Origin of the sequence: Mycolicibacterium austroafricanum, from assembly GCF_902705885.1 — a bacterium.
Lineage (GTDB): Bacteria > Actinomycetota > Actinomycetes > Mycobacteriales > Mycobacteriaceae > Mycobacterium > Mycobacterium vanbaalenii_A.
The window spans coordinates 1-56,794 of sequence record NZ_CACSIP010000016.1 but is presented as its reverse complement, the minus strand read 5'-3'; the positions used below and the strand labels follow the sequence as shown (position 1 = coordinate 56,794).

The following is a 56,794-nucleotide window of genomic DNA, read 5'->3' as shown; positions in this document are numbered from 1 at the left end:
TTCGGCGCAGGTGATCGTCGTGGGTGCCCAGGGCGACGACGGCACCGTCTGGTTCGCACTCGACCCGTCCGCGCCCGGTGTCGGCATCGATGTGCTCAACGGCACCGACAAGACGATCGACGTCGGGATCTTGAGGCTCGACCAGTACACGTGCGCCACGGGTTCGGCGCTCGCCGGTATCGACGACGAACGCGCACGCTGCCTGGCCGTGGCGCTGACCGCCAGTGCCGCATCCGGAACCATCAGGTGGTGCGTCGACGCGGTCACCGCTCACCTGCGTACCCGCGAACAGTTCGGGAAGCCGATCGGCGCCTTTCAGGCGCTCCAGCATCAGGCCGCGATGCTGCTGGTGAACAGCGAGCTGGCCACCTCGGCGGCCTGGGACGCCGTCAGGTCGGTGAGCGAAGACGGTGAAGGCAGCGAAAGCGTTGTGCAGCAACGGATCGCGGCGGCAGGAGCGGTGCTGATGGCAGTGGCTCCGGCACCCGACCTGGTTCTCGACACGTTGACCATGTTCGGCGCGATCGGGTACACCTGGGAACACGACCTGCATCTGTACTGGCGCAAGGCCACCAGCCTGGCGGCGTCGATCGGGCCGGCCAGTCGCTACGCCCACGCACTGGGTGAGCTGTCCCGTACCGAAACCAGGGATGTCGCAGTCAAACTGGGTGACGTCGACGACGACTTCCGGCAGCGGGTCGCCGCGGTGCTCGACGAGGCGCAGACACTTCGTAACGACGGGCCGGGTCGGCAGGGTGACTACGAGAACCTCGCCACCGGGCCACAACGCACGCTGATCGCGGAGTCCGGGTTGATCGCCCCGCACTGGCCCCGGCCGTGGGGCGTGAACGCCACGCAGTTGCAGCTGCTGATCATCGACGAGGAATTCGCCAGGCGGCCCGATCTCGTCAGGCCGTCCCTCGGCATCGCCGAATGGATCCTGCCCACCATCATCAGCTCGGCGTCCGAGGATCTCCAGAACAGGTTCATCGCGCCGACGCAGCGTGGCGAGCTGGGCTGGTGCCAGCTGTTCAGCGAACCCGGCGCCGGTTCTGACCTCGCCTCGTTGACGACCAGGGCCACGAAGGTCGATGGTGGCTGGCTGGTCAACGGCCACAAGATCTGGACCTCGTCTGCCCACACGGCCGATTTCGGGGCGCTGCTCGCGCGCACCGACCCCGACGTCGCCAAGCACCGGGGCCTGGGCTACTTCATCGTCGACATGCGATCCGAAGGCATCGAGCTGCAACCCATCCGGCAGGCAAATGGTGAGGCGCACTTCAACGAGGTGTTCCTGACCGACGTCTTCGTCGCCGACGAGATGCTGCTGGGCGGACCCACCGACGGGTGGAGCCAGGCGATCGCCACGATGGCGCAGGAACGGGTGGCGATCAGCGGCTACGTCAACTTCGACCGCGCGAGCATCCTGCGGCGACTGGCCAACGAGGAAGGGCCCGACCACAACCGGGTGTTATCCGCGCTCGGTGAAGCCGACGCCTACGCCAACGCGATCAAGGTACTGGCCCTGCGCGAGGTCGTCCGGCTGCTCGACGGCCAGGCGGCGGGGCCGGCGTCCAGCATCGCGAAGGTCGCGATGAACGTGATGCTGCGCCGCACCTTCAAGGCCACTCTCGAGCTGACCGCCCCGGCGGCGCTGACCGAGGACGCCGACGCCGCGGGAATGTCGGTGGTCGAACCGTACTTCCACCTGCCGGCCGAGTTGATCGGCGGGGGAACCAAGGAAATCCAGCTCAACATCATCGCTCAGATGATTCTCGGACTGCCCCGCAAGTGATGCGGGGATTCAACGGAAGCGAGTGCTCATGGGGTTGCGCGGGGATGCCGCGATCGTCGGCTATGTGGAGTTGCCTCCCGAACGGTTGAACAACGCGACTCCGGCTCCCTTCATGCTGGAGCAGTGGGCCGAACTGGGGGCCGCTGCGCTGGCCGACGCCGGGCTGCCCGGCGAGTCGGTCGACGGCATCGTCACCTCGCACCTGAGCGAGTCGGAGATCTTCGTCCCGTCGACGGTCGCCGAATACCTCGGCATCCGAGCGAATTTCGCTGAGCTCGTGGATCTCGGTGGCGCCAGCGCGGCGGGGATGGTGTGGCGCGCGGCCGCCGCGATCGAGTTGGGAATCTGCGACGTGGTGCTGTGTGCGATACCCGCGCGCTACATCACGCCGACATCGGATAAAAAGCCCAAACCGCTGGTTGACGCGGTGTTCTTCGGTGCGTCGAGCAACCAGTTCGGCTCTCCGCAGGCGGAATTCGAGATTCCGTACGGCAATCTCGGTCAGAACGGCCCGTACGGCCAGGTCGCCCAGCGGTATGCGTCGGTCTACGGTTATGACGAGCGTGCGATGGCCAAGATCGTGGCGGACCAACGCGTCAACGCCAACCACACCGAGGGGGCGATCTGGAAGGACAAGCCGGTCACCATCGAGGAGGTGCTGGCCAGTCCGGTGATCGCGGATCCGTTGCATTTGCTCGAGATCGTGATGCCGTGTCTGGGGGGTGCGGCGGTGGTGGTCGCCAGCGCCGATGCCGCGGCCCGGTCGAAGAACCGTCCGGTGTGGATCAAGGGCTTCGGTGAGCAGGTGCCCTACAAGACGCCGACGTACGCCGAGGATCTGCTGCAGACACCGATCATCCGTGCGGCCGATACCGCCTTCGACATGGCCGGGTTGAGTCGCCGGCAGATGGACATGGTGTCGATCTACGACTGCTACACCATCACGGTGCTGCTGAGCTTGGAGGACGCCGGCTTCTGCGAGAAGGGCAAGGGCACGGAGTTCGTCGCTCAGCACGACCTGACCTTCCGGGGGGACTTCCCGCTCAACACCGCCGGCGGTCAACTCGGATTCGGCCAGGCGGGCAACGCCGGCGGTATGCACCACGTCTGTGATGCCACCCGCCAGATCATGGGCCGTGCCGGCGCCGCCCAGGTGGCCCACTGCCACCGGGCCTTCGTCTCCGGAAACGGCGGCATCCTGTCTGAACAGACCACCCTCGTCCTGGAAGGGGACTGACCTTGAGCAGCTTGATGTTCCAGCGGCCGATGCCGGTCAAGACCCCCACCAGCGCCCCGTTCTGGGATGCACTGGCCGAACACCGGGTACTCATCCAGTACTCGCCGTCGTCGCAGTCCTACGTGTTCTACCCGCGGGTGCGTGCCCCGAGAACGCTCGCCGACGACCTGGAGTGGCGCGAGATCTCCGGAATGGGCACGGTGTACACCTTCACGGTGGCCCGCCGTCCCGTCGGCCCGCACTTCGCCGACGCGGTGCCGCAACTGCTGGCGATCGTCGAGTGGGACGAGGGGCCGCGATTCTCGACCGAACTGGTCAACGTCGCCCCCGAGGACATCTCTGTCGGGATGCGAGTCAAGCCGGTGTTCTGCGACTATCCCGACCATGACGTGACGATGCTGCGGTACGAGCCGGCTGCGAGCTGATCAGATGAGCAATCACGCCGACATCCGGGAGATCTGCGCCGCGCAGATCCGGTATGCGCTCATCATGGCCCAGGACAACGGTTCTGGCGTCAATGCGGTCGGCTACTACGACGACGAGTTCGTCCGTTGTCGGCGCGCAATGGCGGCTGGCAAAGCGGCGGTTCACCACAGTGCTGGTCCGGACGGTGGGTGGCTCGTGACGCCGGCGCTAGGAGTCGGAGGGCCGAATTGCTGTCGGCACATAGATGTCGGTGGCGTCCGTCCGTCCGCGCAGGGCGGTCTGGCCGCGGGCCGCCCACCGGGCCCGCTCGGCGGGGTCCGCCTGCTCGAGCGCGGTCCCTGAGCACAATGCCCTGCCGTCGAACTCCTTTGCGCAATCGGCTAGCCGCGCCGCTTCGTTCACCGGGTCACCGACCACTGTGTACTCATATCGGTTCTCCGCCCCGATGTTCCCGGCGAACACCGGACCGGCTGAGACGCCGATCCCGAAATCAACCGGGAGTCGTCGTAGTTCGGTAGCCAAAGCGCGCGCGGTGGCCAACGCGGCGTCGACGGGATCATCGATGCGCAGCGGGGCGCCGAACACCGCCAGCGCCGCGTCTCCCTGGAACTTGTTGATCAAGCCGTGCCGCTCGTCCACCGCGGCGACCACGATCCGAAAGAAGTCGTTGAGGACCCGGGCCACCTCATGGGGTTCGTGAACGATCGCCAACTGCGTCGAGTCGGCCAAGTCGATGAACAGCACCGCCACCTCACGTTCGTCCCCGGACGGCGAGGTGTTCTGCTCGACGGCGCGGCGGGCGACTTCCTCACCGACGTGGCGGCCGAACAGGTCTCGCAGCCGGTCGCGTTCCCGCAGCCCCGCCACCATGCGGTTGAACCCGCTCTGCAACCGCCCGATCTCGGACCACTCGTAGACGTCGATGGTGCGGTCGATGTGTCCCTTCTCGACGTCGGCCATCGCGTCGACCACTTGGCTGACCGGGTCGGAGATCGACATCGACACCAGGATCATCGCGCGCAGTCCCAGCACCACGGCGACCAGCGCCAACACGGTGAGCGCCAACTCGATCGGGGCGGAGGCGTCGAGCAGCCAACCGTTGGAGCGCATGATGAGCAGAATGGCGATGGCCAGCCCGGGCAGCGCCGTGCACACGGTCCACATCAGCAGCAGGCGGGCGCGCACGCCCGGTGCGGCCGGCCGGCTGAGGTGGGCGGGCACGGCGGCCAGCACCGGGCGCAGCGTGCGGATTGTGAACAGGAATCCCGTGCACAGCGTCGCGATGGCGCCGAACAGGATGGCCGAGGCGAGGATGATGAGCCCTGTCGCCCCCGTGTCGATGTTGAGCGGTACCAGGATCGCGGCAGCCAGAACCCACGGCGCCAGGGTGATGGCGGCCTGTCGCCGCATCATCTTGGTCGCCGTCCGCAATTGGGCGTCCGTTGGGGTCAGGCCGGCACCGAGCCATCGCAGTGTGGGGGTGACGATCAGCACCGCGCCGGCGGCGACCGTGACGGTGCCGACGACGCTCACCGCGATGAAGGCGATGACGTTGCCCGGGGTAATGGCGCTGCGCCCCACGAGCGACACGACGATCGCCACAACTTCGGCGACTGTCAGCAGGTAGGCCCACGTGAGACCAGCTGCGTAGCGGGTCAGCAGGCGGCGTGGCCTCACACGGCCGAAGGTATCAGTCGCTGGCGGGCAGCGGCTTGGCTTCCTTGAGAGCGAGCGGGGTCGAGCCGATGCTGAGCGTGCCCTTGCCGGCCTTGGTGACCAGAAGCTCGGCACCGCCGTCGTCGACGTAGCGTTTGCCCATCAGGTTCCCGTCGGCGAGCGCGTCGTCCAGCGACAGGCTGCTGTCGACCTGGTCGCCGATCGGGACCATCGGTGCCCCGCCCGCCCGGAGGTCGTCGAGGGTGTCGGCGCTGCGCACCACGATGACCTGGGTGTCGCAGACCTGGCTCTGCAGGCGGGTGCCGTTCTTGATCATGTGGGCTCCTTGATTGACGCAGTGGGGGATTGGGCGCTGAGTTCATTGACGAGTTCGCGGCGCAGGACCTTGCCGGTCGCGTTGGTGGGCAGTTCGTCCCGGAACACCACCCGGTCAGGGGTGCGCGATCCGCGAAGCTGCGCGCGGACGTGTGATCGCAGATCCTCCGCATCAGGTTCGGTTCCGCCCCGGGGCACCACAACCGCGACGATGATCTGTCCCCACTGGGGATCCTCCGCGCCGACCACCGCGCAGTCGCGCACCTGGGGGTGTTCGACCAGCACGTCCTCGATCTCGGCGGGCGCGATGTTCTCGCCGCCCCGGATGATGGTGTCGTCGGAGCGTCCACCGATGAACAGGTAGCCCTCGTCGTCGAGGTAGGCGACGTCCTTGGTCGGGAACCAGCCGTGCTCGTCGAGAACGGAGCCGATGTCGGTGTACTTGCCGGACACCTGCTCGCCCCGGACGAACAGTTCACCCGTCTGGCCTGCGCCGAGGACTGTGCCGTCCTCCGCCCGGATCTCGACTTCGATGCCCGGCACCGGCCGGCCCACCGAGCCGAGCCGGCGGGCAACCGTTTCGTCGGTCGCGGCCAGAGCCGTGCGGTGGTCGTCGGGGGTCAGCACGGCGATGGTCGAACTCGTCTCGGTGAGGCCGTAGGCGTTGACGAACCCGACCTGCGGGAGCAACGACAGCGCCTTGCGGACCAGCGGCAGGGCCACTTTGGAGCCGCCGTAGGCCAGGGTGCGCAGCGACGGCAACGTCACCTTGTCGGCATCCAGGACGGTGACGATGCGATCGAGCATGGTTGGCACCACCGTCGCCGACGTGACGTTCTCAATGCCCACCAGCCGCACCCACTCGGCGGCGTCGAAGTGCCTGAGGTAGACCATCTTCCGGCCTGCGTACAGGTTGGACAGCGCGGCGCCGACACCGGCGATGTGATACGGCGGCACACAGATCAGCGCGGCGTCGCCGGGGTCGGCCGAAGCGAACTCGACAGTTCCGGTCACGTAGCTGGTGAGATTGTTGTGGGTGAGTTCGACCGCTTTCGGCTTGGAGGTGGTGCCCGAGGTGAACAGCACCACCGCCACCGCGTCCGGGTCGGCGAATTCGGCTGCGGGCTCAGCGCCGCGCGCCGCCTCGAGCAGTTCGTCCGATCCCAACGTGCGGTAACCTCCGCCGACAGCGTCGCGGTACTCCTCGTCGACCACCACCAGTGGGTCGGGAAGCCGGTCGAGCAGCGCCCGGAGGCCGTCGGGCGACAACCGGTAGTTCAGCGGCGTGAACGGCACGGCCGCGCGCGCCGAGGAGAACAGCAGTAGCGGCAGCACCGCTCCGCCGGTACCGACGTAGGCGACGTGCTGCGCACCCGAGGCCGCGACGACGCCGGCGGCGCCGTCGGCCAGTGCGCTCAGCTCACCGGTAGACAGGCGGACATCGTCGGAGACCACCGCCGTCCGGTCCGGATCGGCCGAGGACGCCATTTCCAACAGCAACGAGATACTCATGACTTGTCCAGGAAGATATCCCACATCGGGTTGTCGCCGCCGCCGTAGCGCGACAGGTCGGTGACGCCGGCCGCGGTGAGCACGTCGGCGTCGATGAAGCACTCGCCGTTGACCTCGGAGGGGGGTCTGGACAGGATCGCCACCGCCGAGTCCGCCATGATCTCGGGGCTGCGGGAAGCCGCCACGAGCGCGTCGCCGCCGGCGAGGTTGGTCACCGCCGAGGTCGCGATGTAGGTCTGTGGCCACAGGCAGCTGAAGCCGATGCCCGCATCGGCGTACTCGTTGGCCCATCCCAGGCTCAGCAGGGTCATCCCATACTTCGACAGTGTGTAGGACGGGTGCGCCCCGAGCCAGTACGGGTTCATGTTCAGCGGCGGAGAGATCGTCAGCACGTGCGCTGACGCTGAGTTCCGCAGGTGCGGCAACGCGGCCTTGGTGAGGAGGAAGGTGCCGCGGACGTTGATGTCCATCATCAGGTCGAACTTCTTGGCGGACAGATCCTCGGTGCGGTCGGTCGCGATGGCGCTGGCGTTGTTCACCACGACGTCGATCCCGCCGAAACGCTGCACTGCGGCGTCGACGGCGCGCTGCACGTCCTCTTCGTTGCGGACGTCGCCGACCACGGCCAGACCCTTACCGCCGGCGGCCTCGACTTCGGCGACGGCGGTGTGCACGGTCCCGGGTAGCTTGGGATGCGGTTCGGCGGTCTTGGCCAACAGCACGACGTTCGCGCCCAGCCTGGCGGCGCCCAGCGCGATGGCCAGTCCGATCCCACGGCTGCCCCCGGAGACCACCAGGGTGCGGTCGGTGAATGATGACTCGCTGGACATAAGCCTCCTCGGCTGACGGACCCCGCACACCAGGATAGTGTGATTCTCATTTTAGGCGAATTGCATAATCGCTGTGTACCGGGGTTTCAATGTGTCTGCGGTGTGCGCGGCACCTGCTCCCGAGTGCATCTTTGCGCACAGCGGTATTGGCATTCTCATTTTTTGCAAGTACGTTATCCTCTGATGACCACACCATCCGATCAGCCAGTGGCGACCCCTTCCGGGCTTCCTCTGGAACCCGTGTACGGACCGGCCGACCGCGCCGGCGATCAGCCTCCGCCGGGGAGCTACCCGTTCACCCGGGGTAACTTCGCGTCCGGGTACCGCGGCAAGACGTGGACGTTCCGGCAGTACTCGGGTTTCGGCACCGCCGAGGAGTCCAACCGCCGCTATCGCTACCTGCTGGAGCAGGGCGGCACCGGACTGTCGGTCGCGCTGGACCTGCCCACCCAGTGCGGGTACGACTCCGACGACCCCGAGTTCGGCGAGGAGGTCGGCAGGGTCGGGGTCGCCGTCGACACGCTCGCCGATGCCGAGTTGCTGTTCGACAGCATCCCGCTGGACAAGATCAGCACCAGCTTCACGATCAACGGCACCGCTGCGATCCTGCTGGCCTTGTACGTCGCCGCGGCCGAGAAGGCCGGGGTGCCGCGGGAGAAGCTCACCGGCACCATCCAGAACGACATCCTCAAGGAGTACGCGTCGCGCGGGACCTGGATCTGGCCGCCGGAGCCGTCGTTGCGGCTGATCGCCGACACCATCGAGTTCTGTGCCGCGGAGGTGCCGCGGTTCAACGCGATCTCGGTGGCGGGTGCACATTTCCGCGACGCCGGCGCCAACGCCGTCCAGGAGATGGCCTTCACGCTCGCCGATGGGGTCACCTACTGCGACACCGTGGTCGAGCGCGGCCGGATGACCATCGACAAGTTCGCGCCGCAGATCTCGTTCTTCTTCTACACCCACGGTGACTTCTTCGAGGAGATCGCCAAATACCGTGCGGGTCGCAGGCGCTGGGCGACGATCGTGCGGGAGCGCTACGGCGCGACGACGGACAAGGCGTCGATGTTCCGCTTCGGTTGTGTGGCCGGCGGTGCGTCGCTGTACGCACCGCAGGCGCAGAACAATCTGGTGCGCGTCGCCTACGAGGCGATGGCGGCGGTGCTCGGGGGCGTGCAGTCGATGTTCACCGCTGCCTGGGACGAGCCGTTCGCGCTGCCCAGTGAGGAGTCGGCGACGTTGGCCCTGCGCACCCAGCAGATCCTCGCCTACGAGACCGGCGTGACGAAAGTGGCCGACCCGCTCGGCGGTTCGTACTTCGTCGAGGCGCTCACCGACGCCACCGAGGCCAGGATCATCGAGATCATGCACGACCTCGAACAACACGGCGGCATGGTGCGCTGTATCGAAGACGGCTATCTGCAGGGATTGATCGCCGATGAGGCGTACAAGATCCACCAGGAGGTGGAGTCGGGTGTGCGGCCCGTCGTCGGGGTGAACAAGTTCGTCGTCGACGAACCGCCGCCGGAGATCTCGACCTACGAACTCGATGCCGAAGGGCGGGACCTGCAGCTGAAGCGGCTGTCCAAGGTCAAGGCCGAGCGTAGCGACGTGGCGGTCAAAGAGGCACTGGCAGCATTGGCCAGATCGGCGGAGGGCAGTGACAACTTGATGCACAAGCTGATCGACTGTGCCAACGCCTACTGCACCGTCGGCGAGATGGTGTCCACGCTGAAATCGGTGTGGGGCGAGTTCCAGCAGCCGGTGGTCTTCTAGTGGCCACGCGAGTGCTTGTCGCCAAACCCGGTCTCGACGGCCATGATCGGGGTGCCAAGATCGTCGCGCGCACCCTGCGCGATGCCGGGTTCGAGGTCATCTACACCGGCATCCGTCAGCGGATCGAGGACATCGTGTCGATCGCGCTGCAGGAAGACGTCGCGCTGGTGGGGCTCTCGATCCTGTCCGGCGCCCACGTCGCGCTCACCACCCGGACCGTCGACGCGTTGCGCGCGGCGGACGCAGGTGACATCGCGGTCGTCGTCGGTGGCACCATCCCGGGCAGCGACGTGCAGAAATTGCTGGACGCCGGTGCGGCCGCGGTGTTCCCGACCGGTACCTCGCTGGAGGATCTGGTGCGCGACGTGCGTGCGTTGACGGAAAAGGTTTCGGGGTTATGAGACTGGGCGGGCGAAGCAGGGGTGGGTTATGAGACTGGGCGGGCGAAGCAGGGGAGGGTCATGAGACTGGGCGTGATGATCGGGGCCGAGCGCGGCGATATGACGCGCAAGGTCAACAAGCTGGTGGCCGACATCGAGTGGGCCGAATCGGCCGGTTTGGACACCGCCTGGATGCCGCAGGTCCCCGATGACTTCGACTGCCTGACTATGGTCGCGCTGATGGCGGCGCACACCTCACGCATCGAGTTGGGAACCGCGGTGGTTCCGCTCCAGGCGCAGCATCCCATCGCCCTTGCCCGGCAAGCGCTTTCGGTGCATGCCATGTCGGCGGGTCGGCTGGCGCTGGGGGTCGGACCGTCACACCACTGGATTGTCAGGGACATGCTCGGGTTGCCCTACGACAAGCCGGCCGCCTACACCCGCGACTACCTCGAGGTGCTGAACTCGGCGATCGCCGGGCCCGGCCCGGTCGACGTCGAGAACAACTCGTTCACCGTTCACAATCCGACGGCCCTGGGCGCCGAGACGCCGATGCCGGTGTTGGTCGCGGCGCTCGGCCCGGTGATGCTGCAGATCGCCGGTGAGCAGGCCGACGGTACGGTTCTGTGGATGGCCGACGAGAAGGCGATCGGCGACCACATCGCCCCGAAGATCAACAAGGCGGCGGCCGAAGCGGGCCGCCCCGCGCCGCGCATCGTCGCCGGGATCCCGGTGTGCCTGTGCGCCACTTCCGAGATCGACATGGCCAAGGAGCGCGCCAACAGGATCCTGGCGGAGGCGGAGACGTCGCCGAACTACCAGAAGCTGCTCGACCGCGGTGACGCGCGCAACGTCGGCGACCTGTGTGCGGCAGGCGATGAGGAGTCGATTCTGCGTCGATTCCAGATGTTCGCCGACGCCGGCGTCACGGATCTTTCGGTGCGGCTGCTCCCGATCGGTGACACCCGGGACGAGCTGGTGGCCTCGAAGTACCGCACGCGTGAGGTGATCGCCGAACTCGCCAAAGCCGTGCGGTGACGATGGCCACGACGTCGGTGGGTCCGCTCGCGGGCATCCGCATCATCGAGGTCGGGGTGATGCTCGCCGGGCCGTACGCCACCATGCTTCTCGCCGATCTGGGGGCCGAGGTGATCAAGGTCGAGCCGCCCGGCGGCGAGATCTCCCGTCAGGTCGGCGACAGTTACTTCGCCAGCCTCAACCGCAACAAGCAGAGCATCTGCCTGGACCTCCGGTCTGAGTCGGGCCGGCAGAAACTCGGCGACCTGGTGGCGGATTCGCATGCGCTGCTGGTGAACATGAAGCCGTCGGCGATCCGGCGACTGGGCCTGACCTACGAGTCGTTGCGGACGTTCAACGAGCGCATCGTCTGCGTGGCGATGACCGGCTTCGGGCTCGACGGAGGGGATGACCCGGCGTTCGATTACGTCATCCAGGCGGCGACCGGGGTGGCGGCGATGACCGGTGATCCGCAGGGGCCGCCGACGCTGCCGGGGTATTCGTCCGCCGACAACTCGACCGGACTCGCGGCGGCTCTGGGGCTTCTTGCCCAGATCGTTTCCGGAAGAGGCGGACAGGTCGACGTGTCGCTGCGCGACGTGATGCTCTCGCAGCTGAACTACCGCGCGGCGGCCTTCCTGAACGACGGCGTGGAGCCTCAACGGCACCCGTTCGGGGCGCACTCGTACTACGTTCCGGCGCAGCTCTTCTCGACGGCCGAGGGCTTTCTGGCGTTGTTCATCACCCATGACGCCTTCTGGGCGGCGTTCGCGGCGGAGGCGGGAATCGAGGGCTTCCCGACGATGGCCGAGCGTGCCGCGCGCCGCGACGAAGTGCTCGCCGTTGTCAGCGCCGTACTGGCCACCGACACCGCATCAGGCTGGCAGGACAGACTGCGGCCGTTGGGGATTCCGGTCTCTGCGGTGCGTACCCTGCCGGAGGCGCTGGCAGCCACCCCGGAAGCCGTGATCAGAGCCGGGGAGTTCGATCTGGTGGGCAGCCCCATCCGGATCGAAGGATATGAGCCCGACTACCGGCCCGCGCCCAGGCTCGACGAGCACGCTGACGTCATACGTGGCGCGTCGCGCCCCGCTCACTCGTCGTAGTTGACCGTCACCGATTGTGTGTCGGGAACGGCCTGGCAGGTGAGCACGTATCCCTCGTCGACCTCGTCCTCGGTCAGTGCGTCGTTGACGCGCATCGTGGCCTTGCCGTCGGTCAGTAGTGCCATGCAGGTGCCGCAGTTGCCGGCTTCACAGGAGAATGGCGGCCCCATCCCCGCGCGGCGCGCGCTCTCCAGCAGCGTCTCGCCGGCCTTCGGTGTCACCGACGCGGTGCTTCCATCCAGGTGGATGGTGATGGTGCCCGCCTCTTGCATCTCGGACACTGAGGAACCCGGTCCCTGCGGGTCGGTCATGAGGACCCTTCCTTCGACATTGTCATTCTGATTCTAGGAGAATAGTATTCTCCTAGACAACCGGTAACCCTCTCGTAGACATCGTCCACGACTTCCGGAAGGGGCGCGCGCAACGTGAGTGAGCGGATGGCGCTCGCCTTCGAGGACCGGCAGTACAGCCTCTCCGATCTCGACGCACTGGCCGACGGCATGGCCACCGTGCTCGACGCGCGGGGCGTCGGCCCGGGCGCCCGCGTTGCGGTGATGTCGTCGAACCGGCCGGAATCCGTCATTGCGTTACGCGCCATCTGGCGGTTGGGCGCCGCAGCGGTGTTGCTGAGCCCGGCCTGGAAGCAGGCCGAGGTCGGCCATGCGATCTCGCTGACCGCCCCGTCGCATGCTGTCGGCGACAACCCGGTGCTCGCCGACGCGATGCCGATGCTGCACCTGGATGAGCCGATCACCCCGCGACGGTACGCCGGAGCGGCGGTCGAGGCGGGCGGCGGCGATGCGGATGCGGTGTTCGTGTTCAGCTCCGGCACGACGGGAATGCCCAAGGCGGTGCGGCACACGCACGCGTCGCTGGCCGCCGCGGTGCGCCACTGGCGCGATGCGCTGCAGCTGTCCGCCGCTGACCGGATGCAGGTGCTGACTCCGCCGTCGCACATTCTCGGTCTGCTCAACATCGTCACGTCGCTCGACACCGGAGCCTGGATCAGGCTGCACCCCCGGTTCGACATCGACATGATGCTGCGGCACATCGAATCGGACCGGATCACCATCGAGATGGCCGTCGCGCCGATTGCGCTGGCGCTGTCCGCGCACCCGAGGCTGGAGTCCTTCGACTTGTCGTCGCTGCGATACATCATGTGGTGTGCCACCCCGGTTACCGAGAGCGTGGCGCATATCGTCACCGCCCGCACCGGAGTCAGCTGGATGACTGCCTACGGGGCCAGTGAACTGCCGGTGATCTCCTGTAACCAGCTCGACGGCCCCCGTCTGGACACCGTGGGGAAACCGGTGCCGGGCGTGGATGTACGGATCGTCTCTCTCGAGTCCGGCGAGGCTCTGGGCCAGGGGGAAGCAGGTGAGATCCAGGTGCGCGCGGACTCGGTGATGACGGGCTACCTGCCGAGCGAGACGACCGCGCAGGCGTTTGCCGACGGGTGGTACCGCACCGGTGACGTCGGCTACCTCGACGCCGAGGGTTGGTTGCGGATCACCGACCGCGCGAAGGAGATGATCAAAGTCCGCGGATTCCAGGTTGCGCCTGCGGAAGTCGAATCCGTGCTGCACGGTCACCCCGCCGTCGAGGATTGCGCCGTATTCGGCGTGCCGGATGCAGCCAACGGTGAAGCCGTTGTCGCCGCGGTGAAGACGCGCGCTGCTGTCGAACCCGACGCGCTGGTCGCGCTCGTGGCAGAGCGGTTGGCGACCTACAAGAAGCCGAGCCGGATCTTTGTGGTGTCCGAGATACCGCGCCTGCCCTCGGGGAAAGTGTTGCGCCGAGTACTGAAGGAGCGGCTGTGGACGTCCGTCTGACAAGTGAACAGCAACAGCTGCGAGATGCCGCTGCCGGCCTCGCCGACGACCTCGGCCCGGGGTCCGTCGCCGATCTCGAGGACAGCAGCCGCATCGCCCGGCTGGAGAAAGCGGTGCACGCGACCGGCTTTCGAACACTACGTTCCGACGGCGCATCCGGTGTCGAGGTGGCGATCGTCGCCGAGGAGTTCGCGCGCGGCCTCGTCGACGTGCCGTTCCTCGGCCCGGTGCTGGTCGATGACCTGAACCATCGACTCGGCCGCGAAACGTCCCCGACGGGTACGGAACCGGAATCCGTGGACCTGACCGGGAGCCTCACCGGGGTCGTCGAGTCGCCGGCCGAACTGAGCCAGCTCGCCGACGAGGACGCCGACCGGTGGCGTGCACTCGCGCTGACGGTCAGCTGCGCCGACCTCTTGGGCGCTGCCCGCGGCACGCATGCGCTCGCCTGCGAATACGCGAAGGTGCGTGAGCAGTACGGTGCCGCCATCGGCTCATACCAGGCCGTGGGGCATCTTATGGCGGAGAGCCTGGCGCTCATCGAGGGCTCGATCAGCGTGTTGCGCCACGCCGCGTGGGCGGTCGACGAGCTACCCCCGGCGGCGGCCATCGAGGCCGCTCGGGTCGCGAAGATCTACTGCGCACGTTCGGCGTTGACGGTGTGTGAGACGTCCATCCAGGTCCACGGCGGCATCGGCAACACCTGGGAGTGTCTGGCGCACGTCTACCTGCGGCGGGTGCTCGCCGCCACCGAGATGTGGCCTGTGAAGCTGGAGGAGTTGACCATTGGACTTTCGTGATTCCGCGGACGAAGCCGCCTTCCGGGACCGGTTGCGCGGCTGGCTTGCCGAGCAGAAGGGAAAGTTCCCGACCTCCGGCGACGAGTACTGGGCCAAAGCAGGGGAGTGGCATCAGGCGCTCTACGCGGCCGGCTTCTTCGGAACCTCGTGGCCCTCGGAGTACGGCGGCCAGAACCTGCCTGCGGTCTACGACGTCATCGTCGACGAGGAGATAGCGAAGGCCGGTGCACCAGCGCGGCCCAGTCTGGGATACCTCGTCGTCGGTCTGTCCCACCACGGGAACGAGGAACTGCGGCAACGGTTCCTGCCCGGAATGATCAACGGGACCGAGCGGTGGTGCCAGGGCTTCAGCGAACCGGGCGCCGGGTCGGACCTGGCGTCGTTGACCACCACCGCGACCCAGTGCGGTGACGACCCCGACACCTATGTGATTCACGGGCACAAGATCTGGACGAGCTACTCCGATGTGGCCGACTGGTGCCTGGTCCTGGCCCGCACCGACAAGAACGTGGCCAAGCACAAGGGGATCTCGGCGTTCATCGTCTCCATGCACCAGGAGGGAATCGAGCAGCGCCCACTGAAGATGATCAGCGGAGTCACCAAGGAGTTCGGGCAGGTGAGCTTTGATGGCGCCCGGGTGCCCGTCGAGAACATGGTCGGTGCCCCCGGAGAGGGCTGGAAGCTCGCGATGACGGTGGTCAGCCATGAGAGGGAACCGTCGACGCTGGGCTTTTCGGCACGGTACGGCAAGCTGGTGCGCCAGTTGGCATCCCAGAGCCGCACCGGTACCCCCGAAGAGCTCTCGTGGGCGTGGGTGCAGACCGAGATGCTGCGTCTGCACGTACGCCGGCGGCTTTCCGAGCAACTCGACGGGATCACCCACGGTCCGCAGGGTTCGCTCGACAAGCTGTTGATGACCTGGGTCGAGCAGGCGGTCGGCCATGCGGCACTGGCTACCGTCGGCACCGGGGACGCCGAGTTGTTCGGTGCCTACATGTACAGCCGTGCGCAGAGCGTGATGGGCGGCACCTCGCAGATTCAGAAGAACATCATCGCGCAGCGCATTCTCGGGCTGGGCGGGTCGCGATGAGCTTCTGCGGCTGACACATCCACGTTTTGCAGAGGAAGTGCGAGAGGATCTGTGCAAAAGGTGGATCTCTCGGCAGATGGTCGCGATGAGCAGACGATGAAGAACGAAGGAGCCTGAAATGTACGGTATGCCGGCCGAAATCGACGTCCGCGCGGACGGTGGCCTTCGCGTCATCACGCTCAACCGGCCCGATGACCTCAATGCCGTCAACGATGCGCTGCATGTCGGGCTGGCAGGCATCTGGGAAGAGCTCAACGAGGATGCCGACGCGCGTGCTGCGGTGATCACCGGTGCGGGCCGGGCATTCTCGGCCGGCGGTGACTTCAACTACCTCGATGAACTGCGCAACGACGAAGCGCTGCGCCAGAAGACGATCAAGCACGGCCGTGACCTCGTGATCGGCATGGTGCGGTGCCGCATCCCGGTGGTCGCCGCCGTCAACGGTCCGGCCGTCGGGCTCGGGTGCAGCCTGGCCGCACTGTCCGACATCGTCTACATCGCCGAGGATGCCTTCTTCGCCGACCCGCACGTGCAGATCGGCCTGGTGGCCGCCGACGGTGGGCCCCTGGTGTGGCCCTCGCAGATCAGCTTGTTGCAGGCCAAGGAGTTCGCGTTGACCGGTGTCCGGATCAAGGCGCAGCGCGCGGTCGAGCTGGGTCTGGCCAACCACGTCGTCGCCGACCCGGTCACCGAGGCGATCGCATGCGCCGAGAAGATCTTGGAGCTGCCGCAGCAGGCGGTGGAAGCCACCAAGCGATTGATGAACATCCAGCTGGAGAAGTCGGTGCTGGCATCTCTGGACTACGCCAACCTCGCCGAGTATGTGTCCTTCGGGACTGCCGACTTCAACAGGATCGTGGACGGACTGATCGCCAAAGGGTGACCGCCCGATGGCCGCGAAATATCATTCCAGGCTGTGATTTTCGAGTACGAGCGACCCGGAATGATATTTCGCGGTCAACCGGTGAGGTTCTCGGAGCGCTGGATGGTTCCGGTGACGCCGGAGGCGTCCTGCCGGGCCAGCCACACCGCGGCGTCAGCCATCGCCTCGGGTGGTTCGACCATGTCGGGCGGAACCTGCACGCCGCCACCCCCGGCCTGCCAGCCCTCGGTGAGCACCACCCGTGACGGGCTCAGGCAGTTCACCGCGATGTTGTCGGGCTTCAGGTCGGTGGCCAAGCCGAGGTAGAGCCGTTCGGCGGCGGCCTTGGACACCCAGTAGGCGTTGGCGCCGTGGTCGGTCATCGTGACGCCGGTGGTCGTGACCGCGATCAACGAGCCACCACCGCGGGTCCGCACGTGCGGGATGACCGCCCTGGTGACGAGGAAGACACCGGTGGTGTTGACGTCGAGGCACAGCTTCCACCGCTTCAGCGGGGTGGATTCGATCGGGCCGAGCCACAGCACGCCCGCGTTGGCGACGAGGATGTCGATGCCGCCGAACTCGGCCACCGCGGCGGCGACCGCGCTGTCGACCGAGTCCTCACTGGTGACGTCGCACGGAACGGCCAGCGCGCGGCCGCCCGACGACACGATCGCATCGGTGACCGAACTGATGGTCCCCGGGACGCGGCCCTCCTGCTCCGAGCGTGCCGCCACGGCGACCGCAGCACCGTGGGCTGCCAACGCCGCCGCGATCGTCGCGCCGATGCCCCGGCTGGCGCCGGCGACGAACGCGACTTTTCCGGCGAGCGCGCCGCTCACTTCGGCGGGAACACTGATCTGCATGTGCGCCCTCCTTGAAACTGGCACTCTCAATGAGGGAGAATATCATTCTCAAGTTGGGAACGGGTCCGCGAGATGAGGGGAAACTGGCTGCGTAATCTTTCTGAAGTGACCATCGACGAGCTGATCGCCGCGGCGGGCAACGGTTCGGCCAGAGCCACCGGGCGGCTGCTCAGCCTGGTGGAGAGCCCGCGCCGCGACGACGTGCTCGACGCGCTCGGTGACGTCGCCCCGGTTCGCGTCGTCGGCATCACCGGCCCCCCTGGGGCCGGGAAGTCGACCACGGTCGGCGCGCTCGTCAGCGCCTACCGGGCCACGGGACTGCGGGTGGCGGTCCTTGCGGTCGATCCGTCGTCCCCCTTCAGCGGTGGTGCGCTACTCGGAGACCGGATTCGGATGGCCGCCCACATCAACGATCCCGACGTCTTGATCCGGTCGGTCGCGGCCCGGGGTCATCTGGGCGGCCTCGCCGCCGCGGTGCCTGCCGCCATCAGGTTGCTCGCGGCGTTGTCCTACGACCTCGTGGTCTTGGAGACGGTGGGTGTCGGTCAGTCGGAGATCGAGATCGCGGCCGTCGCCGAACCGACGGTGGTGATCCTGAACCCAGGTGCCGGCGATGCGGTGCAGGCTGCCAAGGCCGGGCTGCTCGAGGTCGCTGACATCGTCGTGGTGAACAAGGCCGACAGGGATGGCGCCGACCAGACGGTGCGTGATCTTCGCGCCGAGACCGATGCTCCCGTCCTCAAACTCGTCGCGGCGCAGGGTGAGGGCATCACAGAGTTGCTCGAGGCGGTTGATGCCTACCACCGCGCCGACACCGCGGAGCGGCGGCTTGCACGTGCCCGCGCGCAGATCCTCTCGCTGGCACAGACCCGATTACGCAGTCATCCCGACCTCGAACGGCTGGCGCAGGCCGTGGCGCAGGGTCGTGACGATCCCTACGGGGCCGCCGACCGGCTTTTCGCCGACCCCGCCGAATCCTGAGCGGTTTCGGGCAGATCCAGCATCCGACGGGTCATCTTGGTCAACTGGGCGCGCAGGGTGGCGGCGTCGAAATCGGCGATCAGCGGATGCATGACGGCCACACTGATCGCGCTCGACAGCATCGCCGCATGGAAGCGTGCCTCGACGCCGGCCTCGGTGCCGAGCAGTGCGGCGTAGAGCCGCTCGATGAAGCGTTGGAACGGTTCGTGTTCGGCCTGCAGGCGGATGATCACCGGATCGAACTGCAGCACACTGACCACGCCGCGACGTTCGATGGCCTGGTCGATCATCCTGTCCAGCAACACTTCCCGCGCGCGCAGCGGGTGGCCTTCGGCCTCGGCGGCCTCCACCGCGTCCTCCAGCCGGGCCATCTCGCGCTCGGTGATGGCGACGACGATTTCTTCCTTGGTCTTGAACTGGCGGTAAACCGCCGCTTTCGTGACCCCCATGGCGTCGGCGATCATCTGCAGTGACGTGCCGCTGACACCGTGCTCGGCGATGAGTCTGAGCGCCGCGTCGAGCACCCTGGTCTGGGCGGCGGTGCGCGGGATCGCGCTGAACCGGGTGCCGGAGGGGGCGGACGTCACAGCGACGAGGGTAGTCGATCGGCAACCGTGCCTGCGGTGTCAGGACACCGACGTGCCGGTGGCCGCGGCGTGGCCGGCGCGGTAGCCGAACACCAGCGCCGGGCCGAGTGTGCCCCCGGCGCCGCCGTACGCCTTGCCGGTTGCGCCGGCCATCGCGTTGCCGGCAGCGAACAGGCCGGTGATCACGGTGCCGTTGACGTGGAGCACGCGTCCGTCGCTGTCGGTTCGCGGCCCACCTTTGGTGCCCATCGCACCGACGGACACCGGCACCGCGAAGTACGGAGCGGTGTCGATGTGGCCGAGGGTCTTTCCGGCTGTGGTGGCCGCTTTGTCGTCACCCCAGTAGCCGTCGTATGCGCTTGCGCCACGGCCGAAGTCGGGGTCGTGTTCGTCGGCGACGTTGCTGTTCCACGCCTGCAGTGTCCGCTCCAGACCGGCAGGGTCGATGCCGGTTTTCTCCCCGAGCTCGGTGAGATCGGCGGACTGGCAGAACCAGTCGGGGACGGGTCCGTCCGGATCCACGCCGAGAAAGCCGTAGTGCTTGAAGTGGATGGAGTCGAAGACGATCCATGCCGGGTCGTTGGCATACCCGAGTTTGGGGTCGAGGTAGTGGAACGGGCCCGCCATCGAGTTGTATTCACCCGCTTCGTTGAGGAAGCGTCTGCCGGCCTGATTGACGATGATGCTCCTCGGGCGGGTGCGCTCGAGCCGGACGCTTCGACTGCGGGGATAGCCGGCGTAGGTGTCACCGGGAATCTGCACGATCGGTACCCACCACGCCTCACCCATGTTCGCCAGGTCGGCTCCGTGCGCCATCGCCATCCGCAGACCGTCACCGGTGTTGTTGGGCGGGGAGACGGCGCCGTGCAGCGGGCCGCGTAGATAGGCCTCGACCAACCGCGGGTCCCACTCGAAGCCGCCGGTGCCCAGCACCACGCCACGGCGGGCACGCACCCGGAAGTCGTTGTTGCCCTGATTGATCCGTACCCCGGTGATGCCGAGCGGGTCGGCGATGAGCTCGACGGCCCGCGCGCCGGTGTGCGGAACCACGCCCGCGTCCAGCAACCCCTTCAGCAGTCCGGCGATCAACGCCGTTCCGGCCACGCAGAACTCGCCCGACATGTCGTCGACGGCCGCGTGGATGCGTGCCCGCGTCTCGGCGTCGATGCCGACGTTGCTGAAATCGGCCGGGAACGACGTGATCCGGTCGTGCCATTCACCCAGCCGTGCCAGGTCGAAACTTCTGGCGTTCAGCGACCGCCCGCCGCCGGGCTTTCCGCCTGGTAATTCGGGCTTGTAGTCGGGAAAACCGGTGGCGACCTCGAACTCGAGATCGCTGTGTGCCTCGACGAAGTCGAGCATGGCCGCGCCGCTGCGCACGAACGTCTCCACCAGATCGTCGTCCATGAAGCCCAGCGATTGCGCACGCAGGTATGCCATGGCGTCGTCAATGGTCAGCGGGCCCTCGGTGGACCGGTCGTGCGCGGGTATCCACACGATCCCGCCGGAGACCGCAGTCGTGCCGCCGACCGTGTCCGCCTTCTCGTAGACCTCCACCGTGGCGCCGGCGACCGCCGCGGACAGTGCGGCGGTCATTCCGGCGCCCCCACTGCCCAGTACGACGACGTCGACGTCGTGGTCCCAGTCGGTCATCGTGTCTCCCTTTCTCGTTCGACCCCCGATCCGCGATCTCAGCTGAGGATCGCCGATAACTCGTTGGCCGCCTTGATGACTGACTCGCGGCCGTCGACAACGACGTCCTCGCGGTGCGAGATCAGGTTGATGCAGGTGGGCGGTGCCGGTGACCGGCGGCGCACCGGGACCGCCAGACCGTAGGTGTTGGGTTCGATCTCACCGTGGGTGGTCACCCAACCCTGCTGACGCGCCAGCGGCACCAGGTCACGTTCCCCCGGCCGCGGCGGCATGCTGGCCAACAGGGCGATCCCGGCAGCGCCCCGCTCGAGTGGATACCGGCTGCCCTCGTGGAACGACAGCTGGTAGAAGACGTTCGTGGGCACGATCACCGCGATCGCGACCTGTTGGTCGCCCTCGGCGACCAACAGCGACACCGTGGTGCCGAGTTCGTCGGCAAGTCCCCGCAGCGTCGGCACGCACATCTGCCGGACGTTGTTGTCGAACGATGCTCCGAGCACGGCCAGGGCGGCCGCCGAGCGGTACCGCCCGTCTTCTCCCTTGGCCACGAATCGGAACTGGGCAAGGGTGCTCAGCAGCCGGTAGGCGATGGTGCGGTGCACCCCGATGTCGTCGGCGACCTGGGCCACGGTCAGTCCGGTCGGTGAACTGGCGACCAACTGCAATGCGCTCAGTCCACGGGCCAGGGTCTGGGAGCCGGGCGCCCCGGCGGCCGCAGCGGCGGTCCCCGGTTCGACGGACGGTCGAGTCATGCGGGCCTTCCTTGACAGACACACTCGTGAGAGTGATGCTCTGACTATAGTGCACACGGATGTGCGATAAATGAGCAGAGCGCTTACAAAATACGAGAATTGAATTCTCGCCGTCAAGCCCTCAAACAGGAAGGGGTGCGGGGTGACCGAGTTCGAGAGCGTGTGGAGCGACCTGCAGGGCGTCGCGTTCTCACAGGGCTATCTCGATGCCGGGGGAGTCCGCACCCGCTATCTGCATGCCGGTGACCGGGGCAACCCGGCTCTGGTGTTCCTGCACGGGTCCGGCGGACACGCCGAGGCCTACGTCCGCAACCTCGAGGCCCACGCCGAACATTTTTCGACGTGGTCGATCGACATGCTCGGGCACGGGTACAGCGACAAACCCGGCCACCCCCTCGAGATCGCCCACTACGTCGAGCATCTCGTCGCGTTTCTGGACGCGATCGGAGTCGAGCACGCCCACATCAGCGGGGAGTCGCTGGGCGGGTGGGTCGCCGCCCGCACAGCGATCGACCACCCGCAGCGGGTGGAGCGCCTCGTCCTCAACACCGCAGGCGGGTCGCAGGCCGACGCCGAGGTGATGGCGCGGATCATCACGTTGTCCATGGCTGCGGCCGAGAATCCCACCTGGGAGACGGTGCAGGCCCGGATCAAGTGGCTGATGGCCGACAAGTCGAAAGACTACGACGACATCGTCGCCAGCCGCCAACGTGTCTATCAGCAGCCGGGTTTCGCCGCTGCGATGAAAGACATCATGGCGCTGCAGGATCCGCAGATCCGCGCGCGCAACCTGCTCGGCCCCGAGGAGTACGGCGCGATCACCGCGCCCACGCTCGTGGTGTGGACCAGTGACGATCCCACCGCCGACGTGCAGGAGGGCCGGCGGATGGCGTCGATGATCCCCGGCGCCCGATTCGAGGTGATGGCCGGCTGCGGACACTGGCCACAGTACGAGGATCCCAAGACCTTCGACCGGCTGCACCTGGACTTCCTGCTGGGGCGCTCATGACAGCCGCGGGCACGGACGATCAGGTAGACAGCCAAGTGGACGTCGTCATCGTCGGGGCAGGGCCATCCGGCCTGACGTTGGCGAACATCCTTGGCCTCCAGGGTGTTCGGACACTGGTGGTGGAGGAGCGCGACACCCTCATCGACTATCCCCGAGGAGTCGGCCTCGACGACGAGTCGTTGCGTACCTTCCAGTCGATAGGCCTTGTCGATCAGGTGCTGCCGCACACGGTGCCGAACCAGATCCTGCGCTTCTTCGACGCCGACCGTCGCCTGCTCGCCGAGATGGCGCCGCCGGACGCCCGATTCGGCTGGCCGAAGCGCAACGGCTTCGTGCAGCCGATGGTCGACGCCGAGTTGTGCCGTGGACTGGAGCGATTCGACCACGTGGAGGTGCGCTTCGGGCATCGGATGCAGACCTGTGTCGAGACCGGCGCCGGCGTGACAGTGGAGTTCGCCGACGGGCGCACCCCCGTGCTCGCCCGCTACGTGGTGGGCTGTGACGGCGGGCGCAGCACCATCCGCAGGCTGATGGGAGTGTCGTTCGACGGAACCACATCATCGACGCGGTGGCTGGTCGTCGACGTCGCCAATGATCCGCTGGGGCATCCGAACAGCGAAGTCGGAGCCGACCCCCGGCGCCCCTACGTGTCGATCTCGATCGCCCACGGCATTCGGCGTTTCGAGTTCCTGATCCATCCCGACGAGACCGACGAGCAGGCCGCAGAACCGGAGTTCGTGCGTCGCATGCTGGCGCAGCGGGTTCCGTACCCCGAGCGCGTCGACATGATCCGGCATCGGGTATACACCCATCATTCGCGGATCGCCGGATCCTTCCGAAAGGGCCGGCTGATGCTCGCAGGCGACGCTGCGCACCTGATGCCGGTGTGGCAGGGGCAGGGCTACAACAGTGGCATCCGGGATGCCGCCAACCTCGGCTGGAAGCTGGCCGCCGTCGTGTCCGGTCAGGCCGGCGAAGCGCTGCTCGACACCTACGATGTGGAGCGCCGCAAGCACGCCCGGGCCATGATCGATCTGTCGACGATGGTGGGCCGGGTCATCTCGCCGACGAACCGCAGGGTGGCCGCGCTGCGCGATCGTGTCATTCACGCCGCGTCGGTGGTCCCGTCGGTGAAACGCTATGTGCTCGAGATGCGTTTCAAGCCGATGCCGCGCTACCTCGAGGGTGCGGTCCACCACGCCGAGGCGGGCGCCGGCCGATCCGGGAACTCGCCTACGGGCACGCTGTTCATCCAACCTCGGGTCGACACACGCGATCACCAGAACCTGTTGCTCGACGACGTGCTCGGTCCCGGATTCGCGGTGCTGTGCTGGAGCAACAACCTGCGCGCAGTTCTCGGTGACGCCGCGTTCGGCCGATGGAAAGCGCTGGGGGCGAGGTTGATCGATGCCCGGCCCATGACTCAGCTGCGCTGGCCCGGACACGACGACGCCGACGTCGTGGTCGTCGGAGACCGCACAGGTGCCCTCAAATCGTGGTTCGACGTGTACACCGACTCCGTACTGTTCCTGCGCCCCGACCGGTGCATCGCGGCGGCGTGTATCGCCCAGCGCGCCCCCGAGGTGTCGGCGTCGCTGTTTTCGGTGCTGCAGTTGACCGCCACCCCGAATCGGGAAGGAGACCCCGCTTCTCATGGCAACCCAGATCGCGCTGTGCTGCATGTCGCACAGCCCGCTACTGAACCTTCCGGGACCGTCACAGGAACTTCTTGACGACATCGAGTCGGCGATCGCGAAGGCGCGGGAGTTCGTCACCGCGTTTGATCCCGATCTCGTGGTCACGTTCTCGCCGGACCACTACAACGGCTTCTTCTACAAGGTGATGCCGCCGTTCTGCATCGGGACCGCCGCCGAGGGCGTCGGCGACTACGGCACCCACAAGGGAGCGCTGAACGTGCCCGCCGATCTGGCGACCGACTGTGCCCGGGCGGTTCTGGACTCCGGCGTCGACGTCGCGATCTCGGCGGCGATGCAGGTCGACCACGGCACCGTGCAGCCCCTGCAGAAGCTGTTCGGAGATGCCACCGCCAAACCGGTGATCCCGGTGTTCATCAACTCCGTGGCCACCCCGCTGGGCCCGCTGAGCCGGGTGCGTTCGCTGGGGGCCGCCGTCGGGACGCACCTGGCCGGGCTGGGCAAGCGGGTGCTGGTCGTCGGTTCCGGCGGCCTGTCCCACGACCCACCGGTGCCGACTCTGGCAACGGCGCCGCCGGCTGCGCTGGACCGGATCGTGCACGGCATGCCCATGTCCGGCGAGCAGCGGCAGGCCCGGCAGGTGGCGGTGATGGACGCCGCGCGTGAATTCGCCTCGGGCCACGGCTCACTCGCGCCGCTCAACCCGGAATGGGACCAGGCGTTCCTGGACCTGCTGGACAACCAGCGGCTCGCCGACGTCGACGGCTGGGCCAACGGCTGGATCGCCGAGCAGGCGGGGAACTCCGCGCACGAGATCCGGACCTGGGTGGCCGCGTTCGCGTCTCTTGCCGCACAGGGCGGGTACGCGACCAGCAACCACTTCTACCGTGCCGCCCCTGAACTGATCGCCGGGTTCGCGGTCCGAACGGCGGTGAACTCGTGAGCGCGGCAACAGAACCGGAATTCGACCACGTCACCGATGTGTTGGTGATCGGATCCGGCGGCGGAGGGATGACCGCCGCGCTGACGGCGGCTGCGGCCGGCCTGGACACCCTGGTGGTGGAGAAGTCGGCCCAGTTCGGCGGATCGACGGCCCTGTCCGGGGGTGGGATCTGGGTGCCGGGCGCTCCCTCACAGCGCCGCGCGGGTCATGTGCCCGATCCCGATGAGGTGTTCAGGTATCTCGAGGAGATCACCGGCGGACTGGTCAGCGACGCTCGGCTGCGCAAATATGTTGATGCCGCTCCGGAGATGATGGAGTTCCTCGAGAATCTCAGCCCGTGGCTGGAGTTCGTCTGGAAGCCCGGCTACGCGGACTACTACCCGGAGACGCCCGGTGGCTCGGCGCTCGGCAGCACCATCAACGTCGAGGCCATCGATCTGCGAGTACTCGGCGACGAGGAGCAGAACCTGCTGACCCCGCTCGCGCTGGCTCCCCGGGGAATCTGGTTCGGGCCCAAGGATCTGCGGCTGTTCTACCAGGTCCGCCAGTCGTGGAGGGGCAAGGCAGTGCTGCTGAAACTGATCTGGCGAATGTTCCGGGCCCGGGTGTTCGGCGACCGGATGGCCGCGATCGGTCAGTCGCTGGCAGCCCGCCTCCGGCTGGCGATGAAGCAGCAGAACATCCCGCTGTGGCTCAGTTCGCCGATGGCCGAGCTGATCACTGACGGCGGCGGCGCGGTGGTCGGTGCAAGTGTGGAGCGCGACGGCGCCACCGTGCGTGTTCGCGCCCGCCGCGGTGTCGTGATCGCCAGCGGCGGATTCGACCACGACATGCAATGGCGTAGAGAGCATCTCCCCGAGGTCGACAAGGATTGGAGTTTCGGCAATCCCGCCGCGATGGGAGACGGAATCCGCGCCGGGCAGAAGGTCGGGGGCTCCACGGAGTTGCTCGACGAAGCGTGGTGGTTCCCGGCGATCTGCTGGCCGGACGGTCGTTTGCAGTTCATGCTCAACGAACGGATGATGCCCTCCCAGTTCGTCGTCAACGGCGACGGAAGGCGTTTCATCAACGAGGCGGCCCCGTACATGGACTTCGCCCACGCGATGATCGCCGGTCAACGCTCCGGTGTCAGCCACATCCCCTGCTGGCTCATCACCGACATCCGGTCGTTCCACCGTTACGTCGTCGCGGGACACCTTCCCATCCCGAAGGTTCCGTTCGCGCCGGTGCCCACCGGCAGGAAGGTCCCGCAGGCATGGCTGGAGTCGGGGGTGGTCGAAGAGGGCCGCAGCTGGGAGGAACTCGCCACCAAGATCGGCGTCCCGGGCGCGCAATTGCGCTCCACCGCAGAGCGATTCAACGAGCTGGCCCGTAAGGGCCACGACGACGACTTCAATCGCGGAGACAGCGCCTACGACAACTACTACGGCGACCCGACGCTGCCGAACCCGAACCTGCACCCGCTCGGCAAGCCGCCGTACTACGCGTTCCAGATCATCCTCGGCGATCTCGGTACCTCGGGTGGCTTGCGCACCGACGAACACGCGCGGGTGCTGCGTGCCGACGACAGCGTCGTCGACGGTCTCTACGCCGTCGGGAACGCGTCGGCCGCCGTCATGGGGCGCAGCTATGCGGGGGCGGGCGCCACCATCGGACCCGCGATGACCTTCGGCTATGTGGCAGCCCGGCACATCGCCGACACCCGTCCCGCAAAGAAGTGTTGAACACAGCCAGGCCCCCGAGTACGCCCAAGGAGGAAAAAAACAAGTGAAGATCTCCCTGTTCTACGAGTTCCCGTTGCCCCGGCCGTGGTCGGAGGCCGACGAGCACCAACTGTTCCAGCATGGTCTCGATGAAGTGGAGCTCGCCGACAAAGCCGGCTTCTCCACCGTCTGGCTCACCGAGCACCACTTCCTCGAGGAGTACTGCCATTCGACTGCTCCGGAGATGTTCCTGGCGGCGGCGAGTCAGCGCACCAAGGACATCCGTCTGGGTTTCGGCGTCATGCACCTGCCCCCGCCGATCAACCATCCGGCCCGGATCGCCGAGCGCGTCGCGACGCTGGACCACCTGTCGAACGGACGGGTGGAGTTCGGCACCGGTGAAGGGTCATCGGTTGCCGAACTCGGCGGCTTCAACATCGACCCGGCCGACAAGCGCGCGCAATGGGAAGAGGCGCTGGAGGTTTCGATCCGGTGCATGGTCGAGGAGCCGTTCAGCGGGTTCAAGGGCGAACACGTCGAGATGCCGGCCCGCAATGTGATACCCAAGCCACTGCAGAAGCCGCACCCGCCGGTGTGGGTGGCATGCACCCGACCGTCGTCGGTGCAGATGGCCGCGCAGAAAGCGATCGGCGCCCTGAGCTTCGCCTACACCGGACCTGAGGCGCTCAAGGACAGGGTGGACGGCTACTACAAGGAGTTCGAGGAGCAGGGGGCGCCGATCACCCCGGCGATCAACCCGAACCTGCTGGCGATCGGCGGGGATCTGTCGATGATGGTCGCCAAGAGCGACGACGAGGCGCTCAAACGACTGGGCATCGGCGGCGGGTTCTTCTCGTTCGGGATCATGCACTACTACCTGACCGGCATGCACACCCCGGGCCGAACCAAGGTGTGGGAGCGCTACGAAGAGGCCGTCAAAGAGGATCCGACGCTGGCCTACGGGCCGGGACGAGGTGCCATCGGATCGCCGGACACAGTCCGGGAGTTCCTGCGCGGCTACGAGGCCAGCGGCGTCGACGAGATCATCCTGCTGCTCAATCCCCGCAGTCACGAGGGCACGATGGAATCGATCGAGATCATGGGCAAGGAGATCCTGCCCGAGTTCATCGAGCGCGACGCGAAGGCGGTCGCCGACAAAGCGAAGCGCCTCGAGCCGGTGATCGAGAAGGTGGAGGCACGCAGACAGTCCTGGGACGTACCGCTGTTCGACGACACCTACGCATTCGGGGGGCTGCCCACCGGCCGTGGCGGAAAGTTCACCGCCGGTGAGATTCCTGAGGCGATGGCCGAGATCAACGAGGGCCGGGTCAAAGCTGCTCAGCTGGAGAAGGACGCGAAGGCCGCGAAGGAAGCCGCGAGCTGAACGTGAACACCCTCGATGAGCTGGTGCGCTACGACGGTGCCCACGTCGTGGTCACCGGCTGTGCCTCGGGTATCGGGGAGCAGGTGACCCGCCACTTGGGCCGACTCGGCGCCCGGGTGACCGGGCTGGATCGCCGGGCACCGACCGACCCGGCGACAGCACCATCGGATTTCATCGAGATCGACCTTGCCGATCCCGACTTGGTCGAGGCGGCCGCCGGTGCGGTCGACGGTGCGGTCGACGCGCTGTTCAACGTCGCCGGGGTTTCGTCGGGGATCGGAGATCCGCTGCTGGTGGTCCGGATCAACTTCCTGGGCACGAGGCAGTTCACCGAGGCATTGGTGAACCGCATGCCCACAGGTGCGGCCATCTGCAATGTGTCCTCGTTGGCGGCTTCCTCCTACCGCGAGAACGCCGGTGTCACTGCCGGTCTCGTCGACACTGCATCGGTTCCCGACGGATTGCGATGGTGCGCCGAGAATCCGGATGCCCTGGCAGACGGAGGCTACCGGCTGTCCAAGGAGGCGATCATCCTCTACGGGATGCGCCGTGCCGAGGAGTGGGGCGCCCGCGGCATCAGGATCAACTGCACGGCGCCCGGTGTCACCGAAACCCCGATTCTGGACCAGCTGCGGTCGGCTTACGGACAGCAGTACCTGGACTCGTTCACCGCTCCGCTGGGCCGGGTGTCGACCGCCGAGGAGCAGGCAGCGGTACTGGTATTCCTGGGAAGTCGCGCTGCGGGGTACATCACCGGGCAGGTGTTGTGGACCGACGGCGGGATTCTCGGTCAACGATTCTGGACTCAGATCCACACCGCACCAGTGGCACAGGGGAGTTGATGATGGCCGGCAGCATGGCGGACTTCCGCAAGATGGCGGATGGGGTACGCAACTGGGGGCGGTGGGGTGAGGCCGACGAGATCGGCACATTGAACTTCATCACCCCCGAAAAGGTGGCGGAGGCCGCGGGTTTGGTCCGGCAAGGCAAGGTGATCTCGCTCGGGGGTGACTTCGGTTCCGGAGGTCCGCAGGGCGCATTCAAGTTCCGGCAGAACCCGGTACACGTGATGACCGTCGATGGGGGTGATGCCTCGACGCTCGTCGAGTACGGCCCGCAGTGGCTCCGCAACGCGGTGGCTTCCGATGTCAGTGCCTTCTTCGTCGACAACCCCTTTCGGTTCAACGACGACCTCATCGTGATGCCGCTTCAGGCCGGCACGCAGTGGGATGCGCTGTCGCACGTGTACTACGAGGACAAGCTCTACAACGGATTCTCGGCGGACTCGGTGACCAGCTTCGGTGCCTTTCACCTCGGCATCGAGAAGGTCGCCGACAAGGGCATCACCTCGCGCGGTGTGCTTCTCGATGTGGTGGCTCACCGCGGGGTCGACACCTTCTGCGATCCCGGCACGCCGATCACACCGTCAGAACTCGACGAGATCGCCGCGAGACAGGGCGTCGAGGTCGGCTCCGGCGACATCGTCGTCGTGCACACCGGATGGTGGACGCGGTTCCTGGCCACCGGCGACGGCGCCGAGGCCGGATCCGGGCTGCACTGGACATGTGCGGCATGGCTGCACGAGCACGAAGCCGCCGCCGTCGCCGCGGACAACCTGATGGTGGAGGACCCCGATCCGTCCCAGGGGGTGCAGGGCACGTTTCTGCCGATGCACATGCTGTGTCTTCGGGACATGGGTCTGATGCTCGGTGAATATTGGGAACTCGGGCCGTTGGCCGCCGACTGCGCCGCCGACGGCGTTTACGAATTTCAGCTCGTCGCGCCGCCACTGAAGGTGGTCGGCGCGGTGGGTGCACCTGTCAGTCCGATCGCGATCAAGTGAGTGTGCAAGTGATGAGTACCCAACCCTTCATCGTCGGCCTCGGGGGAACCCTGCGTGCCAACTCCTCCACCGAGCGGGCGCTCCGCTACTGCCTGACCTCGGTGGAGCGACAGGGCGGACGCACCCGGCTGTTCAGTGCGGAGGACCTCGACCTGCCGATGTATGCACCTCACGAACTGGAACGCACGCCGCGCGCGCTGGAACTGGTCACGGCGTTGCGTGACGCCGACGCCGTGGTCGTCGGCTCTCCCGGTTACCACGGTGCGGTGTCCGGTCTGGTCAAGAACGCCCTCGACTACATCGAGGACCTCCGTGAGGATCCGCGCGTCTACCTCGACAACACCCCGTGGGGTTGTATCAGCTGCGCCTACGGCTGGCAGGCCGCGGTCGGCACGCTGACCCAACTGCGCAGCATCGGGCACGCGTTGCGCGCCTGGCCGACACCGCTGGGTGTGGCCATCAACTCCGCCGACCAGGTTTGGGCTCCGTCGGGCGAGCTCGCCGACACCCCTCAGGGCGCCGCCGTCGGCAATCAGCTCGACCTGCTGGCCACCCAGCTGCTGGCGTTCGCCGGGACAGGCACGGCGACCGCGTGAGCGATCAGCGCACTGTACTGGTCGACGGACTGCGAACCAGCTATCTGGAAGCGGGACAAGGGGATCCGGTCGTGTTGCTGCACGGCGGCGAGTTCGGCGCCAACGCCGAGATCGGCTGGGAACACACGGTCGACGCGCTGGCTGTGCGGTACCGCGTGCTGGCCCCCGACATGCTTGGTTTCGGCGGGTCGGCCAAGGTTGTCGACTTCACCGACGGCCGCGGCATGCGGATCCGGCACATCGCCCGCTTCTGCGAGGTGCTGGGCGTGGACTCGGCCCACTTCGTCGGAAACTCGATGGGCGCGATCAACCTGCTCGTCGACGCCACCTCGGAATCCCCGGTCCTGCCGGTGCGCAGCCTGACGGCGATCTGCGGCGGCGGGGACATCCAGCGCAACGAGCACGTCGCCGCGCTCTATGACTACGACGCGACCATGCCGGGGATGCGCCGGATCGTCGCGGCATTGTTCTTCGACCCGTCCTATCCCGGAGACGACGACTACGTACGCAGGCGGTACGAATCGAGCATCGCGCCCGGAGCGTGGGAGTCGCTGGCGGCGGCCAGGTTCCGGCGCCCCGGTCTGGAGGCTCCGTCGTCACCGAGCAGCGCGCGGGCCTACGAGCGCATCGAGGTCCCGACGCTTCTCGTGGAGGGTGGGGGCGACAAACTGCTGCCGCGGGGTTGGGCCGCCGAGATCGCCGGGCAGATCCGTCATGGCCGCTCCGCGGTGATCGAGAATGCCGGTCACTGCCCACAACTGGAACAGCCAGGGGCTGTCAACGAACTGCTGCTCGACTTCTTCGAAGGGATCCTGTGATGACCGACGAACTGGCCGACAAGGTCGCGATCGTCACCGGCGGGGCGTCGGGGCTGGGTGCGGGTCTGGTGCGACGCTTCGCGGCCGAGGGCGCGAAGGTCGTGTTCTGCGACGTCGACACCGACACCGGGACTGCCTTGGAATCCGAACTCGGCGGTGACACCGTGTTCGTCGCCGCCGACGTGTCCGACGTCGACGAGGTCGGCCGGGTGGTGAGCACGGCGGTGCAGCGCTTCGGGGGGCTACACGTGATGGTCAACAACGCCGGGGTGTCGGGGACGATGCACCGTCGGCTCTTCGACGACGACCTTGCCGACTTCCACAAGGTGATGTCGGTCAACGTCCTCGCCGTGATGGCGGGCACCCGCGACGCCGCCCGCCACATGGCCGAGCACGGTGGCGGCTCGATCGTCAACCTCACGTCGATCGGCGGGATCCAGGCCGGTGGTGGGGTGCTGACCTACCGGGCATCCAAGGCCGCGGTCATCCAGTTCACCAAGTGTGCCGCAATCGAGTTGGCCCACCACGAGGTACGTGTCAACGCCATTGCGCCCGGCAACATCCGCACGGCGATCGTGCGCAAGTCGGCGACTGGGGAGGACCTCGAAAAGCTAGAGCAGTTCGAGGCCAAGATCCGCCAGCGGATGCGCGACGACCGGCCGTTGAAGCGGGAGGGCACCGTCGACGACGTCGCCGAGGCCGCCCTGTACTTCGCGACGGACCGGTCGCGTTACGTCACCGGAACCGTGCTGCCGGTGGACGGTGGAACCGTCGCGGGCAAGGTGTTGGTCCGCAAGCCCGGGTCCGACGGCGCCACCCGGTGATCGATTTAAATCAGTCGCTTGACTTAGCCACTGTGACGGGGTTCACTGGATCTGTGACCACTGCCCGCACTGTGCGTGCCGACCGCGCAACCAGCACACAAGAGGCGATCCTGAAGGCCGCCGAACGTCTCTATGCCGAGCACGGCGTGTTCGCCGTGTCGAACCGGCAGGTGAGTGAGGCGGCGGGCCAGGGAAACAACGCCGCCGTCGGCTACCACTTCGGCACGAAGACCGATCTGGTGCGCGCCATCGAGCACAAGCACCGAGGACCGATCGAAGAGCTTCGTGAGCAACGGATCGCCGACATCGGCGACTCGACCCAGATGCGGGACTGGGTCGCTGCACTGGTCTGTCCGTTGACCGACCACCTTGCCGCGCTGGGCAATCCGACGTGGTACGCGCGGTTCGCGGCCCAGGTGATGACCGATCCGGCCTACCACAACATCGTCGTCAAGGACGCGTTGTCGTCGCCGTCGCTGGTGCGGGTGCTCGACGGCATCAACGGCTGCCTACCCGACCTGCCCGTCGACGTCCGGGTCGAGCGCAACATCATGGGGCGAAACCTGTTGATGCACAGTTGCGCCGACCGAGAACGGCTCCTGGCACAGGGGTCGCCGGTCGCCAGGCCCTCGTGGCAGGCGGCGGCAACGGGCCTGATCGACGCGATCGTCGGGCTTTGGCACGCCCCCGTGACGGAGCCGTCCTGACATGTTGGTCACCGTCGACCAGGACAAGTGCGTCTCGTCAGGGATGTGCGTGCTCAACGCCGCCGAGGTCTTCGACCAACGCGACGACGACGGCGTCGTGGAACTCCTGGTCGCCGAGCCCGGACCCGAGAACGCCGAAGAGACCCGAAAGGCCGCGGCTGCATGCCCCGCCCTGGCCATCCACATCGAGGAATGACGGAGAATCCATGTCAGACACCCTTGCCGCCGAACAGGTTTCGGCCGACGTCCCCGAGTATCCGATGGAGCGGGAGGCTCGCTGCCCGTTCGCGCCGCCGCAGGCGATGCTCGAGATGGGGCAGACCGCGCCGCTGTCGAGGGTGCGGATCTGGAACGGGACCACGCCCTGGCTGATCACCGGTCATGAGGCGGCACGGACGTTGTTCGCCGACCCTCGGGTCAGTGTCGACGACCGGCGTGAGGGATTTCCGCACTGGAATGAGCACATGCTCTCCACGGTCAACAAGCGGCCGCGTTCGGTGTTCACCTCCGATGCCGAGGAACACACCCGCTTCCGCCGGATGCTGTCCAAACCGTTCACCTTCCGGCGGGTCGAAGGCCTGCGGTCGGTGATCCAGGAGGTCACCAACGAGTGCATCGACGAGATCCTCGCCGGTCCTCAGCCCACCGATATCGTCGCCAAGCTGGCGCTGCCGGTACCCACCAAGGTGATCAGCGACATGCTCGGCGTGCCCTACGAGGACCACGAGTTCTTCCAGGAGCACGCCAACGCCGGTCTGGCCCGCTACGCCGCTGCGGACGCCATGCAGAAGGGCGCGATGAGCTTGCATCAGTACCTGATCAATCTCGTCGAGGAGAAGATGGCCAAACCCGCCGAGGATGCGGTGTCCGACCTGGCCGAGCGCGTGACCGCGGGCGAAATCAGCGTCAAGGAGGCCGCACAGCTGGGCACCGGACTACTGATCGCCGGCCACGAGACCACCGCCAACATGATCGGCATCGGCGTGCTGGCCCTGCTGGAGAACCCGGAACAGGCTGCGCTGCTTCGGGACTCCGACGACCCGAAGTTCATCGCCAACGCCGCCGAGGAACTGATGCGCTACCTGTCGATCATCCAGAACGGTCAGCGACGCGTCGCGATCGAGGACATCGAGATCGCGGGGCAGACCATTCGCGCCGGCGAGGGCATCATCATCGACCTCGCGCCCGCGAACTGGGACGCCAGCGCCTATCCCGAGCCCGACAAGCTCGACTTCACCCGCGACGCCGGCCAGCAACTCGGTTTCGGCTACGGCCGCCACCAATGTGTCGGCCAGCAGCTCGCCCGCGCCGAACTGCAGATCGTCTTCCACACGCTGCTGCGCCGCATTCCCAGCATGCGCCTGGCGATCCCGTTCGACGAGGTTCCGTTCAAGCACGACCGGCTCGCCTACGGCGTCTACGAACTTCCGGTGGCCTGGTAGGACACCGCCAGATCCACAGCCCCGCATCACAGCCCGATTGGAGTTCCAAAGATGTCAACCCCAACCTCAACGTCGACGCTCTATCCGCCCGAAGGGTGGGGCGCACCCAAGAACCGCCACGGGCACGCATCAGCGGACGGCCTCACCGGGCTTCCCAAGGGCATCGAGATCTTCTCGGCCGACAACCACATCTCGGTCGCCGAGGACATCTTCTACGACCGTTTCCCCGAGGAGCTCAAGGGCGCCGCACCGCGCATCTGGTACGAGGACGGCGCCTACATGGTCGGCATGAAGGGCAAGGCCTGGACCGGCGGTGACTTCGGCCGCGTGCTGATGCAGTACGACGACCTCGCCGGCGCCGCGACGAACAACATCGAAGCTCGCATCCGGGAGCTCAAAGAGGACGGTATCGACAAAGAGCTGGCCTTCCCCAACGCGGTGCTCGCACTGTTCCACTACCCGGACAAGGCGCTGCGCGAGCGGGTCTTCCGGATCTACAACGAGCACATCGCCGACCTGCAGGAGCGCTCGAATGGACACTTCCACGGCGTCGGGTTGATCAACTGGTGGGATCCGAAGGGAACTCGAAGTACCCTCGAGGAGCTGAAGTCTCTGGGACTCAAGACGTTCCTGCTGCCGCTGAACCCCGGCAAGGATGACGAGGGCAACATCTACGACTACGGCAGCACCGACATGGACGCCGTCTGGGACGAGATCGAGGCCTCGGGCCTCCCGGTCAGCCACCACATCGGCGAGACCCCACCCAAGACGCCGTGCCAGCACAACAGCGTCGTGGTCGGCATGATGGTCAACGTCGACTCGTTCCGCGAACAGTTCGCCAAGTACGTGTTCTCCGGCATCCTCGACCGGCATCCGTCGCTGAAGATCGGCTGGTTCGAGGGCGGGATCGCCTGGGTGCCCACCGCTTTGCAGGACGCCGAACACATGCTGGCCTCCTACCGGCACATGTTCAACCACGAACTCGAGCACGACGTACGTCACTACTGGGACACCCACATGAGTGCCTCGTTCATGGTCGACCCGTTGGGCCTGCAGCTGATCGACCGCATCGGCGTCGACAACGTGATGTGGTCCTCGGACTATCCGCACAACGAGAGCACGTTCGGATACTCGGAGAAGTCGCTCGCGACTGTCGTCGACGCGGTCGGAACCGACAATGCGGTGAAGATCGTCAGCACCAACGTGCAGAATTTCCTGGGGCTTTCGTGACGAGCACAACGGTGACGACGACCGCTCGATCCGGCGTCACCCGGATCGCCCGGACCGGGTACACGTGGCTGGACATCCCCCGGGAGCCCGACTTCGCCCGGTTGCGAAGGGAAGTCGGTGTGCGCCTGCAGGCCGCCATGGCCGACCAAGGTGTGGATGCGCTGGTGCTGTTGGGTAACGGCAACGTCATGTACGCCACGGGTATCAGCTGGCCGCTGGCAGACGCAGGGTTGTCACATGTCGAGCGACCGGTAGCAGTCGTGCTGGCCGGCGACGAGCACCCGCATCTGTTCCTGCCCTTCCGCGAGGGTGCGGCCATGGAGTCGGATCTGCCCGATGATCACCTGCACGGGCCGGTCTATCTGGAGTTCGACGAAGGTGTCGCCGATTTCGCGAAGGTGCTGGCCCGCCTGATCCCGGCCGGCGCGACAGTCGCGACCGACGAGTTGACCGGGGCGATGCGGCGGGCGGGCGGGGCGCTGTTCTCCAGCGCGCCGGTGGATGCCGCCCCGGTGGTCGGCGCGGCGAAGCTGGTCAAGACCGTCGACCAGATCGCGTGCGTCCGGCGAGCGTGTCAGATCACCGAGCAGGCTGTCGGCGAGATTCAGAAGTCACTGGCACCCGGTGAACGCCAGATCGGCCTGTCGGCCGAATTCGTTCGGCGTACTTTCGAACTCGGCGCCACCACCAACATGTTCGACTCGATCTGGCAGGTCATGCCCTCGTCGAGGGCGGAGGGAACTTGGACCACCACCGGCGATCTGGCGCTGCCCCTGCTGACCACCGAGCGTGAGATCCAGCAGGGTGACGTGCTGTGGACCGATGTGTCCATCGCCTATCACGGCTACTGCTCCGATCACGGGCGCACCTGGATCGTCGGTCAAGATCCGACGCCGGCTCAGCAGAACCAGTTCAACAGGTGGAGCGAGATCGTCGACGCAGTGCTCGCGGTGACCAAAGCCGGTGCGACGTGCGGCGATCTCGGGCGCGCGGCGACCACGGCCGCCGGCGGTGAGAAGCCGTGGCTGCCGCACTTCTATTTGGGCCACGGCATCGGGACCAGCGCGGCCGAGATGCCGATGATCGGAACCGACCTCGGGCAGGACTGGGACGACGGCTTCGTCTTCCCCTCCGGCATGCTGCTGGTGCTCGAACCGCTGGTCTGGGAGGACGGCACCGGTGGCTATCGCGGCGAGGAGATCGTGGTGGTCACCGAGGACGGCTGGATGCCGCTGACCGACTATCCCTACGACCCGTACGAGGTGTCCCGTGGGAACTGAGATCGAGGCCGACGGCCGCGCGCTGCGCTTCAGCCGCCGCGAGCGTGCTCTCGCCCAGATGGAGGTCCACGACCTCGACATGCTGGTCCTCGGCAGGCAAGCCAACGTCCGCTACATCTCCGGTGCCCCGCAGCTGTGGGTGGTGGGCACCCGACCGTTCGGGCCGATCTGCGAGTTCGTGCGCGCCACCGGTGAGATACACCTCAACAGCACGTGGGACGAGGGCATCCCCGAGGAGATCCCGCACGAGAATCTGTACGGGTTCGCGTGGAACCCGATGACATTGGTCGGCATCCTGCAGAACATCAAGGGCGCCGACAGCATGCGCCGGGTCGGAACCGATGCGCTGACACCGATGTTCGCCAAGCTGCTGCCGATGGCCTTCCCGAACGCGGAGCTGATCGACGCCGAGCCGGCCATGGCTGCTGCGCGCCGGATCAAGACGCCCGAGGAAGTGCAGGCGTTGCGTCGCGCGCTGGTGGTTGCCGAGAAGGGCCTCGCCGCGGGTGCCGGCGCCCTGGGGCCGGGCACCACGGAGCAGGCGCTCTCCGGTGCCGTGCTGGAGGCCGAAGCCGCCGGTGGGGTGAGTACTCCGGCCACTCAGGATGCGGCGTGGGTGACGTCGAAGGAGCATCCGTGGCGCCGCGCCGACGGTGACGGTGTGGTGCGCGACGGTGACCTGGTGGCGTTGTCGGCCGGGGTGCTGGCCGACGGATATGTCGCCGAGGTGGCCCGCACGCTCTGTGTCGGTGAACCGACCGACGCCGTGCGCGGGCTGTGCCGGCGCCGAGACGAACTGTGGGACAGGTTGGTCGAGGCCTGCCGGCCTGGCAGGGCCACAAGCGGGTTGCTGGACGCCTACCAGCAGTCCGGAGAGCCTCTGCCTGCGATGCCGGTGGCGCACGGCCTCGGACTGGGTTTCGACCCTCCGGTGGTGTCACCGGCTCTGCGGGCCACCGCGGAAGCCGACATTCTCGAGGAGGGCATGGTGCTTGCAGTGACCGCGTACGTATGGGAACGGGGCGTCGGCGCGGTGTTCACCCGCGATGCGGTCTTGATCACCGCCGACGGCGCCGAAATCCTCTCTACCGCTCCCGCTTACGGGGAGTCCGTCCATGGCTGAGCGGCTACAGCCCCCCGGCGCAGAGCGGCCCGGCCCTGAGGAGATCATCCTCTACGACAAGGACCCGAAGACCAAGATCGCGACGATCACGTTCAACCGTCCGGAGTTCCTCAACGCGCCGACCTCGCTGGCGCGGTTGCGCTACGCCGATGTGCTGCGGGCGGCCAACACCGACAACGACGTCAAGGTCGTGATCATCCGCGGCGTCGGGGACAACCTCGGCAGCGGCGCCGATCTCCCGGAGTTCATGGAGGGCAATGACAATCCGGCCGCCCGGTTGGCCGAACTCCGGCTCGAGGATGACGGGGTGGGAGAGGTGACGTACCCGCCCAAGGGAACGTTCCGCAACGGAGCCACCATCAGCGCCTGGTACGCCAACTCGCAGGCCGGCAACCGCGCGCTGCAGGATTTCAAGAAGATCAGCATCGTCGAGGCCAAAGGCTACTGCTACGGCTGGCACTTCTATCAGTGCGCCGACGCCGATCTGGTGATCTCCTCCGATGACGCGCTGTTCGGTCACCCGTCGTTCCGCTATCACGGCTGGGGTCCACGGATGTGGACCTGGGTGCAGATGATGGGGTTGCGCAAGTTCCAGGAGATGGTCTTCACCGGGCGTCCGTTCACCGCGGCCGAGATGTACGACTGCAACTTTCTCAACAAGGTGGTGACGCGCGACCAGCTCGAGGCCGAGACCCAGAAATACGCCCTGGCGTGTGCGCGGAACCGGCCGGTGGACACCGTGTTCCAGCAGAAGATGTTCTTCGAGATCTTCAAGCAGCAGCAGGGCGAGTACATGGGCAGCCTGCTGAGCGCGTTCTTCGAATCGATGGGCAACGGCGTCGCCAACGACAGTGACGACGACCTCGACATGTTCGAGTCGATCGATTCCGGATTGTCCGCCGCCGTCAACGACAACGACAGCAAGTTCCCCCCGGAGTTCCGGCTGAGCAAGCGCAACCGGGCGAAGGAGGACTAGAGCGGCGATGTCCGAGCTGTCCCCGCCGCCACCACCGATCTCCGGTTACGTCGTCGTCGACCTCTCCAGTGACATCGCCGGTGCCTACTGCACCAAATTGCTCGCCGACGGCGGTGCCGAGGTCATCAAGGTCGAACCGGCAGAGGGTGATCCGTTACGTCACTGGTCCGCCTCGGGGGCGCAGATCGCCGACGGCACCGATGGCGCGCTGTTCAGTTACCTGGCGTGCTCCATACGCAGTGTGGTGGTGGATCCGCGGTCGGACGGCGAGTTCGTCAACGCGCTGCTCGCCGACGCGGATGCCGTGGTCTGGTCGCGGGGTTCGGCGCTGGCCGAGGACCCCGGCTTCGGTCCGCAGGCGATCCACCGCAACCACCCGCACCTGACGGTCACCGCGATCACCGCGTTCGGCCTCGACGGCCCGTGGTGTGACCGTCCCGCAACGGAGTTCACGCTGCAGGCGTGGTCGGGCGGCATCGTCGGGCTCGGCCGCGGTGCCCCGGACCGGGCGCCGGTGTACGTCGGCGGCCGGGTCGGGGAGTACCTGGCAGGTGCCTACGCCAGTGCAGCCACGCTGGCATCGCGGATGCGGGGTGGCGCCGAACTGGTGGACCTGTCGATGCTGGAGACGTCGATACTGGGGCTCACGTACTACCCGGTGAGCTATCACGAGATGCTGGGCAGGCCGTGGCGCGACGCGCGCCGGCTGACCGTGCCGGGCATCGCCCGTGCGAAGGACGGGCTGGTCGACATCGGGTGCGGCACCGCCCAACAGTGGTTCGACCTGTGCGCGATGACCGGACACCAGGAGTGGATCGACGAGGACTCGCCGCTGTCGATCACCGAGCAGGCCAACGAGAAGGCCGAGGATCTCTACGCATGGGTGGCCGATCAGACCGTCGACGAGATCAGAGACCTCGCGACCGCGTTCCGGATTCCCAATGCCCCGGTCGCCAACGGCGCCAACGTCGACTCGCTCGACCACTTCGTGGCGCGGCGCTCGTTCATCCCCAATCCGCGTGACGGGTTCACCCAACCCGGCCCCCCGTACCGGATGTCGCCCGCGACCCTGCGGCCGCCGGAACCTGCGCCGCGCCGCGGCGAGCACACCGAGCATTACCGTAACCGCCCGCGAAATATCATTCCGGGTCGCGATTCGGGCCGGCCAACAGCCCGGAATGATATTTCGCGGCGGGAGGTGCCCCCAATTCCGCGGCGGGAAGGCTTACCGCTCGAGGGCGTGCGGGTCATCGACATGACCACGTTCTGGGCGGGACCCAGCTGCACCCACCTGTTGGCCATGCTCGGGGCCGACGTCATCCACGTCGAGTCGACGCGCCACCCGGACGGCACCCGCCTGATCGCCGGCATCCCCGTCACCGAAGAGCAGTGGTGGGAGAAATCGCCGATCTTCTCCGGGCTCAACACCGACAAGCGCGGCGTGACGCTGGACCTGCAGAGCGCTGCCGGTCGCGACATTCTGGGCCGGTTGATCACCACCGCGGACGTCGTCGTCGAGAACTTCACCCCGCGGGTGCTGGAGAGCATGGGCCTGACCTACGACGCGGTCAAGGCGATCCGGCCCGACGTGGTCATGGTGCGGATGCCCGGCTTCGGCCTCGACGGGCCGTGGCGGGACAACCCGGCGTTCGCCTATGTGATCGAGGCCGCCGCCGGAATCAGTTGGCTGACCGGCTATCCCGATCTCAACCCGTTCGAGCCCTATTCGGTCGGGGATCCCAACGCAGGCATCCACGCGTTCAATGCGGTGCTGCTGGCCCTCGAGCACCGCCGCCGCACCGGCGAGGGGTCGATGGTGGAAGCCGCGATGGTCGACGCCGCCCTCAACGTCGCCGCCGAACAGGTGATCGAGCACTCCGCATACGGTGCACTGCTGCAACGCTGCGGGAATCGCGGACCCACCGCGGCGCCGCAGAACCTCTACCGCACAACCGACATCGACGAGTTCGGGCGGGCGGACAGCTGGGTGGCGGTGGCCGTGGCTGATGACACGCAATGGGTTGGCCTGCGCGAGGCGCTCGGCTGCCCCGATTGGGCGAAGTCCGACGAGCTCGCGACCGCATCCGGACGGCACGCCCACCACGATCTGATCGACCGCCACCTCACCCGGTGGTGCGAGACCCGCACCGGTGACGACGTCGTGGCGACCCTGTGGGCTCACGGTGTCCCGGTGGCCAAGGTGCTGCAACCTCACCGGCAGACCGAGATCGAGCAGCTGGCGTCCCGCGGTTTCTTCGAGCAGGTCGATCATCCGGTCAATCCCGCCACCCGGCACAGCACCATGCCGTTCCGGTTCTCCCGCGGACCCGACCGCGTGCACCGCACACCTGCCCCGCTGCTCGGCGAGCACAACCACCAGGTGCTGACCGAACTGGGCCTGAGCGAGAACGAGATCAACCGACTCGAGGCTGTCGGGGTCATCGGCACGACGCCCGCCCGCTAGCCTCACTTCCATGGCCATCGACCCGTCTGACATCCTGCTCACCGCTCGCGTCGCGGTCGTCACCGGAGGTGGCGCCGGGATCGGGCGTGGCATCGCCGAGGGCCTGGCCGCCTTCGGCGCCTCCGTGGCGATCTGGGAGCGCAACCCCGACTCGTGCGCCGCAGCGGCAGAGACCGTCGGCGGTCTGGGCGTGACCGTCGACGTGCGGGACGCCGACGCGGTGGACTCCGCGCTGCAGCGCACCGAACGCGAGCTGGGAACGGTGTCGATTCTGGTCAACAACGCGGGCGGCACGTTCAACTCGCCGCTGCTCGAGACCACCGAGAACGGCTGGGATGCGTTGTACAGAAGCAATCTTCGTCATGTGTTGCTGTGCACGCAGCGGGTGGCCCGCCGGCTGGTGGACACCCGCACCCGCGGCAGCGTCATCAACGTCACCTCGATCGAGGGTGTGCGCGCAGCCCCCGGTTACGCCGCGTACGCCGCCGCCAAGGCGGGGGTGATCAACTACACCCAGACCGCGTCGTTCGAATTGGCGCCCTACGGCATCCGCGTCAACGCGTTGGCCCCCGACCTGACGATGACCGAGGGACTGCAGAGCCTCGGCGTCGCCGACGCGGCAGATCGCGATGCGGGCATCGGGGCCGGTATCCCGATGCTTCGTGCCGGACATGTCGACGAGATGGCCTCGGCGGCGGTGTTTCTCGCTTCGGAGATGTCGAGCTACATCACCGGGCAGACGATCCACGTCGACGGCGGAACCGACGCGGCGGGTGGCTGGTACCACCATCCGCAGACGGGCGTCCCGAAGCTCGGGCCGGGCTGATCCCGCCGGAATTGCGTTCCACGCGGCGTTCACTCGGATTTCGGCACACGGAATGCAATTCCGGCGGAGTCAGGAGTCAGGTGTCCGGTGACGGATCACCGATCTTTCGCCGGATCGCACCCCACGGCTCGGCGTACTGCCCTGGCTGCTTCCAGTAGGCGCTGCGCCGCTTGAGGACGGCCCGGACCAGCGGGGCCGCCAACCGCAGCAGGTACTTCGACGGCCCGGCCTGGCGGGCTGCCTCAGTGAGCATGTCCTGCCACGAATAGTGTTGGAATGACAGCGCTTCCTGAGCCCGCGTGGTGTCCATCCAGTCGGTGACGAACCAGTCGTCGTCGCTGCCGGGATTGCCCTTGCGGCCCGGCGGTAGACCGTTCTTGAGTCCCCGAGCCGCAGCCAGTGCGGGCCCGACGTCCCCCTGGAGCATCCGGTGCGAATCGTCACCGGCGATCAGCAGGATCTCGCGTGCGACGTCGGCCGTCGTCGCCGCGGCGAAGGCGTACGCGACATCGCGCACGTCCACGGTGTGTAACCGGCCGTCGGTGGGCAGCGTGCTTTCGAAGTAGAGCGCGTCGGCAGACAGCGTCATCGCCTTGGGGTCCACGCTGAGCACCCCGCCGAGCCGCAGCACCACCCACTCCAGTGAGGAGGCCCGGACTATCGCCTCGGCTTCGGCCTTGTGCGCGCTGTACAGATCGGAGTGGCGCATCGGCATGTCCGTTGTCACCGGGCCGGTGGCTCTATGAGGGTTGCGCGCCCCGAATACCGCGTTACTGGAGGCCTGCACGAATCGCGGGGGAGTGGGCCGGGACTCGGCGATCCCGACGAGCGTCTTCGTGGCGTCGACGTTGACCCGCCGGGCCAGTGCTCGGTTCTTGTAGATACCGGGCGGGATGACTGCCGCGAGGTGGATGATCACCTCGGGATCGACTGCGGCGACCAGTCGCCCGGTCTGGTCCGCATCGGTGAGATCCGCCCACTGCGCCGTGGCTCCCGCCGGCAGTGTCTCGGACGCGGTGCGGTTGGCCGGGGTGTCCAGATCGGCGATCACGACGCGGCGACCCAGTTCGCACAGCCTCCGCACAGTCGCGGAGCCGACGAGGCCGAACCCCCCGGTGACGAGCACCGTTCCCGGCATACCCCCCCCTACCTGCGGATATGACATTCTCTTAATCAGAGAGTATCATATGCTGTCACGATGGCCGACGACCGGGCCGAGATGGCCGAGTGGGACGCCGAGTTCACCCGCAACATCACGTGCCGGGTTGGTCCGCTGATCAAACGATACTTTCGCGCGGAGGTGCGCGGCCCGGATTCGATGCCTGCTTCCGGCGGGGCGCTGCTGGTCTCGAACCACTCCGGCGGCATGCTCATGCCGGACGTGCTGGTGTTCGCCCCCGGAGTTCTACAGCGATTCGGATCCGACCGGCCGGTGGCCACACTGGGGCACTACGGCATTTTCCTCGGGCCCATGGGGGACTTTCTGCGGCGCGCGGGCGTTCATCGAGGCGAGCCGCGAGAACGCGGGAAAAGCACTGCGCTCCGGTGCCGTGGTGTTGGTGTTTCCCGGAGGCGATCACGATTCCTACCGGCCGACCCTCACCGCGATTGTCGTCGACTTCGCCGGCCGCACCGGATATGTCCGCACAGCCATCGAAGCCGGTGTGCCGATCGTGCCGATGGTGTCCATCGGCGCTCAGGAGACCCAGATCTTTCTGGCCCGGGGCGATTCGATCGCCCGCAGGCTCGGCCTCACCAAAGCGCGGCTGGAGATCCTGCCCGTCAGTGTCGGCTTCCCGTTCGGGTTGTCGGTGATCTTCCCGCCCAACATCCCGCTGCCGTCCAAGATCGTCACCCGTGTCCTGAACCCGATCGACGTCGTCGCGGAGTTCGGTGAGGATCCCGATGTCGACGAGGTCGACCTGCACGTGCGGGCGGCCATGCAGGCGGGTCTCGACGAGTTGGCAAGTCAGCGGCGTTTTCCGGTGTTGGGTTGAGCGTGATGGCCGATCAACTGGGGCTTCTGGCCACACTGTGGCGGGCTCGGCTCATCGCGCCGATGCGTCCCGATCGGTACCTGCGGATGGCCGCGGCGGTGCGTAGAGCGGGCGTGACTGCGACGGTCGGGCCCTCGTCATCGTGGTAGCCGGAGGTCTCGATCACCGCGATCTTCAGGGTGTGGGTGTGCAGGTTCGGGGTTTCGCTGCTCAACAGCATGGCGTCCATGCCGTTGAGCCGCTTAATGGTGAACCATGCAACCACTGACGACTCATGATCAAAGGGGTTTCACCGAATGTGTCAGCCGCAGACGGCGTCGAGCGCCTGCGGCGTCTGCAGATCCACGAACGCCGCTGCATATCGCTGCGCGAAGGCCAGGCAGATGTCGGCGCGCTGCCACGCATCACCGCCCGACAGCGTGGCCATCCAGATCGCCAGGCCGTGGGCCACCGAGGCGCGGTAGCCCAGCCAGATGTCCTGCGTCGTCGGCATCTCGGCTTCGGGCAATCGCAATGCGTTCCGGTACTGTTCCAGCAGGTCGCGTTCGGCTCGACGGCGGTCCTCGATGGTCAGCGCACCCTGCAGGAAGTAGCCGAGGTCCAGTGAGAAGTTCCCCCGGCGCACCATCTGCCAGTCGAGGAAGCCGACGTGCTCCCCGCCGGCGTCGGCCGGCAACACATAGGTATTGCCGATGTGCGGATCACCGTGCAGCAACGTCGGCGGCGACGGTGACGATGCGGTCAGCGTCCCTATGTAGCGCGCCCAGATGTCGACGAACAGCTCGGTTCCGCTCAGGCCGATGATCTCCGCGGGGACCGTGTCGCCGAGCCGTTCGTGCGCGATGTGCAGGGGCGCGTACTCCAGCCCTTGGAACGCCACGAACGGCTCCACCCAGTCCAGCACCGGATTCCGGGTGAGTCGGTCGCCCCAGTACTCGCTGTGCAACCGGGCCAGTCCCTCGACCCCCGCGCCAGCCTGCTCGACGGTCATCGGACGGGTGGAGTCACGCGGGTCCGCACCGCGGGACACCACGTCCTCCATGATCATCAGGAAGTCGCGGCGATCCTCGTCGATGATCGCCGCGTAGACCGCCGGATGGTCCAGTGGCAGCGTCACCGCCGACGAGAACAGCCGCGGTTCGTGGTAGAGCCCGCTGGTCAGGGCGACCAGATCGGCGTGGTCGGGATCCACCGCCTTGGCGAAGACGGTCGCAGGCCCCGTACCCGTCCTGTAGGTCAGCGCCAGACGTGCCCTGCGGTTGGTGCCGTCATCGCGTAGTGCTACCCGCACGGTGTCGACTTCGGCGCCCGGAAAATGTTGTGCGAGCGCCGAAGTCATCCAGGCCGCAGTGATCTCGTCCCAGCCCTGCGGAATCGACAGTTCCGGCGCAGTCATCTCTTGTCTCCGCTACTTCAGGCAGCTGCCGCCATCGACCGGCAGCGTCACCCCGGTGACGTAACGCGCCTCATCGGACGCCAGGAACAGCACGGCGTTCGCGATGTCCTCGGGTTCGACCCAGCCGATGGGCAGGGTGTGCATCATCTGGCCGACGACCTTCATGTCCTCGGGGCCCGGGTTCTCCAGGTCGGGCCGGAACAGCTTCATGGTGCCGTCGTTCATGAACAGCGGGGTGTTCACGTTGGTCGGGTGCACCGAGTTCACCCGGATGTTCTGGGCGCCGAGTTCGACCGCGAACGTCCGCATCAGCCCGACCACACCATGTTTCGCCGCCACGTAGTGGCCGGTGTGTGGGTAGGCTTTCAGCCCGCCCACCGAACTCGTCAGGATGATCGAACCGCCACGACCGCCGGCGAGAATGTGTGGCACGCCGGCCTTGACGCTCTTCCACACACCACCCAGGTTGATGTCGATCATGTCGGTCCAGTCTGCCTCGCTGGTCTTGTCCAGCGTCGCGCCGCCGTTGCCGATGCCGGCGTTGGCCACGATGATGTCGAGCCGGCCCATCTGCTCGACGCCGGCGTCCACGGCGGCCTTGAGCGCGTCGAAGTCGCGCACATCGACCTCGGCAGTGAAGATCCGGCGGTTGTGTCCCTTGACCAGGTCGGCCGTCTCGGCGAGATCTTCCGGCGTGGACAGCGGGATCTGCACGCTGTCCACCTGCTTGCAGATATCCACGGCGATGATGTCGGCGCCTTCTTGGGCCAGGCGCACCGCGTGCGCCCGTCCCTGTCCGCGCGCTGCGCCGGTGATGAACGCGACCTTGCCTTCTACACGTCCTGCCATGTCTGTCATTCCTTTGTGGTGGTTTGGTGAAAGGTGGTTCTCAGGAAACGAAGGTGGGCATGGATTCCCAGCCGCGAACCGCCGTGGTCTGCGACGGGACCGCATTGGGCCAATCGACCTCCCACTCCGGGAATCTCTTGAGGATCTCCTCGAGCGCAATCCGGCCTTCGAGGCGGGCAAGGGCGTTGCCCATGCAGAAGTGGGTGCCCGCGCCGAACGTCAAGTGCGAACGCAGTTCCCGGTGGACGTCGAAGACGTCGCCGTTCGGCGGGAAGCGGCGATGGTCGCGGTTGGCGGCTCCCATCAACAGCAGGATCGCGCTGCCCGCAGGCACCGCCTGCCCGTAGTACTCAGTGTCCCGCGCGACGTATCGGGCCACCTGCAGTGCTGGCGGCTCCCAGCGCAGGATCTCTTCGATCGCCCCAGGGATCAGCGCGGGGTTGTCGGCGAGTTCGCGCCGCTGGTCCGGATATTCGGCCAACGTCTTGCCGGCCCATCCGATCAGCCGGGTAGTGGTCTCTGCCCCCGCGGTGGCGACCACGGTCAGATACATCAACAGCTCGTCACGGCGCAGCCGGCGCACGGTGCCGGTCTCATCCTCGAACTCGACGTTGAGCAGATCGGTCATGATGTCGTCGGAGGGATGTTCGGTGCGGTAGTCGATGAACTCGGCGAAAACCTCACCCGTGGCCATCAAGTCGACCTGCTTGCTCTGCAGGGTGGCCTCACCGTGGTCGGTCACCCGGCGCTGGTGCTCCTCCGGGATGCCCAGGAGCATGCCGATGACCCGCATCGGCATCTGCTCGCCGAGATCGTTGACGAAGTCGAACCGGCCCGTGCCTTCCACCGGGTCCAGGCAGCGGGCGGTGAACTCGCGGATCCGCGGCTCCAGAGCGTGCACCTTGCGGGGGGTGAACATCCGCGAGAGCAGGTTGCGATGGATGTTGTGGATCGGCGGATCCTCGAAGATCAGTGTGCCGGGCGGGATCTCCATGCCGGACTTGATGATCTCCAGTAGCGCACCTCGGCCGGAGATGAAGGTCTCGTGGTCGATCAGTGCCTTGTTGACATCGTCGAATCGACTCAGCGCGTAGAAGTCGTGCTTGTCGTTGTAGTAGAGCGGCGCTTCCTCGCGGAGACGGGCGAACACCGGATAGGGGTTCATGTTGAGGTCGACACTGTAGGTGTCGTAGTACAACTCACCTACCGACGCGGCATCCTGCACGTCGGAGTTCTCGGCGCTGATCGTCACGGTGTCCTCTCGCTGGACCTGTCTTCGCAAGACAACGGGGTTGATAAGACAACGGCTTCATAAGACAACGGGCTTGGTAAGACAGCGGGCTGCAGTTTGTCTCACAACTGTGGCATCGCTGATGGGCGAGTGTCAATGGCCTACCCGTTTCGGGCAAGTAATCCTCTCCGCAGAGAAGAATAATCTTCTCCATCGGGAAAAGGGGTCGCCAGAGGGCAGCCCGGCGGCTGGCTGCGGAAATCAGATTGGAGTGGACGAAGAAGCGGCTTCTCGCCTATTGGGCGGCGAAACCGCGGGCGCAGAAGTCCCAGACCTCGTCCGCGGTGATGGGATTGGCGGTGCCGTCACCGGCGTCACCACTCGACTGGGCGACGAACATCACGGTCTGCATGGTCATCGCGGCCATGCGTTTCGGGTTGATGCCGGCGCGAAGCTCTCCGGCCTCGCTGGCTTCCTCCATCAACTCGGTGAGCAACGCAACCAGGGGAGCGTGAGCCACCTTCACCTCGGAGGGATGCGACACCAGGAGCCGCGGTGCGAAGTCGGTGAAGAGCGGTCGCCGGGCCGTCGGGTCGGGACGTGAGGATTCGAACAGGAGCTGGATCGCCACCTTCAGGCGGTCGATCGGGTCCTCCTGGCCGGAAGTGGCGGCGCGGATCTGGTCGGCAGACCGGCTCAGCGCATCTTCGAACAGGGCGAGCAGGAGCTCGTGCTTACCATCGAACTGCAGGTAGAAGCTGCGCAGCGATTGGCGCGAGCGATCGACGACCTCCTGGACGGTGAAGTCGGTGCTGCCCTTCTCGATGATGATGGCCTGGGCGGCGTCGAGGAAGCGCTGCACGCGCTGCGCGGCCCGCAGCTTGGCGGTCTTTATGGAACGCTCGACCGCGCGTTGTTTCCAGGCCGGTTCCTCGCTGGGACTCGTCACTGGCGGCTCTGTCGCAGCCCGGTTCGGGAGAACATGAGCTGACTGTACCGGAGAACGCCTTGCCATAATGGTCCACGACCCCCTCTCGGCGCACGTGTCAGAGATTGTAACTTCCTCATCGCGAGAATAGTATTCTCATTTTGGTGATAACAGAAGGCCCCAGTTATCTCACCAGGTCGGTCGGCTGCGGGCCCGCTTCATCTCCGTACGTTCGACCGCCCCGACAGCAACCTGTGTCGGCCCGCCCAGAAGCAGAGGATCCGCCGTGTACATCGACTATGACGTGACCGACAGGATCGCCACGATCACCCTCAACCGCCCCGAGGCGGCCAACGCGCAGAACCCGGAGTTGCTCGACGAGCTCGACGCGGCGTGGACCCGGGCCGCCGAGGACAACGAGGTCTCGGTGATCGTGCTGCGGGCCAACGGGAAACACTTCTCCGCCGGACACGACCTGCGGGGCGGCGGCCCGGTGCCCGACAAGATCACCCTGGAGTTCATCATCCAGCACGAGGCCAAGCGCTACCTCGAGTACACGCTCCGCTGGCGAAATGTCCCGAAGCCGTCCATCGCCGCCGTTCAGGGCCGCTGCATCTCCGGCGGGCTGCTGCTGTGCTGGCCGTGTGATCTGATCATCGCCGCCGACGACGCGCAGTTCTCCGACCCGGTGGTCCTGATGGGCATCGGCGGGGTCGAATACCACGGCCACACCTGGGAACTCGGGCCGCGCAAGGCCAAGGAGATCCTCTTCACGGGCCGTGCGATGACCGCCGAGGAGGTGCACAGCACCGGCATGGTCAACAAGGTGGTGCCACGGGACCAGCTCGACACCGAAACCAGGGCACTGGCAGAACAGATCGCCAAGATGCCGCCGTTCGCGCTGCGTCAAGCCAAGCGGGCGGTCAACCAGACGCTGGACGTGCAGGGGTTCTACGCCGCGATCCAGTCGGTGTTCGACGTTCACCAAACCGGTCACGGCAACGCACTGAGCGTCGGCGGATGGCCGGTGCTGGTGAACCTCGACGAGATGAAGGCCAATATCAAGTAGCTCAGCGCCGGTCTCGCGGGGCAGGCGGTCAGAGGGTCGCGAGGCGCGGCGCAGAGCCGCGCGCCCGCAGGCCTGCTCCTGCCCGTCGCGTGAGTTCCTTTGAACTGCCGAGCAACCCGTCGAGCACCATCGCCCGCTTCACGTGGTGGTGCAGTTCGTGCTCCGCGGTGAAGCCGATCCCGCCGAGCACCTGCTGACAGTGTTTGGCAGCGGTGAGTGCGGCTTTTCCGGCGGCGGCTTTGGCCAGCAGTGCCGTCAGATCGGGATTGTCCTCGCCGGGCAGGCTCAGCGCCGCTTCGGCGCCTTCGATGGCCACCAGCGTCTCGGCCAGTCGGTGCCGTACTGCCTGGAAAGTCGCGATGGGCCTGCCGAACTGCACCCGGTCGAGCGCATGCCGATGGGCCAGGTTCAGCATCGCGGTCGCCGAACCGACCAGCCACCAACCCACCGCGCGGCGGGCATCGGGCAACCGTGGGTGTCCGCCTTCGTCCACCCGGCGCAGCGGCAGTCCGGCCATCGCCGAACTCTCGTCGGCTGCGGCGTAGTCCCACACCACCCAGCCACCGCCTGCATACGGCAGGGCTGGGATGGCGCCGAGCTCACCGTTGGAGGTCAGAAGCACCACGTCATTGAGAATCGAAGCGTGCGAACCTGTTTCGCCGAGCAATCGGAAGACCAGCGGGATCGCCGCCTCATGCATGTCGGCCAGCATGTCGGCCCAGCCCAGCTCACCCAGCGCCGCATCCAGTTCGGCGCCGGAGGTCGACAACATCGTCTTGCGAAGACCGTCCTCGAGCATGGACAGTGATTCGGTGTCCGAGCGGTCCACGGTCACTCCTTCCCGAGATCGAGCAGGCGGCGGGCGATGATGTTGCGCTGCACTTCGGCGGTGCCGCCGTAGATGCTGGCCGCCCGTGAGTACAGGTACTCGGTGCGCCAGTCGCCGCCGTCGAGTTCGATGACGCCGGGCAACAGGTCCCGTGCGGTGTCGTACAGCCGTTGTTCGGCGCCGGCCAGCAACACCTTGTCGATCGAGGTGTCCGGCCCGAGCTTCTGACCTTCGGCCAGCCGGTGCTGCGTGGCCCGGGAGCGGCAACGCAGGGTGTGCAGCGCCAGATACACCTCGCCGAGATCGGCGTCGGCCGCCTGTCCGACGCCCTTGACGTCCTCGATCAGCGCGTCGAACCTGGAGTACAGGTAGGCGATTCGCTGCCAGAAGCAGGTCGAGCGTTCGTAAGGCAGAAGATCCATCGCCAGCCGCCAGCCGTCGCCGGGGTTGCCCAGCATGCGGCTCTCGGGGACCGCCACGTCGTCGAAGTAGACCTCGCAGAACTCGTCGACGCCGTGCATCGTGCGCAACGGCCGGACGGTGATGCCCGGGGTGTCGACGTCGACGAAGAAGGCCGTGATGGCCTCGTGGTTCGGTGTGTTCGCGTCGCCGGTGCGGGTGAGCAGGATGCATCGGTGCGAGTACTGCGCGAAGCTGGTCCACACCTTCTGGCCGTTGATGATCCACTCATCACCGCGCTTGACCGCACGTGTGGTCAGCGACGCCAGGTCGCTGCCCGACCCCGGCTCCGAGAACCCCTGACACCACTGCTCCTCACCGCTGAGCAGCCGCGGCACCATCTCGGCGGCGAGGCCGGCGGGTGCGTAGTCGATCATCGTCGGGGCGAGCACTTCGAGCATCGAGTACGGACCCGGTTCGGCGAGTCGGCGCCCGACCACCTCCTCGCCGACGACCGCGCGCAGCATGGCCGGACCGCCCAGCCCGCCCGCGTGCTCGGGCCAGCCGTAGCGCCCCCAACCGGCGTCATAGAGCGCTTTCTGCACCCGGGCGAACTGGTGCATGTGGCCCTGCAGCGAATGATCGTCGGGCGGGGTCAGATCATTTTCGTCCAGCCAGGCGACGAGATCCCCTCGGAACTCGGCGGTGGTGGGGGCGCTCATCCGGCCTCGGGCCTGCCGATCGCGTGCGGGCGACCGGAGTCGTGCTCACCACTGCGCCGGATGAACGTCATCGCGCGCGTTTTCAGCCGCCAGCCGTTCTCGGTGCGAACGTAGGTGTCCTTGTAGTAACCGATGCGCATGTCGTGCTTCGAATGCTCGATGAAGCACAAGGGTTGGGTGCCCGTAGCGGTGTCCCGGGACTCGTCGTCGAACTCCACCAGGGCGGTCCCGGTCATGAAGAGCCCTTTCGGTGCGGCATCGACGAGGACCGGAAACCGGTTGAGCGTGTAGGTGTCGCCGAAAGCGCTGTAGGTGCCATCCGGCGTGAACACCTCCACCAGTCCTTCCACGTCACCCTGGGTGATCGTGACGGCGTACTTCGCCAGCAACTGCTGGATCTCGACGAGATCCTCGGTTCTGGCCGAGGCCGGTGGCCGACTATTTGTTGGTGTCATTCTTGAAGACCTTACCGTTCTTCATTACAAAGGTGACGTTCTGTGTAACGGCGATGTCCGCGAGCGGATCGCCCGGCACCGCGATGATGTCGGCGAGGTAGCCCTCCGCGAGGCGTCCGAGGTCCGGCCTGTCGATCAGATCCGCGGCCACCACGGTCGCGGCCCGCAGCACTGCGGCGGGCGGCATGCCCCAGTCCACCAGCGTGACCAGTTCGTCGGCGTTCTTCCCGTGCGGGATGGCCGGCGCATCGGTGCCGACGGCGATCTTCACCCCGGCCTCGTAGGCCGCCTTGATCGAGGTCCGGGCCTTCGGGAACATCTCAGCGGCTTTGTCCTGCAGCACCTTCGGTGCTTTCGAGACGTCCATTGCCTCGGCCAGGCGGCGGGTCGTCACCAGGAACCGGTCGTTGTCGACCAGCATCTGGATGGCCTCGTCGTCCATCAGGAAGCCGTGCTCGATGCAGTCGATGCCGCACGCGATCGCGTGCTTGACCGCTTCGGCGCCGTGCGTGTGGGCCGCGACCTTCAGCCCGCGCCGGTGCGCCTCGTCGACGATCACCCGCAGCTCTTCGTCCGAATAGTGTTGCGCCCCGGCCTCTCCGGTCAGCGACATCACCCCGCCCGAGCAGCACACCTTGATCAGCTGGGCGCCGTGTTTGATCTGGTACCGGACCGCCTTGCGGATCTCGTCGTTGCCGTTGGCGATGCCCTCCTCGATGGTGAGCTCGAGCACGCCGGGCATGAACGCGGCGAACATCGTCGGGTCGAGGTGCCCGCCCGTCGGGGTGATCGCATGTCCGGCGGGAATGACCCGCGGCCCCTCGATCATTCCGGCGTCGATGGCCCGGGCCAGTGCGACGTCGAGCAGGTAACCGCCGGTCTTGACGAACAGGCCGAGGTTGCGCACGGTGGTGAACCCGGCGCGGAGCGTGCGCCGGGCGTTGCCGACGGCCCGCAGGACACGGGTGGGTGGATCGTCCTGAACCTGTGACAAACCCGGGTTCTCGCCGCGGCCACCCATCAGGAGGTTGACCTCCATGTCCATCAGGCCGGGCAGCAGGATGGCCTCGCCGAGGTCGACGATCTCCGCGCCCTCGGGTACGTCGCCACCGATACCGACGATCGTGTCGCCGTCGATGGTGATGATGCCGGGCCGGATTATCTGGCCAGCGTCGACGTCGACGTAACCCGCAGCTCTGAGGGTTATCACTGTCAGACCACCGGCTCCTTGATGAGCTTGATGTAAGCCGCTCCGCTGTCGAGCACCCGGGGTTGCTTCCACACCTCGATGGGGAAGCTCACCATGACGATCGATTGTCCCAGGTGCACGAGGGCCTTGGCGTCCTCGGGCATTCCCTTGAGCGGGAAGCGGGCATCGACGTAGACCATGATGTCCTCGAGGCGCGCTGTGCCGGCGTCATACAACTCCTGCATTTCTTCCATGCTCGAGTTGAGCCGCTTGGCGTACCGCTCCTCCTCGGTGGGCAGGCACCAGTCCGCGAACCGTTCCAGGTCGGCGAATTCCTCTGGCAATTTAGACATTCACCGCATCCTTCGTGTCGTTGGGGGCGGCCTGCGTCGCGGTGTGGGAGCCGTTGCCGTTCGCCAGCGAGGCCTTGTACCTGTCCACGTACTGATGGGCCGTCATGTGCAGATGGCGCAGCAGGATCTCCTGATCACACAGCGGGAAGTCGGTGACCACCCGGGTGCCGATCTGAGTCTGGGTAGCCTCCAGGGTGTTGGCATCCTGAAACGCGTACTCCTTGAACGTCACCGCGGCAAGCTCCTGGGAGAGGCGCTCACGCAGGTTCTTCGGCGGCACGAAGTAGAGGTCGGCCTCGAAGATGTGCTTGTCCACCGCAGTCGGCCAGTAGTTGTAGGTGAGGTACCAGCCCGGCGCCCAGAACAACAGCGTGAAGTTGGGGAAGAACTCGAATGAGTCGGTGCCCCAGGACTTGTGCCGCCCCGGGTTGATGGCGGGCGGCAACTCGTCCGGCAGGATGCCCTTGATGTCGGGGCGGTCCCACGGACCGAACAGACCGCTGTGCAGGATCCGCTCGATGGGCTTGACCATGTTGAGGTCCTTCGGCGGGCTCATCCCGCCCCACGACGACACCATCGAGTGATCGCCCTTGATGTCGTAGGCCAGGGCCTCGAACCCGAACTTGGCCAACTTCTCGGCCTCTTCCTTCTCCGCCTGCTTCATGTGCAGGATCGGCGCGTGGTAGAACTCGGTGAACGCGTCGATGAACAGCTTCCAGTTCGCGTTGATCTCCGAGCGGTAGCTGTAGTGCTCGGTCATCTCGTGGAACGGGTAACCCTGCAGACCCTTGCCGAAGTCGCCGAGGTACTCGTCCAGCGAGATGGCGTCGTTGTCGAAGTTGATGAAGATGAATCCTTCCCAGACCTCGCAACGCACGGACACCAGGCCGTACTGATCCTTGTCGAGGTCGAAGAACTCACCCTCTTGCTGGACGAAGGTGAGATCGCCCTCGAGGCTGTATCGCCACGCGTGGTACTTGCAGACGAACTGGCGGCAGCTGCCCGAAACCTCTTCGCCCGGATAGTCGTTCCACACCAGCTTGTTCCCGCGGTGCCGGCACAGGTTGTAGAAGGCGCGCACCACGTCCTTCTTGCCATCGGGGCCGTCCTCGACGTCCTTGACGATGATCACCGACGTACCGGGGCCCGCGCACGGCATCTCACGGGTGAAGTAGCTGCCCTTCTTGGGTAGCTGCTCCACGCGGCCGACCTTGAGCCAGGTCTTCTTGAAGATCGCCTGCTGCTCGAGCTTGAAGTGCTCCGGATCGATGGAGTCTTCGTAGTTGACCGGCGCGGTGCCGAGTTCTGGCCAGTTCTCGGTCCAGCTACCGGCCTCGGGCTTCGGGAAAAAGGCCACGTTCAATTCTCCTCTTGTGGGTCGGTGCCTGCGGGTTGGACGCCAAAGGTGTTGAGTGCCATAGCGAGCATGTGGTAGCTGCCGACGGTGAACACGAAGTCCATCGTCTGCCGGGTGTCGAGCCGACTGCCGAGCGCAGCCCAGGTCTCGTCGGATAATCCGGTGTTCTCGACGAGTTCGTCGACTGCCCTGAGCACCGTGCGATCGAAGTCGTCGTCGGCCTCGCCTTGCCGAAGCGCTGCGATGTCGTGCTCGGACAACCCGGCCTGCTTGCCGATCGCCACGTGTTCGTCCCACTCGTAGGCGCATGCGGTGAGGTGAGCGACCCGCAGCACGGCGAGCTCACGCAGCCGGGCGGGCAGTGTCGATCGCATCAGTAGGTAGAAGCTGAAGGTCAGATAGGCGCGGGTGAGGTCGGGATGATTGACGAGAGTCGAGACCGCGTTCCCGGCCCCCGCCGGATTGCGCAGCTCCTCTGGCATGCCTCGCAGCGCGCCTTTCACAGCGTCGTCCCACTGGTCGGCGGGTAGTGGAGCCAGTCGCACCGTGCGCCTCCTCTCGCTCATGAGAATCAGGTTCTCATAATTCGCCAGTAGATTTCCACTTTTCTGCCATGAGGTCAACGGCTAGCCGCGGATGTGCCGGTCAGGCAGCTGTCGCACGCCGGGTAACGCTGCTGCCTACCGGGGGCGGAGCCGTCCTCGGACGTTGATTCTCGCTCTTGGAGAAGCTAGTTTCCTAGGTAGGAGAACAACAGCCCGTGGGACCAGTGTCCAACACGCGAACCGTGTGGACGGAAGGAGTCGTCATGAACAAGGACGACATGATCCTGATCAGCGTGGACGACCACATCGTCGAGCCACCGGACATGTTCAAGAACCACCTGGCGAAGAAGTACCTGGACGAGGCCCCGCGGTTGGTGCACAACGCCGATGGGTCCGACACGTGGCAGTTCCGGGATGTGGTGATCCCGAACGTGGCGCTCAATGCGGTGGCGGGTCGGCCCAAGGAGGAGTACGGCCTGGAACCCCAGGGGCTCGACGAGATCCGGCCGGGGTGTTGGAAGGTCGATGAGCGGGTCAAGGACATGAATGCCGGCGGCATCCTCGGCTCGATGTGCTTTCCGTCCTTCCCGGGGTTCGCCGGCCGGTTGTTCGCCACCGAGGACCCCGAGTTCAGCCTGGCGTTGGTGCAGGCCTACAACGACTGGCATGTCGAGGAGTGGTGCGGGGCCTACCCGGCGCGATTCATCCCGATGACGCTGCCGGTGATCTGGGACGCCGAGGCCTGTGCGGCTGAGGTGCGCCGCAACGCCAAGCGCGGAGTGCACTCGCTGACGTTCACCGAGAACCCGGCGGCGATGGGCTACCCGTCCTTCCACGACGACTACTGGACTCCGCTGTGGGAGGCCCTGGTGGACACCGACACCGTCCTCAACGTCCACATCGGTTCCTCAGGCCGGTTGGCGATCACCGCCCCGGACGCCCCGATGGACGTGATGATCACGCTGCAGCCGATGAACATCGTGCAGGCCGCCGCGGACCTGTTGTGGTCCAATCCCATCAAGAAGTACCCCGACCTCAAGATCGCGCTGTCCGAGGGGGGCACCGGCTGGATCCCGTACTTCCTCGAGCGTGCCGACCGGACCTACGAGATGCACTCGACATGGACCGGTCAGGACTTCGGCAAGCAGAAGCCCTCAGAGG

55 protein-coding genes and 2 pseudogenes (1 of these 57 cut by a window edge) are annotated in these 56,794 nt (G+C 66.6%); 35 read left to right on the top strand and 22 right to left on the bottom strand.

Annotation, left to right across the window (positions count from 1 at the left end):
- The 4 genes and pseudogenes from BEMPMBAN_RS12535 to BEMPMBAN_RS32590 form a co-directional block, all read left to right on the top strand.
- Positions 1-1,795 carry the 3' portion of an acyl-CoA dehydrogenase family protein gene (locus BEMPMBAN_RS12535; protein ID WP_159230709.1) on the top strand. Its footprint begins 455 nt before the window's first position, so only the last 1,795 of its 2,250 coding nucleotides appear in the window; its start codon lies off the left edge, out of view; the stop codon is at positions 1,793-1,795.
- Positions 1,796-1,823: 28 nt separating this feature from the next.
- Positions 1,824-3,032, top strand: a complete 1,209-nt coding sequence (locus BEMPMBAN_RS12530) for a thiolase family protein (protein WP_159230708.1) — start codon at positions 1,824-1,826, stop codon at positions 3,030-3,032.
- A gap of 14 nt (positions 3,033-3,046) precedes the next feature.
- Positions 3,047-3,457 (top strand): Zn-ribbon domain-containing OB-fold protein, encoded by a 411-nt coding sequence (locus tag BEMPMBAN_RS12525; RefSeq protein WP_159230755.1) that lies wholly within the window; start codon positions 3,047-3,049, stop codon positions 3,455-3,457.
- Positions 3,458-3,512: 55 nt separating this feature from the next.
- Positions 3,513-3,657: pseudogene (locus BEMPMBAN_RS32590) on the top strand (nuclear transport factor 2 family protein); the annotation flags it as partial.
- Positions 3,658-3,665: 8 nt separating this feature from the next.
- On the opposite strand, the gene BEMPMBAN_RS12520 reads toward BEMPMBAN_RS32590, so the two are convergent.
- From BEMPMBAN_RS12520 to BEMPMBAN_RS12505, 4 genes are read right to left on the bottom strand one after another with little or no spacing between them, the layout of a single operon-like run.
- Positions 3,666-5,135, bottom strand: a complete 1,470-nt coding sequence (locus BEMPMBAN_RS12520; protein ID WP_159230707.1) for an adenylate/guanylate cyclase domain-containing protein — start codon at positions 5,133-5,135, stop codon at positions 3,666-3,668.
- A 13-nt stretch (positions 5,136-5,148) separates the two neighbouring features.
- A complete protein-coding gene (locus tag BEMPMBAN_RS12515; protein ID WP_159230706.1) occupies positions 5,149-5,451 on the bottom strand; it encodes a hypothetical protein in 303 nt (100 codons plus the stop codon).
- The gene (locus BEMPMBAN_RS12510; RefSeq protein WP_159230705.1) at positions 5,448-6,962 is read right to left on the bottom strand and encodes a class I adenylate-forming enzyme family protein; all 1,515 of its coding nucleotides are present in this window, start codon (positions 6,960-6,962) and stop codon (positions 5,448-5,450) included. The genes BEMPMBAN_RS12515 and BEMPMBAN_RS12510 overlap by 4 nt, the downstream gene beginning before the upstream one ends.
- Positions 6,959-7,792: an SDR family oxidoreductase gene (locus tag BEMPMBAN_RS12505; protein WP_159230704.1), complete on the bottom strand. Its 834-nt coding sequence runs from the start codon at positions 7,790-7,792 to the stop codon at positions 6,959-6,961. Before BEMPMBAN_RS12505 ends, BEMPMBAN_RS12510 begins: the two co-directional genes overlap by 4 nt.
- A gap of 183 nt (positions 7,793-7,975) precedes the next feature.
- Here BEMPMBAN_RS12505 and BEMPMBAN_RS12500 point away from each other — a divergent pair, with 183 nt between their 5' ends.
- The 4 genes from BEMPMBAN_RS12500 to BEMPMBAN_RS12485 are packed head-to-tail and all read left to right on the top strand — an operon-like array spanning position 7,976 to position 12,068.
- Positions 7,976-9,565, top strand: a complete 1,590-nt coding sequence (locus BEMPMBAN_RS12500; protein WP_159230703.1) for a methylmalonyl-CoA mutase family protein — start codon at positions 7,976-7,978, stop codon at positions 9,563-9,565.
- Positions 9,565-9,966, top strand: a complete 402-nt coding sequence (locus tag BEMPMBAN_RS12495; RefSeq protein WP_159230702.1) for a cobalamin B12-binding domain-containing protein — start codon at positions 9,565-9,567, stop codon at positions 9,964-9,966. Before BEMPMBAN_RS12500 ends, BEMPMBAN_RS12495 begins: the two co-directional genes overlap by 1 nt.
- A gap of 60 nt (positions 9,967-10,026) precedes the next feature.
- On the top strand, positions 10,027-10,983 hold the full coding sequence (locus BEMPMBAN_RS12490; RefSeq protein ID WP_159230701.1) for an LLM class F420-dependent oxidoreductase: 957 nt from the start codon (positions 10,027-10,029) through the stop codon (positions 10,981-10,983).
- 2 nt (positions 10,984-10,985) lie between these two features.
- Positions 10,986-12,068, top strand: coding sequence for a CaiB/BaiF CoA transferase family protein (locus tag BEMPMBAN_RS12485; RefSeq protein ID WP_159230754.1), 1,083 nt, complete (start codon positions 10,986-10,988; stop codon positions 12,066-12,068).
- On the opposite strand, the gene BEMPMBAN_RS12480 is transcribed toward BEMPMBAN_RS12485, so the two are convergent.
- Positions 12,056-12,379: a 2Fe-2S iron-sulfur cluster-binding protein gene (locus tag BEMPMBAN_RS12480; protein ID WP_159230700.1), complete on the bottom strand. Its 324-nt coding sequence runs from the start codon at positions 12,377-12,379 to the stop codon at positions 12,056-12,058. The genes BEMPMBAN_RS12485 and BEMPMBAN_RS12480 overlap by 13 nt on opposite strands.
- 114 nt (positions 12,380-12,493) lie before the next feature.
- On the opposite strand from BEMPMBAN_RS12480, the gene BEMPMBAN_RS12475 reads away from it, so the two are divergent.
- The 4 genes from BEMPMBAN_RS12475 (at position 12,494) to BEMPMBAN_RS12460 (ending at position 16,673) form a co-directional block, all read left to right on the top strand.
- Positions 12,494-13,900, top strand: coding sequence for a class I adenylate-forming enzyme family protein (locus BEMPMBAN_RS12475; RefSeq protein WP_159230699.1), 1,407 nt, complete (start codon positions 12,494-12,496; stop codon positions 13,898-13,900).
- Positions 13,885-14,700: an acyl-CoA dehydrogenase family protein gene (locus tag BEMPMBAN_RS12470; RefSeq protein ID WP_159230698.1), complete on the top strand. Its 816-nt coding sequence runs from the start codon at positions 13,885-13,887 to the stop codon at positions 14,698-14,700. The genes BEMPMBAN_RS12475 and BEMPMBAN_RS12470 overlap by 16 nt, the downstream gene beginning before the upstream one ends.
- The gene (locus BEMPMBAN_RS12465; protein ID WP_159230697.1) at positions 14,687-15,790 is read left to right on the top strand and encodes an acyl-CoA dehydrogenase family protein; all 1,104 of its coding nucleotides are present in this window, start codon (positions 14,687-14,689) and stop codon (positions 15,788-15,790) included. Before BEMPMBAN_RS12470 ends, BEMPMBAN_RS12465 begins: the two co-directional genes overlap by 14 nt.
- A 118-nt stretch (positions 15,791-15,908) precedes the next feature.
- Entirely contained in the window at positions 15,909-16,673 is a 765-nt protein-coding gene (locus BEMPMBAN_RS12460) for an enoyl-CoA hydratase/isomerase family protein (RefSeq protein WP_159230696.1), read from the top strand.
- Positions 16,674-16,747: 74 nt separating this feature from the next.
- Here the strand turns inward: BEMPMBAN_RS12460 and BEMPMBAN_RS12455 are convergent, their stop codons facing one another.
- Positions 16,748-17,518 (bottom strand): SDR family NAD(P)-dependent oxidoreductase, encoded by a 771-nt coding sequence (locus tag BEMPMBAN_RS12455; protein ID WP_159230695.1) that lies wholly within the window; start codon positions 17,516-17,518, stop codon positions 16,748-16,750.
- Positions 17,519-17,623: 105 nt separating this feature from the next.
- On the opposite strand from BEMPMBAN_RS12455, the gene BEMPMBAN_RS12450 reads away from it, so the two are divergent.
- Entirely contained in the window at positions 17,624-18,499 is an 876-nt protein-coding gene (locus BEMPMBAN_RS12450; RefSeq protein WP_159230694.1) for an ArgK/MeaB family GTPase, read from the top strand.
- Here BEMPMBAN_RS12450 and BEMPMBAN_RS12445 read toward each other — a convergent pair.
- Genes BEMPMBAN_RS12445 through BEMPMBAN_RS12435 form a run of 3 tightly spaced genes read right to left on the bottom strand, consistent with a single transcriptional unit; the run spans position 18,454 to position 21,491 of the window.
- Complete coding sequence (locus BEMPMBAN_RS12445) at positions 18,454-19,086, bottom strand: TetR/AcrR family transcriptional regulator (RefSeq protein ID WP_159230693.1); 633 nt, start codon at positions 19,084-19,086, stop codon at positions 18,454-18,456. The two genes, BEMPMBAN_RS12450 and BEMPMBAN_RS12445, sit on opposite strands and share 46 nt — an antisense overlap.
- 39 nt (positions 19,087-19,125) lie before the next feature.
- Positions 19,126-20,739: an FAD-dependent oxidoreductase gene (locus tag BEMPMBAN_RS12440; protein WP_159230692.1), complete on the bottom strand. Its 1,614-nt coding sequence runs from the start codon at positions 20,737-20,739 to the stop codon at positions 19,126-19,128.
- A gap of 38 nt (positions 20,740-20,777) precedes the next feature.
- Positions 20,778-21,491, bottom strand: a complete 714-nt coding sequence (locus BEMPMBAN_RS12435) for an IclR family transcriptional regulator (protein ID WP_159230691.1) — start codon at positions 21,489-21,491, stop codon at positions 20,778-20,780.
- A 142-nt stretch (positions 21,492-21,633) separates the two neighbouring features.
- On the opposite strand from BEMPMBAN_RS12435, the gene BEMPMBAN_RS12430 reads away from it, so the two are divergent.
- The 19 genes from BEMPMBAN_RS12430 to BEMPMBAN_RS12340 are packed head-to-tail and all read left to right on the top strand — an operon-like array spanning position 21,634 to position 42,314.
- On the top strand, positions 21,634-22,500 hold the full coding sequence (locus BEMPMBAN_RS12430) for an alpha/beta fold hydrolase (RefSeq protein ID WP_159230690.1): 867 nt from the start codon (positions 21,634-21,636) through the stop codon (positions 22,498-22,500).
- Positions 22,497-24,233, top strand: a complete 1,737-nt coding sequence (locus tag BEMPMBAN_RS12425) for a bifunctional 3-(3-hydroxy-phenyl)propionate/3-hydroxycinnamic acid hydroxylase (RefSeq protein ID WP_159230689.1) — start codon at positions 22,497-22,499, stop codon at positions 24,231-24,233. Before BEMPMBAN_RS12430 ends, BEMPMBAN_RS12425 begins: the two co-directional genes overlap by 4 nt.
- Entirely contained in the window at positions 24,181-25,098 is a 918-nt protein-coding gene (locus tag BEMPMBAN_RS12420) for a 3-carboxyethylcatechol 2,3-dioxygenase (RefSeq protein WP_234897433.1), read from the top strand. Before BEMPMBAN_RS12425 ends, BEMPMBAN_RS12420 begins: the two co-directional genes overlap by 53 nt.
- Positions 25,095-26,822, top strand: coding sequence for an FAD-binding protein (locus BEMPMBAN_RS12415; RefSeq protein WP_159230687.1), 1,728 nt, complete (start codon positions 25,095-25,097; stop codon positions 26,820-26,822). The genes BEMPMBAN_RS12420 and BEMPMBAN_RS12415 overlap by 4 nt, the downstream gene beginning before the upstream one ends.
- Before the next feature lie 43 nt (positions 26,823-26,865).
- The gene (locus BEMPMBAN_RS12410) at positions 26,866-28,185 is read left to right on the top strand and encodes an LLM class flavin-dependent oxidoreductase (RefSeq protein ID WP_159230686.1); all 1,320 of its coding nucleotides are present in this window, start codon (positions 26,866-26,868) and stop codon (positions 28,183-28,185) included.
- 2 nt (positions 28,186-28,187) lie between these two features.
- A complete protein-coding gene (locus BEMPMBAN_RS12405; RefSeq protein WP_159230685.1) occupies positions 28,188-29,027 on the top strand; it encodes a coniferyl-alcohol dehydrogenase in 840 nt (279 codons plus the stop codon).
- A 2-nt stretch (positions 29,028-29,029) separates the two neighbouring features.
- Entirely contained in the window at positions 29,030-30,028 is a 999-nt protein-coding gene (locus BEMPMBAN_RS12400; protein ID WP_159230684.1) for a cyclase family protein, read from the top strand.
- 11 nt (positions 30,029-30,039) lie between these two features.
- Positions 30,040-30,624, top strand: coding sequence for an NADPH-dependent FMN reductase (locus BEMPMBAN_RS12395; protein WP_159230683.1), 585 nt, complete (start codon positions 30,040-30,042; stop codon positions 30,622-30,624).
- A complete protein-coding gene (locus BEMPMBAN_RS12390; RefSeq protein ID WP_159230682.1) occupies positions 30,621-31,442 on the top strand; it encodes an alpha/beta fold hydrolase in 822 nt (273 codons plus the stop codon). Before BEMPMBAN_RS12395 ends, BEMPMBAN_RS12390 begins: the two co-directional genes overlap by 4 nt.
- Positions 31,442-32,266 carry an SDR family NAD(P)-dependent oxidoreductase gene (locus BEMPMBAN_RS12385; RefSeq protein WP_159230681.1) on the top strand — a complete coding sequence of 275 codons (825 nt, stop codon included), beginning with the start codon at positions 31,442-31,444 and terminating at the stop codon, positions 32,264-32,266. Before BEMPMBAN_RS12390 ends, BEMPMBAN_RS12385 begins: the two co-directional genes overlap by 1 nt.
- Positions 32,266-32,973 carry a TetR/AcrR family transcriptional regulator gene (locus tag BEMPMBAN_RS12380; RefSeq protein ID WP_425294969.1) on the top strand — a complete coding sequence of 236 codons (708 nt, stop codon included), beginning with the start codon at positions 32,266-32,268 and terminating at the stop codon, positions 32,971-32,973. Before BEMPMBAN_RS12385 ends, BEMPMBAN_RS12380 begins: the two co-directional genes overlap by 1 nt.
- 1 nt (position 32,974) lies before the next feature.
- On the top strand, positions 32,975-33,169 hold the full coding sequence (locus BEMPMBAN_RS12375) for a ferredoxin (RefSeq protein WP_159230679.1): 195 nt from the start codon (positions 32,975-32,977) through the stop codon (positions 33,167-33,169).
- 10 nt (positions 33,170-33,179) lie between these two features.
- Entirely contained in the window at positions 33,180-34,415 is a 1,236-nt protein-coding gene (locus BEMPMBAN_RS12370) for a cytochrome P450 (protein WP_159230678.1), read from the top strand.
- 51 nt (positions 34,416-34,466) lie between these two features.
- Complete coding sequence (locus BEMPMBAN_RS12365) at positions 34,467-35,645, top strand: amidohydrolase family protein (protein WP_159230677.1); 1,179 nt, start codon at positions 34,467-34,469, stop codon at positions 35,643-35,645.
- A gap of 11 nt (positions 35,646-35,656) precedes the next feature.
- Complete coding sequence (locus BEMPMBAN_RS12360; protein ID WP_159230753.1) at positions 35,657-36,925, top strand: M24 family metallopeptidase; 1,269 nt, start codon at positions 35,657-35,659, stop codon at positions 36,923-36,925.
- Positions 36,915-38,048 carry a M24 family metallopeptidase gene (locus BEMPMBAN_RS12355; protein WP_159230676.1) on the top strand — a complete coding sequence of 378 codons (1,134 nt, stop codon included), beginning with the start codon at positions 36,915-36,917 and terminating at the stop codon, positions 38,046-38,048. The genes BEMPMBAN_RS12360 and BEMPMBAN_RS12355 overlap by 11 nt, the downstream gene beginning before the upstream one ends.
- Positions 38,041-39,024 (top strand): enoyl-CoA hydratase/isomerase family protein, encoded by a 984-nt coding sequence (locus BEMPMBAN_RS12350; protein ID WP_159230675.1) that lies wholly within the window; start codon positions 38,041-38,043, stop codon positions 39,022-39,024. Before BEMPMBAN_RS12355 ends, BEMPMBAN_RS12350 begins: the two co-directional genes overlap by 8 nt.
- Positions 39,025-39,031: 7 nt before the next feature.
- A complete protein-coding gene (locus BEMPMBAN_RS12345; RefSeq protein ID WP_159230674.1) occupies positions 39,032-41,488 on the top strand; it encodes a CaiB/BaiF CoA-transferase family protein in 2,457 nt (818 codons plus the stop codon).
- A gap of 10 nt (positions 41,489-41,498) precedes the next feature.
- On the top strand, positions 41,499-42,314 hold the full coding sequence (locus BEMPMBAN_RS12340; RefSeq protein ID WP_159230673.1) for an SDR family NAD(P)-dependent oxidoreductase: 816 nt from the start codon (positions 41,499-41,501) through the stop codon (positions 42,312-42,314).
- Between the two features lie 76 nt (positions 42,315-42,390).
- Here the strand turns inward: BEMPMBAN_RS12340 and BEMPMBAN_RS12335 are convergent, their stop codons facing one another.
- Positions 42,391-43,452, bottom strand: coding sequence for an NAD-dependent epimerase/dehydratase family protein (locus tag BEMPMBAN_RS12335; protein WP_159230672.1), 1,062 nt, complete (start codon positions 43,450-43,452; stop codon positions 42,391-42,393).
- A 60-nt stretch (positions 43,453-43,512) separates the two neighbouring features.
- On the opposite strand from BEMPMBAN_RS12335, the pseudogene BEMPMBAN_RS12330 reads away from it, so the two are divergent.
- Positions 43,513-44,311, top strand: a pseudogene (locus BEMPMBAN_RS12330) (lysophospholipid acyltransferase family protein).
- Positions 44,312-44,324: 13 nt separating this feature from the next.
- Here the strand turns inward: BEMPMBAN_RS12330 and BEMPMBAN_RS32955 are convergent.
- The 5 genes from BEMPMBAN_RS32955 to BEMPMBAN_RS12305 all read right to left on the bottom strand — a co-directional run bounded on the left by BEMPMBAN_RS32955 (position 44,325) and on the right by BEMPMBAN_RS12305 (position 48,802).
- Entirely contained in the window at positions 44,325-44,576 is a 252-nt protein-coding gene (locus tag BEMPMBAN_RS32955) for a hypothetical protein (RefSeq protein WP_159230671.1), read from the bottom strand.
- A gap of 36 nt (positions 44,577-44,612) precedes the next feature.
- Entirely contained in the window at positions 44,613-45,707 is a 1,095-nt protein-coding gene (locus BEMPMBAN_RS12320) for a phosphotransferase (RefSeq protein ID WP_159230670.1), read from the bottom strand.
- Between the two features lie 12 nt (positions 45,708-45,719).
- Positions 45,720-46,556 carry a mycofactocin-coupled SDR family oxidoreductase gene (locus tag BEMPMBAN_RS12315; protein ID WP_159230669.1) on the bottom strand — a complete coding sequence of 279 codons (837 nt, stop codon included), beginning with the start codon at positions 46,554-46,556 and terminating at the stop codon, positions 45,720-45,722.
- A gap of 40 nt (positions 46,557-46,596) precedes the next feature.
- Complete coding sequence (locus BEMPMBAN_RS12310) at positions 46,597-47,808, bottom strand: cytochrome P450 (RefSeq protein ID WP_159230668.1); 1,212 nt, start codon at positions 47,806-47,808, stop codon at positions 46,597-46,599.
- A gap of 274 nt (positions 47,809-48,082) precedes the next feature.
- On the bottom strand, positions 48,083-48,802 hold the full coding sequence (locus BEMPMBAN_RS12305; protein ID WP_159230667.1) for a TetR/AcrR family transcriptional regulator: 720 nt from the start codon (positions 48,800-48,802) through the stop codon (positions 48,083-48,085).
- Positions 48,803-49,001: 199 nt separating this feature from the next.
- Here BEMPMBAN_RS12305 and BEMPMBAN_RS12300 point away from each other — a divergent pair, with 199 nt between their 5' ends.
- Positions 49,002-49,784, top strand: coding sequence for an enoyl-CoA hydratase (locus BEMPMBAN_RS12300; protein WP_159230666.1), 783 nt, complete (start codon positions 49,002-49,004; stop codon positions 49,782-49,784).
- Between the two features lie 28 nt (positions 49,785-49,812).
- On the opposite strand, the gene BEMPMBAN_RS12295 is transcribed toward BEMPMBAN_RS12300, so the two are convergent.
- Genes BEMPMBAN_RS12295 through BEMPMBAN_RS12265 form a run of 7 tightly spaced genes read right to left on the bottom strand, consistent with a single transcriptional unit; the run spans position 49,813 to position 55,633 of the window.
- Positions 49,813-50,583: an acyl-CoA dehydrogenase family protein gene (locus BEMPMBAN_RS12295; protein ID WP_159230752.1), complete on the bottom strand. Its 771-nt coding sequence runs from the start codon at positions 50,581-50,583 to the stop codon at positions 49,813-49,815.
- Between the two features lie 32 nt (positions 50,584-50,615).
- Positions 50,616-51,734, bottom strand: a complete 1,119-nt coding sequence (locus BEMPMBAN_RS12290) for an acyl-CoA dehydrogenase family protein (protein ID WP_159230665.1) — start codon at positions 51,732-51,734, stop codon at positions 50,616-50,618.
- The gene (locus BEMPMBAN_RS12285; RefSeq protein WP_159230664.1) at positions 51,731-52,189 is read right to left on the bottom strand and encodes a nuclear transport factor 2 family protein; all 459 of its coding nucleotides are present in this window, start codon (positions 52,187-52,189) and stop codon (positions 51,731-51,733) included. Before BEMPMBAN_RS12285 ends, BEMPMBAN_RS12290 begins: the two co-directional genes overlap by 4 nt.
- A complete protein-coding gene (locus BEMPMBAN_RS12280) occupies positions 52,173-53,399 on the bottom strand; it encodes a metal-dependent hydrolase family protein (protein WP_200845955.1) in 1,227 nt (408 codons plus the stop codon). The genes BEMPMBAN_RS12285 and BEMPMBAN_RS12280 overlap by 17 nt, the downstream gene beginning before the upstream one ends.
- A gap of 2 nt (positions 53,400-53,401) precedes the next feature.
- The gene (locus BEMPMBAN_RS12275) at positions 53,402-53,731 is read right to left on the bottom strand and encodes a hypothetical protein (RefSeq protein WP_159230663.1); all 330 of its coding nucleotides are present in this window, start codon (positions 53,729-53,731) and stop codon (positions 53,402-53,404) included.
- On the bottom strand, positions 53,724-55,088 hold the full coding sequence (locus tag BEMPMBAN_RS12270) for an aromatic ring-hydroxylating oxygenase subunit alpha (RefSeq protein ID WP_159230662.1): 1,365 nt from the start codon (positions 55,086-55,088) through the stop codon (positions 53,724-53,726). The genes BEMPMBAN_RS12275 and BEMPMBAN_RS12270 overlap by 8 nt, the downstream gene beginning before the upstream one ends.
- Positions 55,089-55,090: 2 nt before the next feature.
- Positions 55,091-55,633, bottom strand: a complete 543-nt coding sequence (locus BEMPMBAN_RS12265) for a carboxymuconolactone decarboxylase family protein (protein ID WP_159230750.1) — start codon at positions 55,631-55,633, stop codon at positions 55,091-55,093.
- A gap of 263 nt (positions 55,634-55,896) precedes the next feature.
- On the opposite strand from BEMPMBAN_RS12265, the gene BEMPMBAN_RS12260 reads away from it, so the two are divergent.
- A partial coding sequence (locus BEMPMBAN_RS12260; protein ID WP_159230661.1) for an amidohydrolase family protein occupies positions 55,897-56,794 on the top strand: 898 nt, incomplete at its 3' end.

Bases quoted from the DNA above. Each gene is read 5' to 3' on its own strand.
- BEMPMBAN_RS12530 (WP_159230708.1), top strand. From the start codon at position 1,824: ATGGGGTTGCGCGGGGATGCCGCGATCGTCGGCTATGTGGAGTTGCCT.
- BEMPMBAN_RS12525 (WP_159230755.1), top strand. From the start codon at position 3,047: ATGTTCCAGCGGCCGATGCCGGTCAAGACCCCCACCAGCGCCCCGTTC.
- BEMPMBAN_RS12515 (WP_159230706.1), bottom strand. From the start codon at position 5,451: ATGATCAAGAACGGCACCCGCCTGCAGAGCCAGGTCTGCGACACCCAG.
- BEMPMBAN_RS12510 (WP_159230705.1), bottom strand. From the start codon at position 6,962: ATGAGTATCTCGTTGCTGTTGGAAATGGCGTCCTCGGCCGATCCGGAC.
- BEMPMBAN_RS12505 (WP_159230704.1), bottom strand. From the start codon at position 7,792: ATGTCCAGCGAGTCATCATTCACCGACCGCACCCTGGTGGTCTCCGGG.
- BEMPMBAN_RS12500 (WP_159230703.1), top strand. From the start codon at position 7,976: ATGACCACACCATCCGATCAGCCAGTGGCGACCCCTTCCGGGCTTCCT.
- BEMPMBAN_RS12490 (WP_159230701.1), top strand. From the start codon at position 10,027: ATGAGACTGGGCGTGATGATCGGGGCCGAGCGCGGCGATATGACGCGC.
- BEMPMBAN_RS12485 (WP_159230754.1), top strand. From the start codon at position 10,986: ATGGCCACGACGTCGGTGGGTCCGCTCGCGGGCATCCGCATCATCGAG.
- BEMPMBAN_RS12480 (WP_159230700.1), bottom strand. From the start codon at position 12,379: ATGACCGACCCGCAGGGACCGGGTTCCTCAGTGTCCGAGATGCAAGAG.
- BEMPMBAN_RS12460 (WP_159230696.1), top strand. From the start codon at position 15,909: ATGTACGGTATGCCGGCCGAAATCGACGTCCGCGCGGACGGTGGCCTT.
- BEMPMBAN_RS12455 (WP_159230695.1), bottom strand. From the start codon at position 17,518: ATGCAGATCAGTGTTCCCGCCGAAGTGAGCGGCGCGCTCGCCGGAAAA.
- BEMPMBAN_RS12440 (WP_159230692.1), bottom strand. From the start codon at position 20,739: ATGACCGACTGGGACCACGACGTCGACGTCGTCGTACTGGGCAGTGGG.
- BEMPMBAN_RS12435 (WP_159230691.1), bottom strand. From the start codon at position 21,491: ATGACTCGACCGTCCGTCGAACCGGGGACCGCCGCTGCGGCCGCCGGG.
- BEMPMBAN_RS12425 (WP_159230689.1), top strand. From the start codon at position 22,497: ATGACAGCCGCGGGCACGGACGATCAGGTAGACAGCCAAGTGGACGTC.
- BEMPMBAN_RS12420 (WP_234897433.1), top strand. From the start codon at position 24,181: ATGTCGCACAGCCCGCTACTGAACCTTCCGGGACCGTCACAGGAACTT.
- BEMPMBAN_RS12400 (WP_159230684.1), top strand. From the start codon at position 29,030: ATGGCCGGCAGCATGGCGGACTTCCGCAAGATGGCGGATGGGGTACGC.
- BEMPMBAN_RS12395 (WP_159230683.1), top strand. From the start codon at position 30,040: ATGAGTACCCAACCCTTCATCGTCGGCCTCGGGGGAACCCTGCGTGCC.
- BEMPMBAN_RS12385 (WP_159230681.1), top strand. From the start codon at position 31,442: ATGACCGACGAACTGGCCGACAAGGTCGCGATCGTCACCGGCGGGGCG.
- BEMPMBAN_RS12375 (WP_159230679.1), top strand. From the start codon at position 32,975: ATGTTGGTCACCGTCGACCAGGACAAGTGCGTCTCGTCAGGGATGTGC.
- BEMPMBAN_RS12370 (WP_159230678.1), top strand. From the start codon at position 33,180: ATGTCAGACACCCTTGCCGCCGAACAGGTTTCGGCCGACGTCCCCGAG.
- BEMPMBAN_RS12365 (WP_159230677.1), top strand. From the start codon at position 34,467: ATGTCAACCCCAACCTCAACGTCGACGCTCTATCCGCCCGAAGGGTGG.
- BEMPMBAN_RS12350 (WP_159230675.1), top strand. From the start codon at position 38,041: ATGGCTGAGCGGCTACAGCCCCCCGGCGCAGAGCGGCCCGGCCCTGAG.
- BEMPMBAN_RS12345 (WP_159230674.1), top strand. From the start codon at position 39,032: ATGTCCGAGCTGTCCCCGCCGCCACCACCGATCTCCGGTTACGTCGTC.
- BEMPMBAN_RS12340 (WP_159230673.1), top strand. From the start codon at position 41,499: ATGGCCATCGACCCGTCTGACATCCTGCTCACCGCTCGCGTCGCGGTC.
- BEMPMBAN_RS12335 (WP_159230672.1), bottom strand. From the start codon at position 43,452: ATGCCGGGAACGGTGCTCGTCACCGGGGGGTTCGGCCTCGTCGGCTCC.
- BEMPMBAN_RS12320 (WP_159230670.1), bottom strand. From the start codon at position 45,707: ATGACTGCGCCGGAACTGTCGATTCCGCAGGGCTGGGACGAGATCACT.
- BEMPMBAN_RS12315 (WP_159230669.1), bottom strand. From the start codon at position 46,556: ATGGCAGGACGTGTAGAAGGCAAGGTCGCGTTCATCACCGGCGCAGCG.
- BEMPMBAN_RS12305 (WP_159230667.1), bottom strand. From the start codon at position 48,802: ATGGCAAGGCGTTCTCCGGTACAGTCAGCTCATGTTCTCCCGAACCGG.
- BEMPMBAN_RS12295 (WP_159230752.1), bottom strand. From the start codon at position 50,583: ATGCTCGAGGACGGTCTTCGCAAGACGATGTTGTCGACCTCCGGCGCC.
- BEMPMBAN_RS12290 (WP_159230665.1), bottom strand. From the start codon at position 51,734: ATGAGCGCCCCCACCACCGCCGAGTTCCGAGGGGATCTCGTCGCCTGG.
- BEMPMBAN_RS12285 (WP_159230664.1), bottom strand. From the start codon at position 52,189: ATGACACCAACAAATAGTCGGCCACCGGCCTCGGCCAGAACCGAGGAT.
- BEMPMBAN_RS12275 (WP_159230663.1), bottom strand. From the start codon at position 53,731: ATGTCTAAATTGCCAGAGGAATTCGCCGACCTGGAACGGTTCGCGGAC.